This is a genomic window from Ralstonia sp. GX3-BWBA (assembly GCF_003290055.1).
GTDB lineage: Bacteria > Pseudomonadota > Gammaproteobacteria > Burkholderiales > Burkholderiaceae > Ralstonia > Ralstonia holmesii.
The window spans coordinates 113,379-169,633 of sequence record NZ_QMKS01000012.1; the positions used below are offsets into that span (position 1 = coordinate 113,379).

Below are 56,255 nucleotides of genomic sequence, written 5' to 3' on the forward strand. Positions count from 1 at the left end.
AACAGCGCACCAAAGGCACGGCCAACCACGGCATCGGCGGTTTGATCCTTGCCCTTACGCTCGCTCCAGTCCTTGAACGGCGTGAACACGATACCGGCGTTCGGCCCGTTGCCCGAGAAGCTGAAACCCTGCACGGCCACGATGTTCTCGACCGCCTTTTCATGCTTGTAGTAGTTCTCGACCTGCTTGATCACTTCCAGCGTGCGGTTGGCCGATGCACCCGGCGGCAACTGGATGTTGGTCACGATGTAGCCCTGGTCTTCGGTCGGCAGGAACGAAGACGGCAGACGCAGGAACAGGAACACCACCGCAACGATCAGCGCAACGTAGATGACCATGTAGCGGAAGGTCTTCTTGAGCATGCGCTCCACGAAGCTTTGGTAGCGGTTCGTGGTGGTGCTGAACATGCGGTTGAACCAACCGAAGAAGCCCTTCTTCTCGTGGTGCGAACCCTTCTCGATCGGCTTGAGCAGCGTGGAGCACAGTGCCGGCGTGAGCGTCAGCGCCATGAGTGCCGAGAAGAAAATCGACGACACCATCGACAGTGAGAACTGGCGATAGATCGCGCCCACCGAGCCCGAGAAGAACGCCATCGGGATGAACACGGCCATCAGCACCAGCGTAATACCGATGATGGCGCCCGTGATCTGGCCCATGGCCTTGCGGGTGGCTTCGCGCGGGGGCAGGCCTTCTTCTGCCATGATCCGCTCGACGTTTTCAACCACCACGATCGCATCGTCAACGAGAATACCGATCGCCAGCACGAGGCCGAACATCGTCAGCACGTTGATCGAGAAGCCCATCGCGTTCATGGTGGCGAACGCGCCCAAGAGCGAGATCGGCACCACGATCGACGGCACCAGCGTGTAGCGGATGTTCTGCAGGAACAGCAGCATCACCAGGAACACCAGCGCCATGGCCTCGAACAGCGTCTTGACCACTTCTTCGATCGAGATCTGGACGAACTTGGAGGTGTCGTATGGCACCTTGTATTCCACGCCGGCCGGGAAGTACTTCGAGAGCTCTTCCAGCTTGGCCTTCACGGCCTTGGCGGTGCCCAGGGCGTTACCCGTGGGCGAGAGCTGCACACCAATGGCCGAGATCGGCTGGCCGTTGATCCGCGCCGACGTCGAATAGGACTGGCCGCCCAATTCCAGGCGTGCAACGTCCTTCACGCGCACCAGCGAGCCGTCCGGCTTGGCCACCAGCACGATGTTGCCGAACTGCTCGGTAGTCGTAAGCTGGCCTTCCACCACGACCGTCGCCGCGAGCGGCTGGTCGGAGACAGAGGGCAGATCGCCGATCGTACCGGCCGAGACCAGCGAGTTTTGTGCACGAATGGCGTTGTAGACGTCCGTCGGTGTCAGCTTGTAGCCGACCAGCTTGGCCGGATCGATCCAGACGCGCATGGCGCGCTCCGTACCGAACAGAACCGCCTGACCCACGCCCGGCACGCGCTTGATTTCGTTCAGCACGTTGCGCGAGATGTAGTCGCCCAGCGCCACCGGATCCATCTTGCCGTCGGTCGATGCCAGCGTGGCGAACAGCAGGAAGTTCGCGCGGGCCTTGTCGACCTGCACGCCCTGCTGCGTCACCGCAGACGGCAACCGCGCTTCCACGCGCTTCAAGCGGTTCTGCACGTCCACCTGCGCCAGCGCCGGATCGGTACCGGCCTTGAACGTCACGGTAATCTGCGCCTGGCCGTTACCGCCCTGGCTGACCGACTCCATATAGAGCAGGCCGTCCGCACCGTTCATTTCCTGCTCGATGATGCTGGTGACGGATTCGTCCAGCGTCTTCGCGTTTGCGCCCGGATACGTTGCCGTGATGATGACGGACGGCGGCGCGATGGTCGGGTACTGCGAGATCGGCAGCTGGGTGATCGAGATCGCCCCAGCAAGGATGATGAACAGCGCGAGCACCCAGGCGAAGACCGGGCGATCGATAAAAAACTTTGCCATGCGATGGCTCCTTGTTTACTGCTTGGCTGCAGGTGCGCTGGCAGCGGGAGTGCTTGCAGCAGGGGCGCTGGCCGCCGGTGCGGGTGCGGCGCCGCCACCCTGGCCGCCCTGACCTTGCGGGCCCTTGCCCTGGCCTGCCGACATCGGCTGCCACGGCACAGCCTTGACCGGTGCGCCCGGATGGACCTTCTGCAGACCGTCGACGATCACCTTGTCGCCTGCCTTCAGGCCGCTGGAGACGATCCATTCCGTACCGGTCGAGCGATCGGCCTGAACCTGGCGCACGGCTGCCATGCCCTTCTCGTCGACCACCATGACCGAGGCGCCGTCCGGGCTGCGCGTCACCGCTTGTTGCGGCACCGTGATCGCCTGCTCGTCCACGGCCTGCTCCAGGCGGGCACGTACGTACATGCCCGGCAGCAGCGTGCGATCGGCGTTCGGAACAATCGCGCGCAGCGTGATCGTGCCCGTGGCCGGGTCCACCGTCAGGTCGGAAAAGTACAGCTTGCCCGGTTGGGCATAGGCACGGCCGTCTTCCGTCACGAGCGTGACCTTGGCTGCATCACCACCGGCCTTGGCCAGTTTGCCGTCCTTGAGCGCTTGCTGCAGACGCATCACTTCGGTGCTCGACTGGGTGAAGGTCAGGTAGATCGGGTCGATTTGCTGCACGGTCGTCAGCAACGTCGCCTCGCCCTGGCCCACCAGCGCGCCTTCGGTGACCTGCGCCAGACCGGCACGGCCGGAGATGGGCGAAGTCACGCTGGCGTAGCCGACGTTCAGCTTGGCGGTTTCCACGGCAGCGCGGGCGGCGGCCACGTCAGCAGTGGCTTGCTTGGCGGCGGCGGTGGCGTCGTCGTAGTCCTGCTTGCTGATGGCGTTGGTGGCAACCAGCGGCTTGTAGCGTTCAGCCTTCAGTTGCGCCTGCGTTTGCGTGGCTTCCGAGCGCGCAAGCTGTGCCTTGGCACTGTCGAGCGACGCCTGATACTGCGCCGGATCGATCTGGAACAACTGTTGGCCGGCCTTCACGTCACTGCCTTCAGCGTAGGTGCGCTTGAGTACGATGCCAGCGACCCGTGCGCGCACCTGTGCCACACGCGTGGCCTCCAGGCGGCCCGGCAACTCGCTGGTCAGACCAACGGAGTGCGGCTGCACGGTCACAACGCCGACTTCGGTCGGAGGCATGCCGGCGCCGCCCGGCCCTTGTGCCTGCTTGTTACCGCAGGCTGCAAGTGCCACCACCGTGAATGCGGCGGCAGCGAGTTGGTGATAACGGCGGGTGTTCGTCATAGATGACCCCATGTGGCGATAAGCGGAATGCCGGGTGCCGCCACGCCGCGCAAACGAGTGCGACGCCGGCAAACCGTCAGCGAAACCAAAAAAACACAAAACGAAAACGTCCGATGCTAGCTGCATCTGGCGGCATGCGATATGGCCTTTGCGACGAACTCGCAACAACTCGGACCAGAATGCTAAGACGCGGGAGCGATCGGCAGCCGATCTCCGACCTGGCCGCCGACAGACGCAAAATCGGCCCCAGACCACGTGCCCGGGATGGATGTGGCGCATACGGCCATGGGCAAGTGAAGGAGTGCGCGCTATTATAGATACGTTCGCGTATGTATGTAAGTCACGCTATTGAGAAATAGGGACTCCGTTGACACCTTTCCGGAGTTCGTAGCAATGACGGGGATCAAGCGAACATGCAACAGATACCGCGCTCCGACAAGCATTGTCAGCCAACGGACCCGCTGCCGCGTTGTGCGAAGCGCAATGGTGCGTTGCCGGAAATTGTGCATTGCACAAAAGCCAATCGAAAGAACGCCGGCTGAGGTGACACGGCGTTCCTCTGGAAGATCATGGTTAGACGAACGAAGGAAGAAGCACTGGAAACACGTAACCGCATCCTGGATGCGGCGGAAGACGTGTTCTATGCGCGCGGCGTGGCACGCACATCGTTATCGGATATCGCGCAGGCCGCGGGCGTGACGCGCGGCGCCATCTACTGGCACTTCCGCAATAAGACCGACGTTTTTGCCGCCATGTGCGAGCGCGTGAAGCTGCCCATGGAGACCATGTGCACCCCGCTTGGGGTGGAAGCTGATGACCCGCTGGGCGAACTGCGCACCGTGGGCAACTTCCTGCTGCGGCAACTCGTGGAAGATGCGCACTGGCGCAAGGTCTTCGAGATCATGTTCAACAAGTGCGAGTTCGTGGAAGACACGAGCCCCATTCTCAAGCGCCAACAAGAATCGTTTGAGGAAGGCATGACCCACCTGACAAGCATCATCGAGCAGGCAACGCGGCGCGGGCAGTTGCCGGCCGACCTCGACATCCCCCTGGCCGTGGCGCATTTCCATGCCACCTTCAACGGCATCATGGGCGATTACCTTTTCTACCCGGACGCCTCCAGCCTCGCCACCAAGCGCGAGCGCCTGCTGGATGCATGCATCGACACCCTCAAATACGCGCCGTCGCTGCGGCTGGAGCCGGCCGCGGCCACGGCCGCCCTCACCGGGGCCTCGGCATGAACACGCCCGTGTTCGACCAGATGGTCTTTGCCGGCGGCGGCAACCGCTGCTGGTGGCAGGCCGGCTGGTGGGACGTCGTGCAGCCCGAACTGGGCTTGGCGCCGCGCGTGATTGCCGGCATCTCGGCCGGCGCATCGACGGCGTGCATGCTGCATGCATGGAATTCCGCCGAGCTGATGGATTACTACGGCGAAGCCCTACGCCAGAACACCCGCAACGCCCATTGGGGCAACCTGCTGCGCGGCGAGCGCGTGTTTCCGCATTACGGCATGTACCGCACGGCGCTGCTGACGGTTTTCAGCGAGGGCCGCTTCGGGCGGCTGGCGCAGGCGCCCGAGATCCGCATCGGCGTGGCGCATATCCCGCGCTGGCTGGGCGCACGGTCGGCGGTGGCGGCGGGACTGATTGCCTACAACATCGAAAAGCACGTCCGCAAGACGCTGCACCCGACGCTGGGCAAACGCCTCGGCTTCACGCCGGAAATCGTGCGCGCGCAGGATTGCGCTACGCCCGAGGACCTGGCGGATCTTCTGCTGCAATCGGCCTCCACGCCGCCGTTCACGCCGGTGTTGCGGCGCGCGGGGCGGCCGGTACTCGACGGCGGCATGGTCGACAACGTGCCCGTGCACGCGCTGGACGCCACGCCCGGCGACGCGCTGGTGCTCGTCACGCGCCTATACCCGCGCCCGACATATTTCCGCATGGATGTGCCAGTGGCCGACGGCGTGCAGCGCCGCTTTTACGTGCAGCCCTCGCGCAAGGTTCCCATTTCAAGCTGGGATTACACCCGCCCGGGCGCCATGCGCGACGCCTATGCGCTCGGCCGTCATGACGGCGAAACCTTCCTGCGCGAACTTCCACGCGGGTTTGCCACGGCGGTGGCTGCGTAACCACCTCCTCCAAAAACCGGCGGCGGGCGCGCCGCTTGCTGCACATGGCGCGCCCGCCGGCGTGCCACCAAGGTCGTCCGGCCGATGCTTCTTCGACGGACACCTCATGCCCGCAAACCCTGCACATGCGTTTGACCTGATCGTGATTGGCGCTGGTTCGGCCGGGCTCGCGGCTGCGCGCCGATCTGCGCAACTGGGGGCACGAACGCTGCTGATCGACCGCGCGCAAGTGGGCGGCACCTGCGTCAATCGCGGATGTGTGCCCAAGAAACTGCTTGGCTACGGCGCCGCCTGGTCGCAGACCATGGCGCGGTGCTTGCGCACCACCAACGCCGCCGATGCCTGGGCCGATGCCATCGCCCGCACGCGTGCCGAAGTCGCGCGGCTGCACGAAGCGCATTTCGCCCACCTGGCCGATGCCGGCGTGCAATGGCTGAGCGGCATGGCTTCGCTGCGCGGCCGCGGCATCGTCCGCTTGCAAACCGATACCGGCAAGACCACGCTGCGGGCACGCCAGATCGTGCTGGCAACCGGCGCCCGCCCCATGCCGCTTCCCATAGCCGGCGCGGAACTGGCTTGCACCTCCGACGACGTGTTCAGCTGGGACACGCTCCCCGCATCGCTCATCATCGCGGGCGGCGGGGTCATCGCGGTGGAGATGGCGTCCACGCTGGCGCGCTTTGGCGTGCGGGTTACCGTGCTGACGCGCGATGCGCGCGTGCTGCCCGAATTGGATGCCACGGTGGCCAAGGCCGCCGCGCAGTCGCTGGCCGGCTGCGGCGTCGAACTGATCCTGAACGCCGATGTTGTCCGCGTCGAACGCGATGCTGTGAATGGCGGCGGCGTGACCGTCTACGCGAGCATCGAAGGCAGCGACGCTCCCCGCGCGCTGCGCGCCCAGCGTGTGTTGAGCGCCATCGGCCGCGCGCCGAACATCGCGGGTCTTGGCCTGGACGCGGCCGGAGTCACGCTCGACGCACACGGACGCATCGCGGTCGACCGCCATTTCCGCACGCGCGCCCGCGGCGTGCATGCCGTGGGCGATATCTGCGGCGGCAGCCCGCTGCAATTGACACCCGTGGCCGCCGCACAGGGTCGTTACGTGGCCGAACGCCTATTCGGCAAAGGCATCAAGCTGCCCGACATGAACACCGTGCCGATGGCCGTGTTCTGCGACCCGGCGATCGCGAGCGTGGGCCTGACCGAAGCCGACGCACGCACGCGCTGGCCCGAGTTGGGCAAACGCGGAGCGGACACCGACAAACGCGCCCTGGCAGACCGGATTGACGTGGTGGTCCGCCGCTTCGTCTCGCTGGAGCAGCGTTTTGCGGGCTCCGGCATGGAATCGCTGATCAAGCTGGTGTGCAATGCGCGCAGCGGACGGGTGCTCGGCGCGCACATCGTCGACAACGCTGCGCCGGAAATCATCCAGGCGCTGGCGGTGGCCGTACGCATGGGCGTCCGGCTCAAGCATCTGCATACCACCGTGGGCCTGCACCCGACGGTGGCAGAGGAATTGCTGAGCATGTAAGCGCACTCATTCAATTTTCCTGACCCCGGTCTGCAAATCCATGCACGTTACTGGTGCTGTTCCGGCGCAGAATGGTAACTATATTCTTCAGGAAATTTGACATGCTCCCCGTGCTTTATCTGTCCCATGGGTCGCCCATGCTGGCGGCCGATCCGGGCCCTGTCGGCACAATGCTGGCGGCGCTCGGGCAAGAGATGGCCGCCCTCAAGCCGCGTGCCATCGTCGTGGTTTCACCGCACTGGATGACGCGTCGGCCGGCCGTCACTGCCCGCGCGCAGCAGGAAGCGTGGCACGACTTCGGCGGCTTCCCGCCGCAGCTCTACGCCTTGGAATACGCCCCGCCCGGCGCGCCGGACTTGGCTGAGCGCATCCGTGCGCTGATCGACGGCAACATCGTCCCCGGGCTGGAAGAACAGGCTTCCACGGTGCTGGATCCGCGCCAGCCGCTGGACCACGGCGCCTGGGTGCCACTGATGCTGATGTTTCCCGAGGCGAAGATTCCCGTGGTGCAGGTGTCGTTGATGCCAGGCCTGTCGCCGGCTTGTCAGATGGCGATGGGGCGTACGCTCGCGCCGCTGCGCGACGAAGGCGTGCTGATCGTGGGTTCCGGCAGCTTCACGCACAACCTGCGCGCGCTGATGCGCGGCCCCGGCATGGCGCAGCATGGCGTGCCGGTCGAGCCTTGGGTGACGGCGTTCCGCGAATGGATGATCGAGACGATGACTGATGGCATCCGCAGCGGCGATTTCACCCAGTTCTGCGATTACCGCGCGCAAGCCCCGAACGCCGCGCACGCCCACCCGACCGACGAACACCTCATGCCGCTTTACGTGGCACTGGGCGCCGCGATGGGCCAGCCGAGCCAAGCCACGCCGGGCGGCGTGCAGGCTCAGCACGTGGTCGATACGGTGACGTACGGCTCGCTGGCGATGGACAGTTTCCGCTTCGATGGCGCGGGCGCCAATCAGCCGCAGCTGCGCGCCGCGGCTTGATTGGCCGAAACCACGAGCGGAACGACTGGCGTTATGCGCGGATCAGCGCTGGCGCCAGGGCCGTCGGATTGACCACGCTATCGACGTTGCCCTGCAGGACATCAAGGATGTTCTGGAACGCGATGCTGAAGTACAGCTCGTAACCTTCGCGTTCGACGTAGCCGATGTGCGGCGTGCAGATGCAGTTCTCCATGCGCAGCAGGGTGTGGCCCTGCAGGATGGGCTCCGTTTCAAACACATCGATGGCGGCCATGCCCGGGCGCCCGCGATTGAGCGACGTCACCAGGCCATTTTCTTCCACCAGTTCAGCGCGACTCGTGTTGACGAAGAGGGCGGTCGGCTTCATGCGCGTGAGGTCGGCCACCGTCACGATGCCACGCGTTTCGTCGTTCAGCCGCAGGTGGACCGACAACACGTCGGACTGCTCGAACAGCGCATCCTTCGATTCCGCTACGGCAAAACCGTCGGCGCGCGCGCGTTCCTGTGAGCCCTCGCGGCCCCACACCAGCACATTCATGCCGAAGGCGCGACCGTAGCCAGCTACGAGCTGGCCGATCTTGCCGTAGCCGAAGATGCCCAGCGTCTGGCCCTTCAGGACTCGGCCGATGCCAAAGTTGGGCGGCATCGTGGTGGATTTCAGCCCCGACTGCTGCCACGCGCCGTGCTTGAGGCTCGCAACGTATTGCGGAATGCGGCGCTGCGCGGCCATCACCAGCGCCCAGGTCAACTCAGCCGGCGCCACCGGCGAGCCCTTGCCCTCCAGCACCACCACCCCCTTGTCGGTACAGGCATCCAGGTCGATATGGCTGCCCGAATCGCGCGATACGCGGCCAGTCTGGCTGATGATCTTGAGTTTGGGCAGGCGATCCAGCAACTGACGCGTTATGCGCGTGCGCTCCCGGATCAGCACAATGGCTTCAACGTCCGCCACGCGTGCGGCCAATTGCCCCACACCTTTGACGGTGTTGTTGAACACTTTGACTTCGTGATCCTGCATCAGGCTGAAGCAATCCAGCTTGCGAACAGCGTCTTGGTAGTCGTCCAGTACGGCAATCTTCATCGACATCTCACTTCGAACAATGGTGCGCAGCAAAAAACAGCGATCCCTCGCGGTGGTATTCTTCCCATCCCTCGTCGCACGACAATCTGTGTCGACGTTTGGAATTGCCCGCCGCGGGCACGCAATTTGCGCAGCCCCGCTGGTGACGAGTCCTTGTTCTAGGGTCTATTGACCTCGGTCCCGCCACTTTAGCGCACGCGGCCCCCGCTGCCCGGAAAAACCCACGTTCCGTCAGCGCTCCGCTTTGTAACTGAATGTGAAATCAGCACGGCTACCGTCCCTCCGCCTGCGTTACTCCCCCCTCTGGAAATCGCTGATCCGGCCTGCTCATGATGCGCCGTCGATCGCTTTCCAACCCGCCGCTGGGCGTGGCCACCGTGCTGATCCGCCACCGATTTCTTTCTCACTTCCATTGGAGTTTTGGTCATGAATCAACCCGTGATGCAGGGCGTGCCTGCATTGAACGTGCCCGATTACGTGAAACACCCGCGCCTGATCGCGTGGGTGGGCGAGGTGGCAGCGCTCACCAAGCCGGAGCGCATTGTCTGGTGCGATGGTTCGCAAGAGGAATACGACCGCCTGTGCGCCGAAATGGTGGCCGCCGGCACGATGAAGCAGCTCAACCCGGCCAAGCGCAAGAACTCGTACCTGGCGCTGTCGGACCCGTCGGACGTGGCGCGCGTGGAAGACCGCACCTTCATCTGCTCGCAGAAGAAGGAAGATGCCGGCCCCACCAACAACTGGACGGCCCCGGCCGAGATGCGCCAGACGCTGAATGGCCTGTTTGACGGCAGCATGCGCGGCCGCACGCTGTACGTCGTGCCGTTCTCGATGGGCCCGCTGGGCTCGCCAATCGCGCACATCGGCGTGGAGCTGTCGGACAGCCCGTACGTGGCCGTCAACATGCGCATCATGACCCGCATGGGTCGCGCGGTGTACGAGGTGCTCGGCGCTGACGGCGATTTCGTGCCGTGCGTGCACACCGTCGGCAAGCCGCTCGCCGCCGGCGAGAAGGACGTGCCGTGGCCGTGCAACCCGACCAAGTACATCGTGCATTTCCCGGAAACGCGCGAAATCTGGTCGTTCGGCTCGGGCTACGGCGGCAACGCGCTGCTGGGCAAGAAGTGCTTCGCATTGCGGATCGCCTCCACCATGGGCCGCGACCAGGGCTGGCTGGCCGAGCACATGCTGATCCTGGGCGTGACGTCGCCGGAAGGCAAGACGTATCACGTGGCGGCGGCCTTCCCATCGGCCTGCGGCAAGACCAACTTTGCGATGCTGATTCCGCCGGCCGGCCTGAACGGCTGGAAGGTGACGACCATCGGCGACGACATCGCCTGGATCAAGCCCCGCAAGGACGCAACCGGCAAGACCCGCCTGTACGCCATCAACCCGGAAGCCGGCTACTTTGGCGTGGCCCCGGGCACCAGCGAGAAGACCAACTTCAACGCGATGGCCACGCTCAAAGAGAACGTCATCTTCACCAACGTAGCGCTCACGGACGACGGCGATGTGTGGTGGGAAGGCATGACCGACACGCCGCCCGCCCACCTGATCGACTGGCAAGGCCAGGATTGGACGCCCGCGACCGCAAAGGAAACCGGCCGCAAGGCAGCGCATCCGAACGCGCGTTTTACGGCGCCGGCCGCCCAATGTCCCTCGATCGATCCGGAATGGGACAACCCGGCAGGCGTACCCATTGATGCGTTCATCTTCGGCGGCCGCCGCTCGACCACCGTGCCGCTCGTTACCGAAGCGCGCGACTGGACCGAAGGCGTGTACATGGCTGCCACGATGGGCTCGGAAACCACCGCCGCCGCTGCCGGCCAGCAAGGCGTGGTGCGCCGTGACCCGTTCGCCATGCTGCCGTTCTGCGGTTACAACATGGCCGACTACTTCGCGCACTGGCTCAAGGTAGGCGAGAAGCTGGCCGAAAGCGGCGCCACGCTGCCGAAGATCTTCTGCGTGAACTGGTTCCGCAAGGACGAGAACGGCAAGTTCGTGTGGCCCGGTTTTGGCGAAAACATGCGCGTGCTCAAGTGGATGATCGATCGCATCGAGGGCCACGCGCAGGGCGACGAGCACGCCTTTGGCGTATCGCCGCGCTACGAAGAACTGAGCTGGGACGGCCTGAACTTCACGACCGAGCAGTTCGCCAAGGTGATCTCGCTGGACGCGGACGCCTGGAAGCAGGAACTGGCGCTGCACGACGAGCTGTTCACGAAACTGGCGCACGGCCTGCCGCAAGCGCTGCCCGACGCCAAGACCCGCCTGGAAGAACGCCTGGAGGGCTGACACCCGCCGTCTCTTTGGCATCAGGACAGAAAGCCCGCCTTGCGCGGGCTTTTTTTTCGCCTGCCCGCAGAAGGTTGCCCAAACAACGAGCAGTAATCCTAAAGTTTTAAATCGCGCGAATTACCCCTGCCAACAAAACAGATCAATTGATTTTTAGGAAATCGAATCGCTTTGTAAAAAATACCGCCGCACACATAAGCGCAATCATTATGCCGGCGCGAGCATAATCGTCATGCATTTATGCCGGACTTGAATCGTTGCACGCATGGTATCGGCCAAGAACGTTGCCTGGCGTAGCTTTATGAAGAATGCATGTCAACCGCGCCACCCCAATGCGTGTCGAATTGAATGAATTTCCAAATTTTAAAATTCCTGCGTGACGAATCCCTACGGGATTCTTATAATCCGGCAAAACGGAATCCCTTCTCTCTGAGCCAGAGGGGGTTCATGACTAGAGGAAACGGGAAAGGGCTAACAAGCCTTATGCCAACGGAGGTGGGGGATCCCTACTTCACCGGCGCTCGGGGGGGCGCCGGCTCGGATTGTGCGCAAGCAATGCCGCAAACTGTGCAAACGATTGCATAGCTCGGCACGCTGCGGCAGGCACCGAGGGGTTTGCAGACCTTTCTCAGGACCACCCTGGACACCACCCAGGAGGCTCCGCTGGCGATCGTCGACGGGAACAGCAGCATGACGATCCGCGCAAGGCCAACGGCCGGGCAACAGCGCCCGCAAGAAACGACATGCGAGCACACGCGCAATTGCCCGCATGGCACTCATAACAACGCGCACCGCAGACAGCAGAGCGCAGCCGCGAGGCTGCTCGCCGGAGTGTGTCGGCTGGTTAGACGGGAGGTATCACAAAGTGGGTATTCAGATCTTGCTGGTCGAACAAGACCAGGCAGAGGGGGAGCGTCTGTCGTTTTCCCTGCGTGATGGTGGACACGACGTTCAACGGGTCAGCCATCCGGGCCAGGCGCAGTCTGCCATCCTGGTGGCCATGCCTGAGTTGCTCCTGATGGAGTGGACATGGCCCGAGCGCGAGTCGATCGACATGCTGCTGGCCTTGCGCGCCAACATGCAGACGCGCGGCCTGCCGGTTATCGTGCTGTCCCGTCATGGCGATGCGCGTGCCAAGATTGCCGCGCTCGACGCCGGCGCCGACGACTACGTCGTCAAACCGTGCGACACGGGTGAACTGCATGCCCGCATTCGCGCCGTACTGCGCCGCCGTGCGCCGCATCAGCACGGCGACGACATCCTGCAGGTCAACGGCCTGCGCCTCGATCCGCTCACGCTGGGCGTGACTGCGCAAACCGACACCGGCCCGCGCGCCATTCCGCTCAGCCCGCTGGAATTCCGCCTGCTGCACTTTCTCGTCGCGCATCCGCAACGCGTGCACTCGCGCACGCAACTGCTGGACCGCGTGTGGGGCAACCATGTATTCGTAGGTGAGCGCACGGTGGATGTGCACGTGCGCAAGCTGCGCGTGGCGCTGGCCGGCACGCCCTGCGATGGCCTGATCCAGACCGTGCGCGGCGGCGGCTATCGCCTCGTGGTGGGCACCAACGGCGCAACGGCCGCGCATGCTGCCGACGCGATCGGCATGCAACTGGAAACAGCAACCCGCAAGGCTGAACTGCCGGCATACGGCCGCGTCCCCACGACGCGCTCGCTCGGCCCGGCTCAGTTGGGCGCCTGACGAGCCTGTCCGCCAGAGCAGACCGCCGCTTGCGCATCGCGCAGCGGCGGTTTTCTTTTGCGTCAGCGCCTGGCGATGCACCTCGCAGCCCAGGCTGATTGGCCCAGTTCCTTCTTGTGCTGCTGCGTCAACGCTGGCTTTCGCGCCAGCGTTTAAGCCAGCCGAGCCCCTCGCTCGTACCGGCACGCGGCCGATATTCGCAACCGACCCAGCCGTCATAGCCGAGCGCGTCCAGCAACGCGAAGAGGTGTGGATAGTTCAGCTCGCCTTCGTCCGGTTCGTGGCGATCGGGCACGCCGGCAATCTGCACGTGGCCCACACCATCGACGTACTGCTTGAGCTTGACCGACAGATCGCCCTCCATGATCTGCGCGTGATACAGGTCGAACTGCACCTTGACGTTGGTCGCGCCGACTTCCTTGCACACCGCATGTGCCTGCGCCTGGTGCGTGAGGAAAAAGCCCGGCATGTCGCGCGTGTTGATCGGCTCCAGCACGATGGTGACCGCCGCGCCGGCAGCCTCGCGCGCAGCGTAGGCGACGTTGCTCACGTAGGTAGCGTGATGGCGTGCGCGGTCCGCACCCGCGGGTAGCAGGCCGGCCATCACGTGCAGGCGCGTGTTGCCGAGCACCTGCGCATACTCCAGCGCTGTCGCAATGCCGCGCTTGAATTCCTCTTCGCGACCGGGCAGCGAGGCGATGCCGCGCTCGCCGCCAGCCCAGTCGCCCGGCGGAGCATTGAACAGTGCTTGCGTGAGGCCAGCGTCGTCAAGACGGGCGCGGATATCCGCCTTGTCGAAGTCGTAGGGAAATAGGAACTCCACGCCCTCGAAGCCATCTTTTGCCGCGGCGGCAAAGCGGTCGAGGAACGCGTGCTCCTGGTACATCATGGACAGGTTGGCGGCAAAGCGCGGCATGGCAGACCTCTGAATACGATTGCTTATTTATTGACCAACTTCGGCGGCGTGCGCAACACGGCAATGCAGCCGAGCACCAGCACGCCCGCCAACGCATACATGCCGGCGGATGTGCTGCCCGTCATGTCCTTGAGCGCACCGATCATATAGGGGCTCACAAAGCCGGCCAAGTTGCCGACCGAGTTGATGGCGGCAATGCCGGCAGCGGCAGCCGTGCCTTGCAGGAAGGCCGTGGGCAGGGACCAGAACAGCGGCGCGCACGTCAGCACACCCGCAGCGGCCAACGACAGGAACACGATCGACAGGGCCACGTTGTGCCCAGCCGTGGCCACCACGGCAAAACCGACTGCGCCCATCAGCGCCGGCACAACCAGGTGCCAGCGACGCTCGCGGCGTGCATCGGCACTGCGACCGATCAGCACCATGGTGATCGCCGCACATAGGTACGGGATGGCGGAGAGCACGCCCACCATAAAGGTGTCTTTCACACCGGCGTTCTTCACCAGCGTCGGCATCCAGAACGTCAGCCCGTACTGGCCCATGACGAAGGTGAAGTAAATCAGGCTCATCATCCACACGCGCGGATCGGAGAACACCTTGCCGATGCCGGGGTGCTCGGTCTTGCCTTTGTTATCGGCGGCAATGTTGGTTTCGAGGATCTGCTTCTCGTCTTCCGACAACCACTTGGCTTTGCGGATGCTGTCATCGAACTTCCACAGCACCAGCAGGCCCACCAGCACGGCAGGGACGGCTTCGATCACGAACATCCACTGCCAGCCCTGCCAGCCGCCGCCTACGCCCGTCCCGTGGAAGGCGCTCATGATCCAGCCCGACAGCGGATTGCCGAAGATGCCCGAGATGGGGATGGCCGCCATGAACATCGCCACAATGCGTGCGCGGCGATGCGACGGATACCAGTACGTCAGGTACAGGATGATGCCGGGGTAGAAACCAGCTTCGGCCAAGCCCAGGAGAAAGCGCATCACGTAGAACTGGGTGGGCGTCTGCACGAATGCGAACGCGCCCGAGATCAAACCCCACGTGATCATGATCCGCGCGATCCAAATACGCGCACCGATCTTGTTCATCAGCAGGTTGCTCGGCACCTCGAAGAGAAAGTACCCGATGAAGAAGATGCCGGCACCCAGCCCGTAGACCGTCTCGGAAAAATTCAGCGCCTGCGACATCTGCAGCTTCGCAAACCCGACGTTCACACGGTCGAGGTACGCGACCACATAGCACAGCATGATGAGTGGGACGATGCGGCGCGACACGCGCGCATAGACGCTGTCCTCTTTTGAAACGGCGTGCGAAGGCAACGCCGCCGGGGTGGCGGTCGAGGTGTTCATGTGGTCTCCGGTGTAGGTTTTATGTGGGCCGTGCAGCGGGCGCTACCGATTTGCTATCGGTTGCTACCAACGGGCCCCGAACGTCTGGCGCAGTTCGTCGATCTGCGCGTCGGACAGCGGTGCAGGCTTGGGTTCGGTCATCAACCAAAGCCGTGCGGTTTCTTCCAATTCTTCCAGCGCGTAGGCTGCATTCGACACCGAGCCGTGCCATACCACGGGCCCGAGTCGATCGAGCAGCACGGCGCGCACCCCATTGGCCAGCGCAGCAATCTGCGAGGCCACATCCGGATGCCCCGGACGCTGGTACGTGATGAGCGGCACGTGGCCGACCTTCATCACGTAGTACGGCGTGATGGGTGGCAGCACATCGGCTTCGTTCCAGACGCCGGCCAGCGTGAGCGCCACCAGATGCGTCGAATGCGTGTGCACCACGGCATGCGCGTCGGCATTGCGGTCGTAGATGCCGCGATGCAGGGCGAGCGTCTTCGACGGCTTGTCGCCGCCGACCCATTCGCCCGTCGCCAGGACCTTGGCAATACGCGCCGGGTCCAGCGTGCCGAGGCAGGCATCGGTGGGCGTGATAAGCCAGCCGTCAGGCAGGCGTGCGCTGATGTTGCCTGCCGTGCCTACGGTGTAACCGCGCGCATACAGGCTCTGCCCGACGCGGGCGATCTCTTCACGCAGCGCTGTTTCGGTGAACGCGCTCATACGGCTGCCTCCGCGGTGGCCTGCGCCAGTTGCGCAAGCGCCTTCTCGAAGAAATCCACCGTTCCGAAGTTGCCGGACTTCAATGCCAGTGCAACCGGATCGTTGTCGATGGTGGCTGTCCAGGGCACGCCTGGGTCGATCTGCGGGCCGATGCGCAGCGCGCGCACGTCGAGCGCCTGCACCACCGCGCCCGATGTTTCACCGCCGGCTACCACGAAGCGGCGCACGCCATCGGCATGCAGCGTTCGGGCGATGCGTCCCAGTGCATCTTCAACCAGCTTGCCGGCGCGTTCCACACCCAGCGTTTGCTGCACGTGGGCCACTTGCTCCGGCGCACTGGTGGCGTACACCAGCACCGTCTGCCCGGCATGGCGGTGCACGAAATCGAGCGCGTCGACCACCACCGGTTTGCCTTCGGCCAGCGCCAGCGGATCAATCTGGAAGGCGGGGCGCGATGCACGCCAGTGCGCCACTTGTGCGTTCGTCGCGCGCGAGCAACTGCCCGACAGCACGATCGCCGAGTCCGCCACGGCTGGCAGTTGGGCCGCGTTGCCATGTTCGGTGATCAGCCCTGCGCGGCGGTATTGCGCCGGCAAGCCAAGCGCCAAGCCCGAGCCGCCCGTGAGCAGCGGCAGGTCGGCAAACGCCTCGCCCAGCACGATCAGGTCATCGTTGGAAATGGCATCGGCAATCGCCAGCTTCACGCCGTCGGCGCGCAGTTGCTGGGCCTGATCGCGAGCGGCCTGGGCGCCGCGCATGATTGCGTCGTAACGCAGCAAGCCGACCTTGCCCGCACTCTGGCGCGCGAGCACCGGTACGAGGTTCGGATCGCGCATCGGCGTCAGCGGATGGTGCTCCATGCCCGACGCGTTGAGCAGCACGTCGCCCACGAACAGATGGCCGCGGAAGATCGTGCGGCCGTTCTCGGGAAATGCAGGGCAAGCCAACGTGAAATCGGTGCCCAGCGCAGCCATCAACGCCTCGGCAACCGGGCCGATGTTGCCGTCGTCGGTGGAATCGAAGGTCGAACAGTATTTGAAGAAGAAGCGCGAGCAACCTTGCGCACGCAGCCAGTGCAGTGCGCTCAATGACTGCGCCACGGCATCGGCCGCCGCAATCGTGCGCGACTTGAGCGCCACGACGATGGCATCGGCATCCGCAGCGATGGCTTCCTCGCCTGCCTGCGGCACACCGATGGTCTGCACGGTGCGCATGCCGGCACGCACGAGCATGTTGGCGAGGTCGGTCGCACCGGTGAAGTCATCGGCGATGCAACCGAGGACCGGGCGGGACTTGGGCGCGTTGCTCATTTTGGCTGGCCCTCCGGCAGCGTGATCCCCGGGAAGATCTTGATCACGGCGGAATCGTCTTCCCTGGCATAGCCGGCGGTCGACGCCTGCATGAACATCTGATGCGCGGTGGCCGCCAGCGGCAACGGGAACTTGGTCGCGCGCGCGGTATCGAGCACGAGCCCCAGATCCTTGACGAAGATGTCGACTGCCGACAGCGGCGAGTAGTCGCCCGCCAGCACGTGGGCCATGCGGTTTTCGAACATCCAGCTGTTGCCCGCGCTATGGGTGATGACTTCATAAAGCGCATCCGCCGCCACGCCTTCGCGCAGGCCGAGGGCCATGGCTTCGGCGGCGGCTGCAATGTGCACGCCGGCCAGCAGCTGGTTGATGATCTTCACCTTGCTGCCCGCGCCAGCCTTGTCGCCCAGGCGATAGACCTTGCCGGCCATGGCGTCGAGCACATGGCCCGCCGCCGCATACGCCTCGGGCTTGGCCGAGGTCATCATGGTCATCTGGCCCGACGCGGCCTTGGCAGCGCCGCCCGAGATCGGGCCATCCACATACAGGATGCCCTGCTGCGCAAGGCGTGCCTCAAGTGCGATGGACCAGTTCGGATCCACCGTCGAGCACATGACGAAGGTGCTGCCCGGCCGCATGGCGCCCGCTGCACCGCTCTCGCCGAACAGCACGGCCTCGGTCTGCGCGGCGTTGACCACCACCGAGACCACCACATCCACACCAGCGGCAACCTCCGCCGGCGTTGCGCGGGCCACGCCGCCTTCCTTGGCGAAATCCGCTGCGGCACCCGGGCGCGCGTCGCAGGCATGCACGGTGTAGCCGTGATTGCGCAGGGTTTTGGCAATGCCCAAACCCATGGCGCCGAGTCCGATCACGCCGACCTTCCGGTCAGCCGCCGATTGCGTCATGAATGGCTCCTGAAATCAGTCTTGCGCCGTATCGCGGCCCTCGGCCAGGCGACGTGCGGCATTGAACATGTGGGTCTGCGCGGCGTTGCGTGCGGCAAGTGTGTCGCGGTGGCGGATGGCGTCGACCATCGCGCGGTGTTCGTCGCGGACTTGGCGCGCGAAGTCTTCGCGGCGTGCTTCGTTGCTGCGCGTCACGCCAATCGCTTCTTCCAGGTATTGGCTGAAGAAGCCAAGTGCCTGCACCAGAAACGGATTGCCGCTGGCGGCGGCGATGGCGTGGTGAAAGCGTAGGTCTTCGGCCACGCCGTCACCGCCTGCCGCCACTGCAGCGTCGATGCTGTCGAGTGCGGCGTCGATCTCGATCATCTCGGCATCCGTTCGGCGCTGAGCGGCCAGGGCGGCGCCTTCCGCCTCCAGCGCGCGGCGCAGCTCGATGATGTGGAGCACGGCATCGATCGAGCCGGCCTGCGCCGCGTCGATACGCAGCGGCTTGAGGCCAGCCTGCTGCGTGACGTACACGCCACTGCCCTGGCGCGCTTCGACCACGCCTTCGTGGCGCAGACGCGAGATGGCTTCGCGGATCACGGTGCGGCTCACACCGAATTCCTGGCCGAGCACGGTTTCGGACGGCATGCGTTCGCCGCGGCGCAGTTCGCCCGCGTCGATCTTGTCCATCAGGGTCTGGGCCACGCGGTCGGACAGGGAAGGCGCGGCGTCGAGTCGTTCAAACATGGTGGCTGGGAGGTCTTGGCAAGGGTAAATTCGTCGTGTCATCATACAAGTTGAGTCGCAGAGCTTCATCCCTGTTTACCCTAGGCATCGATCAAAACGCCCGGCCGCATACGTCAGGCAACAAGGAGACACCATGAACATCGTCATCACCGGCGGCGCCGGTTTCCTGGGCCAGCGCGTGCTGGCGGCACTGCTCCAGCAACCCGGTCTGCCCGGCGCGGACGGCGCGGTGCAGCCGGTTGCGACTTTCATCGTGCTGGACCAGGTGCCGGGCCAGATTGCCGATGCGCGCGTGCGCTATGTGACGGGCGATGCTTCCGACTCGGCCCTCATCGCCCAGGTGATCGACGAAAACGTGGGCGGCGTGTTTCATCTGGCCGCCGTGGTGAGCGGTACCGCCGAGGCTGATTTCGACCTCGGCATGCGCGTGAACCTGGACGGCACGCGCGCATTGCTTGATGCGCTACGCGCGCAGCACGCCAAGACCGGCCGTGCGCCGCGCGTGCTGTTTGCCAGTTCGGTCGCGGTGTTCGGCGGTCAACTGCCTGCCATCGTCACCGACGACACGGCGGCCACGCCGCAGGCCTCGTACGGCGTGCAGAAGCTGATGGGCGAATTCCTGGTGGGCGAGTATTCGCGCAAGGGCTACGTCGACGGCCGCGCGGTGCGCATCCCGACTGTGTCGGTACGCCCGGGCAAGCCAAATGGCGCGGCATCGAGCTTTGCCAGCGGCATCATCCGCGAGCCGCTGTCCGGCGAAGACGCCATCTGCCCGGTGGAAGCCGAGACCGAACTGTGGCTCGCCTCGCCGCGCCAGGTGGTGGCCTCGCTGCTGCACGCGTACACGCTGCCGGCGTCGGCATGGGGCAATCGCCGCTCATTGAACCTGCCGGGCATTACGGTGCGGGTGGGCGAGATGGTGGAAGCGCTGCGCAAGGTGGCGGGCGATGCGCCGGTATCGCGCATCCGCTGGGAGCCGGACGCACGCATCAAGGCCATCGTGCAAAGCTGGCCGGCGCGCTTCAACACCGCCCGCGCCGATGCGATGGGCTTTGGGCGCGACACGTCGTTCGAGGCGATGGTGCGCGATTACGTGGAGGCCACGAAGGGCGCCTAACGGCCCTTTCCCAGCTCCACCGCAAACTTCACCAGTTCCGCCTGGCCCTCGATGCCGAGTTTGCGCTTGAGATTCAGGCGGTGCGATTCCACCGTACGCACGGACAGGCCCAGCTCGTCGGCGATGCGTTTGTTGGCATAGCCCTTGGCGATGCCGTCAAGAATGTCGCGCTCACGCGGCGTGAGCGCCTCGACCGGCGTGGGCATGACAGCCTGCTCGGCCATGCGCATCGCCAGTTGCGCACTGTAGAACGGCCGGCCGGCCAGCACGGCGTCGATGGCCTCGACCAGCTCGCTGGCGGGCGCGTCCTTGAGCACATAGCCACGCGCGCCCGCACGGATCACCTGCCGCACGTACTCCAGGTTGTCGTGCATCGATAGCACGAGCACGGCAATCTCGGGAAATTCCTCGGCAAACTTTTCGGTCAGCGCAATGCCGTTCATGCCGCGCATGCCGATGTCCATCAGCGCCAGATCGGGTGACAAGGTGCGTGCGGCCCGCAGGGCGGCATCGGCGTCACCGGCTTCACCCACCACCTCGAAATGCGGCACGGCTTCCAGCCGCATGCGCACACCATCGCGCACGAGCGGGTGATCGTCGACGAGGAGCAGTTTGACGGGCGCGGCTGGTCGCATATTCATACGATGGGAGAAGAGGGAACAGAAGCCAGTTGAGCGATGACGACATGCGGGAGCGCAGCACACACCTCGGTGCCGTGCGGGCCCGAGGCGATGGTACAGGTGCCGCCCAGCGCGGCCATGCGTTCGCGCATGTTGCGCAAGCCGATGCCGCGTTCCGGGTCCACCTGGACGGATTCCACATCAAAGCCGGGGCCGTTGTCGCGAATGGACAAGCGCACGGCATCGAGATCGTTTTCAAGCAATACGCCGATGCGCGTGGCTTGCGTGGCATGGCGCTCGATGTTCGAGACAGCCTCCTGCGCGATACGGAACAGCGCGGTGTTGCACGCGTCCGGTAGCTGCACGGGCGGGCCGACCACTTCGAGCGCAATCGCAAACCCCGGCTGGCTGTCTTCGTGCGCTTCGCGCGTTTCGCGCACAAGCAGCTCCAGCGCAGCCGCCAAACCGAGATCATCCAGCAGCGCCGGACGCAGGTTGTGCGACACGCGCCGCACCTCGCCCAGCGCGCTGTTCAACCGATCAAGCGCGCGACGCAACATGCTGTCCGCCCGTTCGATCCACGGCGGCGATGCTGGTGACGCTTCGAGATGACCATGCGCGGTTTCGAGCAGCAGCTTGGTCGAGACCAACACTTGGCTGATGCCGTCGTGCAGTTCACGCGAGACACGCGCGCGCTCGTCTTCCTGAGACTTCACCACCTGCTGCGCGAGCTGGCGCAGCTTGGCATCGGCCTGGCGGTGGTCGCTCACGTTCAGCGCTAGACCGCTGCCCGCCACCAGCAGGATGCTGATCGCAGCAATTCCGACCACCCATGCCAACGTCTGGTCGATGTTGGCCTGCGCGCGCTGGTCAATCTCTCGCAGGGTCTGCTCGATGTCATCCAGGTACAGACCAGTGCCCACCATCCAGCCCCACTGTGGAATTGGCTCGACATAACCAAGCTTGGGCACGCTCTGGTGCGTCGATGGCTTGTCCCACATGTAGCGCACGAAACCGCCACCGGCCTGCGCGGCAGCCACCAGTTTCTGGATGGTCGGCTGGCCGCCCGAGTCCGTCAGGTCCCACAGATCGCGCCCGACAAGTTCGGGCTGGCGCGGGTGCATCAGGTTGCGGCCGCGCAAGTCGTAGAGGAAAAAGTAGCCATCGGTGCCGAAGTCGAGGCGGGCGAGGGTGCGCATGGCTTCGTCACGCGTGGCTTCGTCCCGGGCCGGGTCGCCACTTTGGCCGGACGCAAGCAACGGCGCGATGGCACTCTGCGCAAGCTTGACGTAAGACCGCAGCTCGGTCTCCTTGGCCTGCAGGTACGCCGATTCCACCAACTGCCGCTCATGTCGCGCCAGCGCAATCGACTGATGCCGCACGGTCAGCATGATCGCCAGCATGGCGATGGTCAGCGGTGCGACGGCGAGGAGCAGGATCTTCTGGCGGAGCTTCATGGCAAAACGCGGCGTGCGTTGCGGCATTGCAAGGTGACGGAGCAGCCCCGGTCAGGTGTGGGGCTGCGTAGAACTACGGACGTGTGCTGCGTAGTCCTCCGCTTGTGGCGCGGGGTAAGGCTGGCAAATACTACACGCCCCTGTCACGGGGTAGGACTTACTGCAGGGATGAACCCACATCCCGCGTTCAGCAAATAACTTCGACCAAGGTTCGAGGAGACCGACATGAGCTTCGTCAGGCAACACCTGATCTGGCTGGTCGTTGCCATTCTTGGCGCGTCTGCCTTTGCCACCGTTGCGCTTGCGCGCGGCGAGGCAGTCAGCGCGCTATGGGTGGTGGTGGCCGCCGTATGCATCTATCTGATCGCGTATCGCTATTACAGCCGCTTCATTGCCGACAAGGTGCTCGGCCTGGACGGCACCCGCAAGACACCCGCCTGGCGCTACAACGACGGGCTCGACTACGTTCCCACCAACAAGCACGTGCTGTTCGGCCACCACTTTGCGGCCATTGCTGGCGCGGGCCCGCTGGTCGGCCCCGTGCTGGCCGCGCAGATGGGCTATCTGCCCGGCATGCTCTGGATTCTGGCCGGCGTGGTGTTTGCCGGGGCGGTGCAGGATTTCGTCGTGCTGTTCATCTCCACGCGCCGCGACGGCCGCTCGCTGGGCGACCTGGTCAAGAGTGAGATGGGCACGGTGCCCGGCGTGATCGCGCTGTTTGGCGCGTTCCTCATCATGATCATCATCCTGGCCGTGCTGGCGCTGATCGTGGTGAAGGCGCTGGTCGGCTCGCCATGGGGCAGCTTCACGGTGGCCGCGACGATTCCCATCGCGCTATTCATGGGCGTGTATGTGCGCTACATCCGTCCGGGCCGCATCGGCGAAATTTCCATCATCGGCTTCGTGCTGCTGATGCTGGCCATCGTGGGCGGCCAGGCCGTGCACGATAGCGCCACGCTGGCGCCGCTGTTCACGTTCGACGGCAAGACGCTGACGTGGATGCTGATCGGCTACGGCTTTGTCGCTTCGGTCCTGCCGGTGTGGCTGCTGCTGGCACCGCGAGATTACCTGTCGACGTTCCTGAAGATCGGAACGATCATGGCGCTGGCCATCGGCATCCTGATCGTTGCACCCAACATGCAGATGCCTTCGCTCACGCAGTTCGCGGGCGGCGGCGGTCCGGTGTGGTCGGGCAACATGTTCCCGTTCCTGTTCATCACCATTGCGTGCGGTGCGGTGTCGGGCTTCCACTCGCTCATCTCGTCGGGCACCACACCCAAGTTGCTGGAGAACGAACGCCAGGCACGCTTCATCGGCTATGGCGCGATGCTGATGGAATCGTTCGTCGCCATCATGGCGCTGGTGGCCGCTTCGGTCATCGACCCGGGCGTGTACTTCGCGATGAACAGCCCGGCAGCGCTGGTGGGTGCGACGCCGGATACGGTGGCACACACGCTCTCCACCTGGGGCTTCGTCATCACCCCTGACGTGCTGATCCAGACCGCCAAGGACGTCGGCGAAAACACCATCCTTGCCCGCGCAGGCGGCGCACCGACGCTGGCCGTTGGCATGGCGCACATCCTGCACCAAGTGGTGGGCGGCCAGGCCATGATGGCCTTCTGGTACCACTTTGCGATTCTCTTCGAGGCGCTGTTCATCCTCACCGCCGTGGATGCAGGTACGCGCGCCGGGCGCTTCATGCTGCAGGATCTGCTGGGCACTTTTGTGCCGGCACTCAAGCGCACGGATTCGCTCGTCGCCAACCTCATTGCCACGGCCGCGACCGTCGCACTGTGGGGTTACTTCCTGTACCAGGGCGTGATCGATCCGCTGGGCGGCATCAATACGCTGTGGCCGCTGTTCGGCATCTCCAACCAGATGCTCGCCGCGATTGCGCTGACGCTGGGCACCTGCGTGCTGGTCAAGATGAAGCGCGACCGCTACGTGTGGGTGACGCTGCTGCCGACCATCTGGTTGCTGATCTGCACGCTCACCGCCGGCTGGCAGAAGCTGTTCGATCCGGACCCGAAGATCGGCTTCCTGGCGCACGCCAACAAGTACGCCAGCGCAATTGCCGAGGGCAAGCTGCTGGCCCCGGCCAAGTCGATGGCGCAGATGCAGCAGGTGGTGCTGAACGACCGCATCGATGCATTCCTGTGCGGCCTGTTCATTCTCGTGGTGGTGAGCATTGCCTGGTATGGCCTGCGCACGGTGCTCAAGGCGCGCGCCGCGAGCCGCCCGACTGCCAACGAAACGCCGTACGAAGCGCTGGGCGCATGAGCACGGGCATGCGCGAAGAACTCGAAAACTTCGGCCGATACCTGGGCCAGACGCTGCGCCTGATGGTTGGCGTGCCGGACTACGACACCTACGTGCGCCACATGCAGGAGACCCATCCGGGCCAGGCCGTCATGACGTACGAAGACTTCTTCCGCGAACGCCAGGACGCGCGCTACGCCGGACGCGTGGGCCGTTGCTGTTGATGAAGGATTGAACACGCTCCAAAGCAAAACCGCCGGTGCATGCTGCCATGCCCGGCGGTTTTTGCTTGCGTGCGCTACATCGACTGACGTGCCGTTGTGGGCGGGTCGCCGTGCTTGGCACGATAGGTCTTCTCCACCAGCTCGCGCAGCTTGCCGAGCGCACCCACATCCCCTTGCGCAGCCGCCCTGCCGTACCACTTCTTGGCCAGCTCGATATCCTGCGGCACCACGCCGGGTTCCCCGCGCTCGTAATAGCTGCCGACGATGTACTGCGAAGGCCCATCGCCCCCTTCGGCCGCCTTCTTGTACCAACTGAACGCGCGCCCGTAGTCGCGCGGCACACCGCGCCCGGTGAAGTAGTTGGTGGCCAGCGCGCGTTGCGCCTCGACATGCCCGCCCGCCGCAGCGCGTTCGTACCACTTGTTCGCTTCTTCCAGGGAGCGCGGTACCAGCTCGCCGCGCTCAAACAATTCGCCGTAGGCAAACTGCGCGTGGGTCATCTGGTTGTCGGCGGCACGGCGCAGCCATTTGACCGCCTCTTCAGGGCGGGCGACGGTGCCTTCGCCACGCATCAGCATCATGGCGTAGTTGAATTGCGCGAGCCGGTTGCCGCGCTGTGCAGCCTCGGCAAATTCGTCGAAGGCGTGGCCGAAATCGTTCTTCTCGTAATGCGCGATGGCGATCTGGGTGAGGGCGGCGGCATCGCCCTGTGTGTCGGCAGGCGACGTTGCAGCGGCTGCCAACGACATCGCCACGCCCATCGCCAGCACCAACAGCGCCTGTAGCATGCGCGGACTTCTGTGCCGGACCTGTCTGCTCATCGCGCGCTCCTCAACGGAAGAGGATCCAGTGTAACGCGCCCACCTGCTACGTGCGGGTGCGCACAAACCAGCACACCTGGGGCGTACACGGTTGCCGGGGCAATCAGCCCGCGCGCACCCGGTACACCGCTACGCTGCCACGCCAGTTGGCCCCCCAGCGCACCACACTGCCGTCGTGCAGCACAACGCGGTCGAGGATTACCAGTCCCACCTTGGGCGCCAGCGCTTCAAAGTCGCGGATGGTCAGCACGCGCACGTTGGGCGTGTTGTACCACTCGTACGGCAGCGACTTGGACACCGGCATGCGCCCGCGGAAGATCGACAGCCGATGCGGCCAGTAGCCGAAATTCGGGAACGACACGATGCACTCGCGACCCACGCGCAGCATCTCGCGCAGCACCTGCGCCGTGTTGTGGATGGTCTGCAGCGTTTGCGAAAGGATGACCGTATCGAAGCTCTTGTCCTCGAACAGCGCCAGCCCACCTTCCATGTTCTGCTGGATCACGTGCACGCCCTTTTTCGCGGAGGCCAGCACGCCTGCGTCGTCGATCTCGATGCCGTAGGCCAGCACGTCGAGCTCGTCCTGCAGCACGCGCAACAGGCTGCCGTCGCCGCAACCAAGGTCGAGCACGGTGGAGTGCGGCTCGATCCAGCGGGCGATGGCGCGAAAGTCCGCGCGGTCGGTCAGGATGTTCGGCACTGCGGACGGCGCAGCGGGGTTCAGCGTTTGCGTTGTCATGCGCCGATCTCCTGCGCGATGCGTTCGTAATAGGCGCGGACCAGCGCGTGGTAGCGCGCGTCTTCCAGAAGGAAAGCGTCGTGACCGTGGGGCGCGTCGATCTCGCCGTAGGTGACGGGATGCTTGTTGTCGAGCAGCGCCTTGACCAGCTCGCGGCTGCGCGCGGGGGCGAATCGCCAATCGGTCATGAAGCTGACGACGAGGTAGCTCGCCTTGGTATGCGCGACGGCCTTGGTGAGGCTCCCGCCGTAGGCCAGTGCGGGGTCGAAGTAATCGAGCGCGCGCGTGATCAGCAGATACGTGTTCGCATCGAAGTACTCGGCAAACTTGTCGCCCTGGTAGCGCAGATAGCTCTCGACCTGGAACTCGACGTCGAACGAGAAACGGATGTCGTCCGCCTTCAGCTCGCGGCCGAATTTCGCGGCCATGTCTTCATCCGACAGATAGGTGATGTGCCCGATCATCCGGGCCACACGCAGACCGCGCTTGGGCTTGACGTTGTGCGCGTAGTAATCGCCGCCGTGGAAATCGGGGTCGGACAGGATCGCGCTGCGCGCCACCTCGTTGAAGGCGATGTTCTGCGCCGACAACTTGGGCGTGGACGCCACCACCACGCAGTGCCGCAACCGGTCCGGATACATCAGGCTCCAGGCCAGCGCCTGCATGCCGCCGAGGCTGCCGCCCATCACTGCCGCAAATTGCTGGATGCCGAAGCGATCGGCCACACGTGCCTGGGCATTCACCCAGTCTTCCACCGTCACCACGGGAAAGCGCGCGCCGTAGGGCAGGCCGGTTTCCGGGTGCGGGCTCATGGGGCCGGTCGAGCCGAAACACGAGCCCAGGTTGTTCACCCCGATGACAAAGAAGCGGTTGGTATCGACCGGCTTGCCAGGGCCGACCATGTTGTCCCACCAGCCGACTTCGCCCTCGGCGTGCACGCCCGCCACGTGGTGCGAGGCGTTGAGTGCGTGGCAGATGAGCACGGCGTTGGAGCGGTCGGCATTGAGCGTGCCGTAGGTTTCGACCATCAGGTCGTAGCCGCTGATCTGCGAGCCGTTGCGCAGTTGCAGCGGCTCGGCAAAATGCATGCGCTCGGGCACAACCAGGCCGATGGCGTTGGCCGGCTTGCCCTGATGTGCCTTCGGAGAGGATGTGTCGGCCTGCGCCGCATCGACTGCGGTGACCGCGGTGTCAGCCTGGATGTCTGTCATGGCACCAAAGAAAAAACCCGACCGGCAACGCTGATCACGCAACCAATCGGGTTCTCATGTGGCGCACGTGGGGCGCTTGCTTTCACCACCCCCGCTCTGACCGAACCTCTTTAGCCGCATTTGTAATGAGAGCCCAGAGCCACATCCGTGGATGCCTGAACTCCCGCGCGCCCGCAAGCCAGTCGTCAAATCGGCGCGCCAGAGGAGAGTGATTATAGAGCAAGCGGCGGCGGACGCATCACCGCATCGTGATGCGTCCGATTCCCCGCCATATGCCGGGTCAAAGGCCTGCCATATTGATGTACTTGATCTCCAGGTACTCGTCGATGCCGTATTTGGAGCCTTCGCGGCCGAGCCCCGATTGCTTGACGCCGCCAAACGGCGCTTCGGCCGTCGAGATCAGCCCCGTATTGACGCCAACCATTCCAGACTCCAGCGCGTCCGAAACGCGCCACGCTCGGCCCAGATCGCGGGTGTAGAAATACGCGGCCAGCCCGAACTCGGTGTCGTTGGCGGCGGCCACGGCCTCGTCTTCCGTGTCGAAGGGAATGAGCGCAGCCAGCGGGCCGAACGTTTCTTCATGCGCGAGCAGCATGCCCGGCTTCGCATCGACCACGACGGTCGGCTCGAAGAACGCACCGCCCTGCGCGGACAGCGCATGCGGCTTGCCGCCCACCAGGACGCGCGCACCTTGGCGCACGGCGTCGTCCAGATGCTGCTGCACCTTGTCCATCGCGCGCATGTGGATCAGCGGGCCCTGCTGCACGCCGGGCTCCGTGCCGTTGCCGACGCGCAGCGCACGCACGGCGTCGGCGAGCTTGGCCGCAAACGTGTCGTAGATGCCGCGTTGCACGTAAAAGCGATTCGCGCACACGCAGGTTTGGCCTGCGTTGCGGTACTTGGCGATCATCGCGCCTTCCACCGCCGCATCGACGTCGGCATCGTCAAACACGATGAACGGCGCGTTGCCGCCCAGTTCGAGCGACAGCTTCTTGATGTCGTCGGCGCACTGGCGCATCAGCAAGCGACCGACCGCCGTGGAGCCCGTGAAGCTGAGCTTGCGCACGATCGGGTTGGACGTCAGCTCGCCGCCAATCGCCTGCGAATCGCCCGTGACGATGGACAGCAGGCCCGCCGGCACGCCAGCGCGCACGGCCAGCTCGGCAAATGCGAGCGCAGAGTAGGGCGTTTCCAGCGCGGGCTTCACGACCATCGAGCAACCGGCCGCCAGCGCCGGGCCGACCTTGCGCGTCATCATCGCGATGGGGAAATTCCATGGCGTGATGGCCGCGCTCACGCCGATCGGCTCCTTCTGCACGACGATACGGCGATCGCCCTGCGGCGAGGGAATCGTGTCGCCGTAAATCCGGCGTGCTTCTTCCGCAAACCATTCGATGAACGACGCGGCGTAGGCGATTTCGCCGGCAGCTTCCGGCAGCGGCTTGCCTTGCTCGGCCGTGAGGATGGCAGCGAGATCCTGCTGATGTTCCATCATCAAATCGGCCAGCTTGCGCAGGATCCTGGCGCGATCGCGTGCGCTCACCTTGCGCCAGGCGCGTTGCGCAACCTGTGCGGCATCGATGGCGCGGCGTGTTTCGGCGGCGCCCATGCCGGGCACGGTGCCGATCTTGCGGCCGGTGGCGGGATCGGTCACGTCGCGCGTGGCGCCGTCATCGGCATCGGCCCAGGTGCCGGCGAGGAACGCTTGCGTGCGCCACAGGCCGGGGTCTTTCAGTGCGATCGGTGGCGTAACCGGCGCGCTCGGCAGATCGGTGCGGGTCATGGTGTCAGCTCTCCAGTGCGCGTTGCAGGATGGCAAGGCCCTCTTCGAACACCGCGTCTTCAATCGTGAGCGGGAACAGGAAGCGGATCACGTTGCCGTACACGCCGCACGACAGGAGGAGCAGGCCGGCTTCGAGCGCGCGCTGCTGCACGAGCTTGGTGAAATCGGCGTCCGGCTTGCCGTCCGGCGTATTGAATTCGACAGCAACCATCGCGCCCACGCCACGCACTTCGGCAATGCGCGACTGCTTGGCCTTGGCAGCATTCAGTGCGTCAACCAGACGTGCGCCCAGCGCGGCGGAGCGCTCGCACAGTTTCTCGTCGGCAATGATGTCGAGCACCGCATGCGCCGACGCCACCGCCAGCGGGTTGCCGGCGTAGGTGCCGCCGAGCCCGCCCGGAGCCGGCGCGTCCATGATTTCTGCGCGGCCCGTGACGGCGGACAACGGCAGGCCGCCCGCCAGGCCCTTGGCCATCGTCGTGATGTCCGGCAGCACGCCCGTGTGCTCCATGGCAAACAGCTTGCCGGTGCGGGCAAAGCCGGTTTGCACTTCGTCGGCGATCATCACGATGCCGTGTTCATCGCACAGCGCACGCACGGCGCGTACGAAATCGGCGGGCATCTGGTAGAAGCCGCCCTCGCCCTGCACCGGCTCGAAGATGATGGCTGCCACCTGGCGCGGATCGATATCGGCCTTGAACAGGCGCTGAATGGCGTCAAGCGCATCCTGCGTGCTCACGCCATGCAGCGCCACGGGCGCCGGCACGTGATAGATGCTGCCCGGGAACGGTCCGAAGCCCGTCTTGTACGGCACCACCTTGCCCGTCAGCGACATGCCCATGAACGTACGGCCGTGGAACGCGCCCGTGAGTGCGATCACACCCGGGCGGCCCGTGTGCGCCCGTGCGATCTTGATGGCGTTTTCCACGGCCTCGGCGCCCGTGGTGAAGAACGCGGTCTTTTTGGCGTGCGAGCCTGGCGTGATCGCGTTCAGGCGCTCGGCCAACTCGACGTACGAACCGTACGGCACGATCTGGAAAGCGGTGTGCGTGAAGTGATCCAGCTGCTCGCGCACGGCCTGCACCAGACGCGGGTGGCGATGGCCCGTGTTGACCACGGCAATGCCGGCCGCGAAGTCAATGTAGCGGCGGCCTTCCACGTCCCAGAACAGGGCGTTCTCGGCGCGCTCGGCGTAGCGGTCGGTCATCACACCAACGCCGCGCGGCGTAGCGGCCAGGCGGCGGGCATTCCATTGGGCGTTCTGTTGCGGGTCTCGGGCGTTCATGGCGGTCTTGTGCGTTGGGTCAAGAAAGAGACGATGCGGCCCAGTGTGGCCCCATTGGCTCTGTACAATAAGACCCAATCAGGTTTTTCTTTTGGAACCACTTTGGTTCCATCGCGCACCATGGCCGACCATTCCCCCACCCACCGCGCCAGCATGCTGGTCGACTACCTGCAACGCCGCTTCGACCGTGCAGAGCCGGGCGGCGAGCCCGACCACCGCCGCCTGTACCGCGTGTTGCAGGAGGGCATCCTGCGCGACGAGCTGCAGCCGGGCACGCGCCTGCCGTCGTCGCGGCAGTTGGCCACCGAACTGGGCATCGCGCGCAACACGGTCATCCACGTCTATGAGCAGCTCAGCGTGGAAGGCTATGTGTCGGCAGGCGTGGGCAGCGGCACCTTCGTCGCCGATACCGCGCCAGACCGGCTGGACGCAGCCCCCGCACCGGTCGCAGCGGTTGCCGCAGTGGCACCCGCGCCGATCACTGAAGCGGCCATGCCGTCCGCGCCGATACTCTCAACGCGCGGCCGTGCGCTGGTGCGCGATGCGGGCGCCAGTTCGCGCCAGTGGGGCGCCTTCATGCCGGGCGTACCGGAGGTGCGGATGTTTCCGGCGCGCATCTGGTCGCGCTTGCACAACCGGCTGCTGCGCAAGCCTTCACCCGCGCTGCTGACGTATCCCGTTGGCGCGGGCTACCTGCCGCTGCGCACCGCGCTGGCCGATTACCTGCGCACCGCGCGTGGCGTGCGCTGCGAGCCCGAGCAGATCATCGTCACTGCAGGCATCCACCCGTCGCTCCAACTCATCGCGCAGCTGCTGTGCGATGCCGGCGACAGTGCATGGATCGAAGACCCCGGCTACTGGGGCGTGCGCAGCGTACTCACCGCTGCGGGCGTGCGCACCGTGCCACTGCCGGTGGACGATGAAGGCATGCGCTTCGACATCCCCACGCGCGGGCGTCAGCGCAGCAAGCCGCCGAAGCTCATGGTGGTCTCGCCCTCGCACCAATATCCGCTCGGTTCGGTGATGAGCCTCGCGCGACGCCGGGCGCTGCTGGCCACCGCCCACGCAACCGATGCATGGATCGTCGAAGACGACTACGACAGCGAATTCCGCTACGGCAGCCGCCCGCTGCCTTCTTTGCAAGGGCTGGATGATGGCGGGCGCGTGCTCTACATGGGCACGTTCTCGAAAGTGCTGTTCCCCAGCTTGCGGATTGGCTATCTGGTCGTGCCGCCCGCGCTGGCCGATGCGTTTACGACGGGGCTGTCGGAGATGTTCCGCGGCGGCCAGATTCTCACGCAGGCCGTGCTGGCGGACTTCATTGCGGAGGGCCATTTCGTCTCCCACATCCGGCGCATGCGTGGCGTGTATGCGGAACGGCGCGAAACGCTGCTGGCGTCCATCGCCCACGAGTTCGGCGACGCGCTGCCCGTGCATGACGGTGCGTCGGGCCTGCATCTCGTGCTGGGCTTGCCGACCGGCACCAACGATGTGGCCGTTGCTGATCTTGCACTCGCCAATGACGTCGTCACGCGCCCGCTCTCACGTTATTACCAGGACGACGCGCGCCGCTTGCCCGGACTGCTGCTCGGCTATGGCCATGTGGAAACAGAACAGATTGGGGCGCGGTTTCATACGTTGGCGGAGGCAGTGCGCACCGTCGGCTGACCAACGCTGCACGCAACAAAAAAGCCCCGCATCGCGGGGCTTTTACTTGGGGCGAAGCACGCTCAGGCCAACAGCACCCGCAACTGCGCATCCGCACCTTCCACCGGAGACTTCCGGAAGCCGCTCTTGGCGTACCGATGCCAGCGCCCCAGCACCGCACACACAACCAAGTTGGCGCGCGAAGCGATGTCGGCATCCGCCGGCCAGGCACCCTGCGTAACCGCCATGCGCAGACTCTGCTTGAGCGACGCCTCGATGCGATCCAGGCACTGCGCCATGCGCTCGGGCAGGCGCTCGTCTTCGCCGACCAGCGCGTCGCCCACCAGCACGCGCGTCATGCCCGGATTCTTGTCGGCAAACGACAGGAGCATGTGCGCGATGGCATGCGCCTGGCGCAAGCCGTGTTCTTCACGCAAGGTGATCTGGTTGATGAGGCCGAAGACGGTCTGCTCGATGAATTCGATCAGCCCTTCGAACATCTGCGCCTTGCTGGCGAAGTGGCGGTACAACGCCGCTTCGGAGACATCCAGCCGTGCAGCCAAGCCTGCGGTTGTGATCTTTTCACCGCGCGGATGCTCGAGCATGCCGGCAAGCGTCTGCAGAATCTGCACGCGGCGCTCGCCCGGTCGGGGGCGTTTGCGTACCGGCGGTGCGGCTATGGCGACGTCCGCGACCGGCTCGGCGGTCGGAAACTCCGTTTGCGCGTTGCTCATGACTTCCTGGCCCCTCTCCCGTTCCGAGCGCGGAGTTACCACTGCCTAGCCGCGTCGAACAAGCCTTCGTTTTAGTTGAAGCACCGATTTTACTTTCACGCTCACATAGCCGGGCCGGTTGGCGAACAAAATCGGTGTGGCGGCCGGTTGATGTGGTGAATTTGCACGCGCGCCAACTGCCGTCGCTTGCATTGGATGCAATGCATCGGCAGCGGAAGTCGGCTGCACGCCGGGCGGCACGCGCCGCAGATAACCCGTCACCCATACCGTGCGAATCCCCAGGCGCCGATAGCGTTTGAGGTGAGAAAGCGTGTCTTCGACGAGGATGGCGCGCGATGGCGCAATACGTTCGCGTGCGAGCAACCGGCGCAGCATCAGCGGGTCAGGTTTCGGACGCAGGCGCCGGTGCACCCACATGTGCTCGACGGCGATTTCGCGTAGGAACGCGCGCTTCAGGCCAATGAGCCGCAGCACCTCGCGCGCGTAGGCGGCCGGCGCGTTGGTCAGCAGAATCTTGCGCCCCGGCAGGGCGCGCAGCAACTGGGCGAGGCCGCGCTCCGCGCGCACCATGGCGCGCAGGTCTTCAAAGCGGTGGGCCTCAGCAAGGAAATCAGCGGGGTCGACGCCGTGATGGCGGACCATGCCCAGAATCGTGGCGCCATAGCGGCGCCAGTAATCCACGCGCACCTGGCTGGCGGTGGCGTCGTCCGTGCCGAGCACGCGCGCCACGTACGCCGTCATCAGCCGGTTGATCTGCGGAAAGATCGCGTGCGATGCGTGGTGAAGTGTGTTGTCGAGGTCGAACAGCCAGACCGGCTGCCGGGCGGGCGGAGAGCCCGCCGGCACCTCGCGCGGGAAGGCGCGCGCAGCATGGCGCACCCGCACCGCCCGAGTGGTTCGCATCAGTGCGAGCGGATCATCGTGCCGAACGCCTGTTCGGTCAGGATTTCCAGCAGCAGCGAGTGCTCGATACGGCCATCGACGATGTGCACCGAGTTCACGCCGCTCTTGGCGGCATCCAGCGCCGACGAAATCTTCGGCAGCATGCCGCCCGAGATCGTGCCGTCGGCAAACAGCTCGTCGATCTCGCGCGCCGACAGGTCGGTCAGCAGATTGCCCTGCTTGTCCATCACGCCGGGAATGTTGGTCATCATGACCAGCTTCTCAGCCTTCAGGATCTCGGCCATCTTGCCGGCCACGACGTCGGCGTTGATGTTGTAGGCCTGACCGTCATCGGAGAAGCCGATGGGCGAGATGACAGGAATGAACGCGTCGTCCTGCAGCGCCTTGACCACCGCCGGGTTGATCGCTTCGATGTCGCCCACGAAACCGATGTCGATGAACTCGCCCGGATGCTCGCGGTCCGGCATCTTCAGCTTCTTGGCGCGGATCAGGCCACCGTCCTTGCCGGTCAGGCCGACCGCTTGGCCGCCGTACTGGTTGATCAGCATGACGATGTCCTGCTGAACTTCGCCGCCGAGCACCCACTCGACCACTTCCATGGTCTCTTCATCGGTCACACGCATGCCCTGGATGAAGGTGCCTTGCTTGCCGACCTTCTTCAGGGCTTCGTCGATTTGCGGACCGCCGCCGTGCACCACCACCGGGTTCATGCCGACCAGCTTGAGCAGGATCACGTCGCGCGCGAAGCCGTGCTTGAGCTTTTCCTCCGTCATGGCGTTGCCGCCGTACTTGACGACGATGGTTTTGCCGTGAAACTTGCGAATGTAAGGCAGGGCCTGCGCGAGAATTTCAGCCTTCAACGCCGGCGCAACGTGCGCGAGGCCAGCAGGGTCGGGGGCAGCAGAAGCGGTCATGACGGTGACATCCGGTTGGGCGGGTATGATGGAACGCCGAATGTCGCGTGCTACAAAAACGAAGCAGCCCATTTTCGGCAGGCGCGATTTTACAAGAAAAGGCGCTACGGTCTGACGGCGCACCTTGCGTGCCTGCCATACCGTTGCCACGAAAGAACACCCTGGGGAAACATGGCCATCGCACCCGACCAACTCGACGCGCTACGCCCTCACCTGCTGCGCTTTGCGCAACTGCAATTGCGTGACACGGCCTTGGCTGAAGACACGGTGGCTGACACCATCCTGGCGGTGCTCGAACACCCTGAGCGCTTTGCCGGCAATGCCTCGCTCAAGACGTACGTGATCGGCATCCTCAAGCACAAGATCGTCGATGCGATCCGCTCGGGGCGGCGCGAAGTGCGCGTCTCACTGCTTTCGGGTGGTGAATCCGACGAGGCAGGCATGCGTTCCGACGAGGCCGTCTTCGACAGCTTGTTCGCCGCCGACGGCCACTACACCAGCCCGCCGTCCGACTGGGGAGACCCCGATGCCGCGCTGTCACGGCGCGAGTTCTTCGACGTGCTGCAAATGTGCGTCGATCGCCTGCCGCCGCGCGTGGGCCGCGTCTTCATGATGCGCGAATGGCTGGAGTTGGAAACCGAGGAAATCTGTCAGGAATTGCAGATCACGGCGACCAATGCATGGGCACTGCTCTACCGTGCCCGCATGCGCCTGCGCGAGTGCCTTGACCTGCACTGGTTTGGCAATCAGCCCGCCGCCGCCTGAATCGCCCATAGGCGCACCTGAGCCGCATCACAGAGAACAACCATGCCGAACCGTTGGGGACTGCCCACCTGCAAGGAAGCCCACCGCATGCTGGTGTCGAAGATGGACCGCGACCTGTCCACAGGCGAGCGGCTACGGCTGCGCGTGCATCTGTTTGCCTGCGATGCGTGTACGCGGTTCTCGCACCAGATGGGGTTTCTGCGTCAGGCGATGCACAAGCTCGGACAAGACGACGACGGGAGCAGCCAAGCGTGACCTCGTCGGTCGCCAACACCGTATGTGCGATCTGCGGCGCGGAATTGCACTGCGGAGCCATCGGCGACGGCAAGCAGCCCGACGCGACATGCTGGTGCATGTCCGAAAAAACGCTGCCTGCCAACGCGCGGCGCCCGGGACAGGGCTGCCGCTGCCAGCGTTGCCTGCGCGAAGCGATTGCGCAGGCAAGGGCAGCGTCTGAATCCGACTGAGCGATCAGTCCTTGTCTTTGCTGTCGTCGTCCAGCGTGCGCAGAGCACGGCGGACGTCGGCTCGGCCGCGCTGACGCTCAGCGTGGCCGCCTTCGGTATGGGCACCGGCCTTGCGGCCGCGAGCGAGCGGCACGAGAACGTTGCGCGGGCGCGCAGTGCCGGCCTTCGTTGAAGGTTCGATGCGGAACGTCAGTTTCTGGCGAGTGCCCAGTGTCTTGTTAGCCATGGGAATGCTCCCTTACGTGGCTTGAAGCGACACTCGCCGCAAGCCATCAATGTTTGTGTTCGCCGCCGTGGTTCATGGCGGGCATGTTGCCGGCGGTCAGGTCGCGTACGCGGGCATCCACCTTCTGCTCGACAACGCGCTTGTCGGCCAGCTCCACCTTGAGCGTGATCGGCACGGTGGTGTCCTTCACCAGCGGCTGTTTCAGGTTCATCAACATCACGTGGTAGCCGCCCGGCTTGAGCTGCACGGTCTGGCCCTTCGGCAGATCCAGCGAGGGCATCGCGCGCATGCGCATTACGTCGCCTTCCATCTTCATCTCGTGGATCTCAGCCGTGCCGGCCACGGGCGTCGATACGCCAACCACCTTGGCACCGTCGGCCGATTGCAGCGTCATGAACGCGCCGCTGGACGTCTGACCCGGCACGGTGCCGCGCACCCAGGCGTCCTGCACCGTGACCTGTGCGAAAGCGGCGGCGCTGGCGAGCAAGCCAGCCGTGAGCACAGCCAGGCAAGCGGAAGAACGGATCGATCGGGACGTCATCATCAAGGGCTCCTGTCGGGGACAAACGTGCTGCGCATTAAAGCACAGCGTCTGTGGGGAGATAGGTTGGGTGCACAATTGTGCGGCTGATTGACGCATCGCCGCGCGGATAACCGCGCGGTGCGCACGTTTACACTTGTCCACCATGCTTTTCACCCTGTCTCTTGCCGCGCCACTGCTGGACGCGTCCAGTCTACGCCGCCTCTTCTGGCTGCGATGGAGTCTGCTGGCCACTCAACTGGTCCTGATGCTGCTCGCGCCGCTGGTATTTGGCGTGCAACTGCCGGTGGTGCCGCTGCTGAGCGTGATGGGCCTGCATGCGCTGTTCAACCTGCTCACCGGATGGCGCGTGCGGCGCAACCGGCCCGTGCAGCATATTGAGATCACCGTTCAACTTCTGGTGGACCTGACCGCGCTGTCTGCTCTGCTGTATTTCACAGGTGGCGCGACCAATCCGTTCGTCTCGTTCTACCTGCCGGCGCTGGCAATTGCGGCGGCCATGCTGCCGATCGCACACGTGGTGGGCCTGACGCTCTACGCGCTGGCCGCCTACAGCATGATGCTGGGCAACTACATCCCGCTGAAGCTGGCGAACCAGGCCGATGCGGTGGCGTATCACCTGGCGGGCATGTGGATCGATTTCGTGGCCAGCAGCGCGATGATCGCCGGTTTTACGGCGCGCCTGTCCGCCGCGCTGCGCGAGAGCGATGCGCAACTGACCGAAGCGCGCGAGCGACTGCTGCGCGAGCAACGCATCGAAGCCCTGATGTCGCAAGGCGCGAGCGTAGCGCACGAAATGGGCACACCGCTGTCTACCGTGGCCGTCATCACCGGCGAGCTGCAGCACGACGCGAAGCAGCCCGATTCCCCGCTCGGCCCGTACCGCGAAGACCTGCGCGCCATCGAGCAGCAACTCGAACTGTGCCGCGCCGCCCTGGCGCGCCTGCAGCGCAAACCCAACGACGGCGCGCCCGAGCCGCTCGGCCAATGGTTGCCCGATTTCACGCAGACGTGGCAGCTGCGGCATCGGGACATCCGCCTCCACACGGAGACATCGCCCGCAGCGCAAGCGGTGGAATTGGATGCAGTGAACGTCGGCCAGATCCTCACCATCCTGCTGGACAACGCCGCCCGCAGCCAGCAGCACGCCGGGCGCGATCTGGTGCCGCTGCTGCTGACGGCCAAGATCGACGCCAATCCGGATGTGCTCCGCGATATGCCGCCGCAGATCGTACTCTCCATCGTCGATACGGGGTTGGGCTTGCCGGAAGACTTGCGCACGTCCCTGGGCCGTACGCCGGTACCGAGCCGGCACGGCGGCCACGGGATCGGGCTGTATCTGGCCTCCACCACGGCTCGTCGCTTGGGTGGTACCGTGGTGCTACGTCCGAACCCGCCCCAAGGCGCCATTGCCGAACTCCGACTGCCGGTTGGCGGTCCGATGGAACACGCGGCCGCCCCCATCATTGGCGCGCCCACCCTCTTCACATAACGAGACGGCCTGACACAGCCCCCGCGCACGTACGGCCCCGGAGAACACCATGCAGCAGCCCGCCCCCTTTTTGATCCTCGATGACGACGACGTCTTTGCGCAGACGCTGGCGCGCGCGCTCACGCGTCGCGGCTTTGCTCCGCAGATCGCGCACACCGGCGGCGAAGCGCTGGCACTGGCACGCCAGACACGCTTTTCGTATGTCACTGTCGATCTGCACTTGGCCGCGAGCGACAAGGGCCTGATGCCCCATGGCGGGACGGATTCCGGTCTGCACTGGATTGCCCCATTGCGCCAAGCCCTGCCCGACGCGCGCATGCTGATCCTCACGGGCTACGCGAGCATTGCCACCGCTGTGCAGGCGGTCAAACTGGGGGCCGACGAATACTTGGCCAAACCGGCCAACGTCGATTCGATTCTGCTGGCGTTGCAGGTTGGCGTGTCTGAAGCCGTGGCGGAGCAGACGATGGAGAACCCGGCGCCGCTGTCTGTCGCGCGACTGGAGTGGGAACACATCCAGCGCGTGCTGGCCGAGCACGGCGGCAATATCTCCGCCACCGCGCGGGCGCTCAACATGCATCGGCGCACGCTGCAACGCAAGCTGGGCAAACGGCCGGTCGCCAAATAAACGCCGGCCGCATGAGGCTACCTCAGCGCTGCATCATCAGCGGGTATCGCGCTCCCACGCCTTGAGCTCGTCTTCGGCGCGTTCCTTCGTATAGCCGTAACGTTCCTGGATCTTGCCGGCAAGCTGGTCGCGCTTGCCGCGGATCACGGTGAGGTCATCGTCGGTGAGCTGGCCCCACTTTTCCTTGACCTTGCCCTTGGCCTGATCCCATTTACCTTCGATCTGGTCCCAGTTCATACGTCCTCCGTTGCGATTGAGATTGAGACAAATGCAGGGGCGACCCGCAGGCCGCCCGTGTACACACTTCCGTACGGCTTACTTCTTGAACTTGGCGGCCACGTCGTTCTGACACTTCGTCTTGGCGTCGCCCGACATCGCATCGCAGCGTTCCTTGGCGGCCTTGTAGTTGGCGTCGTTGGTGTCCTTGACGGCATCGCGACGCGCTTCGCTGACGTCCTTGGCGGTGCCCGTGGCCTTGGCATGGCTCACCTCGTCACCGCCCTTGGCACGCGTGTAGGCGGCCTTGGCATCCTTCACGCAGGTGTCTTTATCGTTGCCCTTCATGGCATCGCACTTAGTCTTGGCGACGTCGTAGTCGGCCTCGGCCTTTTCCTTGGCGGCGCGGTTGCGGGCCGCTTCAGTGCCGTCGCGCTCCACCATCGCATTGGCCTTGGCGACGTTGTAATCGCCCTTGGCCTGCGCACGGCAGACGTCGCGGTCATTGCCCTTCATCGCATCGCACTTGTCCTTGTTGGCTTTGTAATTGGCATCGGCTTGCTTGACGGCACTGTCGTAAGCGGCGCGCTTGGCATCGTTCGGTGCCGAGGCGCCGGCGGGGCCGGTTGGCGCGGGCGTGAGCTGGGCGTGGGCGATGCCCAACGGGGCGCAGGCAAGCACGCAACACAGGGCCAGGCGTTGGATCGGTTTCATACGCTTCTCTCCTTGTCGTGGTGGGAATCGCGCACGCCAGGTGCGCGGCGCGCATTGTCTGTGCGGCACCACCTTCTTCAGCAGATAACGGACCTGACCACGCACGACCCTGATGAAACCCTTGCCAGGCTTGGCTTGGCGGGCGCCCAAACAAAACGGGCCGCATCGTCTCCGATGCGGCCCGCAGGGCATATTGAATGCGTTGCTTATACGCTTACAGCACGTAGCGGGACAGGTCTTCGTTACCCGACAGCTCGTTCAAACGCTCGTCGACGTACGCGGCGTCGATGGTCACGGTCTCGCCCGACGATTTGTGTGCGTGGAAGGACAGGTCTTCAAGCAGTCGCTCCATCACCGTGTACAAACGGCGTGCGCCAATGTTCTCGACCTTCTCGTTGACCGAACATGCGATCTCGGCCAGGCGGCGAATACCATCTTCGGCAAACACGAGGTCGACACCTTCGGTCTTCAGCAGCGCCTGATATTGCTTGGTGAGGCTCGCGTCGGTCTGCGTGAGAATCGCGCGAAAATCCTCCACCGACAGCGAATCCAGCTCCACGCGAATCGGGAATCGGCCCTGCAGTTCGGGAATCAGGTCGCTCGGCTTGGACAGATGGAACGCGCCCGACGCAATGAACAGGATGTGATCGGTCTTGATCATCCCGTACTTGGTGTTCACGGTCGTGCCTTCCACCAGCGGCAGCAAGTCGCGCTGCACGCCCTGGCGCGACACCTCGCCGCCGCCGTATTCGCTGCGGCTGGCGATCTTGTCGATCTCGTCCAGGAACACGATGCCGTTCTGCTCGACGTTGGCCACCGCCTTCTGCTTGAGCTCATCCTCGTTCACGAGCTTCGCGGCCTCTTCGTCGATCAGCAGCTTGAAGGCTTCCTTCACCTTCATCTTGCGACGGTTCTTCTTGCCCTGGCCCAGGCCGGCGAACATCGAGCGGATCTGCTCGGTCATGTCTTCCATGCCGGGCGGGCCCATGATGTCCATGCTCGGCGTGCCGGCCGACACTTCCAGTTCGATTTCCTTGTCGTCGAGCTGGCCTTCGCGCAGCTTCTTGCGGAAGGTCTGGCGCGCGGTCGAGTCCTTCTCTTCTGGCTGCGCAAAACCGATGTCGCGCGGCGGCGGGATCAGGACGTCGAGAATGCGATCCTCGGCCGCATCTTCGGCCTTGGCGCGCACCTTCTTCATCTCGGATTCGCGCGTCTGCTTGACGGCCATCTCGGCCAGATCGCGCACGATGGTGTCGACATCGCGGCCGACGTAGCCCACCTCGGTGAACTTGGTCGCCTCGATCTTGATGAACGGTGCGTCGGCCAGCTTGGCCAGGCGGCGGGCGATCTCGGTCTTGCCCACGCCGGTCGGTCCGATCATCAGGATGTTCTTGGGCGTGATTTCCTGGCGCAGCGGGTCTCCCACCTGTTGGCGGCGCCAACGGTTGCGCAGCGCCACGGCGACGGCCTTCTTGGCCTTGTGCTGGCCGATGATGTGCTTGTCGAGTTCGGAGACGATTTCTGACGGCGTCATGGTTTCAGACATGGGAATCCTGTCGATGAAGGCGTTCGATTATTCGAGCGTCTCGATCACGAAATTGGTGTTGGTGTAGATGCAGAGTTCGCCAGCGATGCGCAGCGATTTTTCCACCACATCGCGCGGAGCGAGGTCGGTGTTCTCCATGAGCGCCTTGGCGGCCGATTGTGCATACGAGCCGCCCGAGCCGATGGCAGCGATACCGCCTTCCGGGTCGAGCACATCGCCGTTGCCGGTGATGACGAGCGTGGCTTCTCGGTCGGCGACGATCAGCATCGCTTCAAGGTGGCGCAGGGCGCGATCGGTGCGCCAGTCCTTGGCCAGGTCGACGGCGGAGCGCAGCAGGTTGCCCTGGTGCTTCTGCAACTTGGCTTCAAAACGGTCGAGCAGGGAGAAGGCGTCGGCGGTGGCGCCGGCAAAGCCGACCAGCACCTTGCCATCGTGGATGGCGCGCACTTTGCGAGCCGAGCCTTTCATCACGATATTGCCCAGCGTGACCTGGCCGTCGCCGCCGAGCGCGACGTGGTTGCCGCGCCGCACGCTGACGATGGTGGTGCCGTGATACTGTTCCATGCGCTTGTTCCTAGGGGTCCGGCTTGGCGCGACCCCCAGCGGGCCGGCCAAAGAACTTCATACTTGACGCCAGCCCCGAGGATTTCAAGCCTGATTTCCGCCACAGCGCACACTTTTTGTGCGCCGAAAATCGCTTCTTGCTGGGCTTCTTACCGTTTCAGTGGGTCACATCGAACGCGTAGGTGCGCTCATCCAGACGCGGCACCACCGTGTAACCCTTGCGCGCAGCCCACACGTTGATGTTGAAGTAGAGCGGAATCACACCGTAATCGCGTATGCCGATTTCCGTGGCTTCCTGCAGCAGCCTCTCGCGCTTGCTGTCATCCAAGGTCTGCAGGGCTTCAGCCAGCTTGGCATCAAGCGCCGGGTTCGAATAGCGTCCGCGATTGGACGCCCCCCAGCCGCGCGCCGGGTCGTAAGTCGCCAGCAGCGCCTTCAGGCTCGAACTGACTTCGCCGGTATCCGCACCCCAGCCGGCTTGCAGAAACGAAAAGTCCAACTTGTTCGCCCGCGTGAAGAACGACGCTGATGGCAGCGTCTCGACCTTGGTGGCAATGCCCACCCGCGAAAGCATCGAAGCGATCACCTGTGCGACGCGGTCATCGTTCGGGTAACGGTTGTTGGTGGCGTGCAGCGTGATGGCAAAACCATCGGGGTAGCCGGCCTGGGCGAGCAGTTTCTTCGCTGCGGCCGGGTCCGCCACAGGTGCCTTCAGGCCTGGTACGTGGCCGAACAGCGCGCTGTTGACGAGTTGGCCGGTCGGCTCGGCAGCGCCTTCCATCACGCGATCAACGATGGCTTGGCGCGAGATCGCCAGCGAGATCGCCTCACGCACGCGTGCATCCTTGAGCGGGTTCTTCGGCAGCGGCTTGCCGGCCTTGTCGGTCACGAACGGCGACACATCGCGGTTCGAATCCATGTGCAGATACATCATGCGGAACACCGGCATCTTGAACACAGTCACAGCCGGGTTGGTCGACAGCTTCTTGATGTCTGAGCTCGGCACGTTCTCGATGACCTGCACGTCGCCCGCCAGCAGCGCCGCCACGCGCGGCGCGTCGGCCGTCAGGATGCGCAGCGTCACGTGCTGCCATTGCGGCTTCTTGCCCCAGTAGCCGTCAAAGCGCGTGAGTTCCACGCGATCGCCGCGGTTGAAGGAGACGAACTTGTACGGCCCGGTGCCGATCATGGCGCGGCCGTTGTTGAAGTCGTCCGCGCCCGCTTTTTCGACGGCCTTCTTCGACACCATGTAGATGGTCGACAAGTCGTTCGGCACCAGCGGGTACGGGCCGTTCGTGGTGATGCGTACGGTCAGCTTGTCGACCGCCGTCACGTCCTTGAAACCACGCGTGTAGATCGTGAACGGCGATGGGCTGTTCTTGATGGTGGCCGGGCGCGCCAGCGAATAGACGACATCGGCCGAGGTGAATTCGCTGCCGTCATGGAAATGCACGCCAGGGCGCAGCTTGATCTCCCATACCGTATCGCTCAGGGCCTTCCACGACGTGGCGAGGCCCGGCTTCAGGCGCATCTTCTCGTCCTTGGCGATCAGCGCTTCGAACATATGCTCGGCAACGTTCGAATTGGGCGTGACGTTGTGGAAGTGCGGATCGAGCGAAGTGATGTCGCTCGACAGCCCAATCACCAGCGTGGAGGCCGGCTGGGCATGCGCCCCAATCGGTGTGAGCGCCGAGAGCGCCGTGGCAAAAGACAGCGCAGCGACCAGGTTCGCGGCGCGCAGCAGACGCAGGACCGGCATGACGACTCCCCGATGGTTCATGACGAAAACGAAACGTTCGGGGATTGTCGGGACCGGACGACGCCGGTGTCAACGTCGATGAAGCAGGGGGTCTGCGTGCTCAGTGATGGTGCCCGCAGTCGCAGTCGTCACCGTGTTGGTGATCGTGGTCCTCGTCCCAGCCGGCATCGTCGTGATCGTCGTAGGCCCAGGCGGGGAAGGGATCGGCCAGCGCGACCCAGGCTTCTGGCCCGGCAGCCATCTCCGCGTCGGTCAGCAGGCAGGCATCGAGCTGCGCAATGAGCGCGGCTTCATCCAGATCCGTGCCGATGAAGACCAGTTCCTGGCGACGGTCGCCCCAGCGCGCTGGCGCACCGTTGTCGTGCATCTTGTCGGAAATGTCTGCGCGGGCCTCTTCCTCGTCGGGCCATTCGGCTTCATCCACCGCAGCCCACCACGCGCCGGCACCGCCATGACGCATCACGCCGCCAGCCTGACCCCAGCTGCCCGCCGTGTCCATGCGCGAGGCCAGCCAGAAATAACCCTTCGAGCGCAGCACGCGGCCGTGTTCGCGCAGCCATTCGGTATGCATCAGATCCCACAGGCGCTGCGGGTGGAATGGCACGCGGCGCCGATAAACGAAGCTGCGGATGCCGAGCGCTTCAGTCTCCGGAACGTGTTCACCGCGCAGCTCCGCCAGCCACGCCGGCGCGGCAGATGCGGCATCGAAATCGAAACGATGGGTGTTGAGGATCTCGTCCAGCGGCACCTTGCCGAACGATGCCGGCACGATGCGCGCGCGCGGGTTCAGCGAGTGCAGGATGCCGGCCAGGCGCGCGCGCTCGGCATCGCTCACGAGGTCGATCTTGTTGAGCACGATCACGTCGCAGAACTCGACCTGTTCGATCAGCAAGTCGACGACGGTGCGGTCGTCGTCTTCGTCACGTGCCTGGCCGCGGTCTGACAGGAAATCGGCGGCATCGTAATCGGCCAGGAAGTGCTGGGCATCGACCACGGTGACCATGGTGTCCAGACGCGCGAGGTCGGACAGCACGTCGCCTTGCTCGTCTTCAAACGTAAAGGTCTCGGCAATCGGCAGCGGCTCGGCCACGCCGGTCGACTCGATCAGCAGGTAGTCGAAGCGGCCTTCACGGGCCAGGCGCGCGATCTCGTCGAGCAGGTCTTCGCGCAGCGTGCAGCAGATGCAGCCGTTGGACAGCTCCACCATGCGCTCGTCGGTGCGAGAGAGCTGCGCACTGGTGGCCGTGCCATCGCCCACGAGCTGCGCGTCGATGTTGACGTCCGACAGGTCGTTGACGATCACGGCCACACGCTTGCCCTCGCGGTTGGCGAGCACGTGATTGAGCAGCGTGGTCTTGCCGGCGCCCAGGAAGCCAGACAGCACGGTAACGGGAAGCGGACGGGACATGATCAGTGGCCTCAGTTTGTGGCCCAACAAAGCAAACAGCCCGGTGAGTTACCGGGCTGCAAATTCAACCGAATGCGACGCGCGCGTCAGTCACCCATCAGCTTCTGGCGCTTTTCGCGGCGCTCTTGCGCCTCCAGCGTCAGGGTGGCCGTCGGGCGAGCAAGCAAGCGCGGAATGCCGATCGGCTCGCCGGTTTCGTCGCAGTAGCCGTAGTCGTTGGCATCGATGCGCGCAATCGACTGTTCGACCTTCTTGAGCAGCTTGCGCTCACGATCGCGCGTGCGCAGCTCCAGCGCGTGCTCTTCCTCGATGGTGGCACGGTCAGCCGGGTCCGGCACGATCACAGTCTCGCGCAGGTGCTCGGTGGTCTGGTTGGCGTTCGCGAGAATTTCATCGCGCATTTTTACAAGCCGGTCCTTGAAGAAGGCGAGCTGCGCCTCGTTCATGTAATCCTTGTCGCTCATCTTCAGGATTTCGGCTTCGGTGAGTAGTTTCTTGCTGCTCATGGTTGCTGCAGATGATCCTGGTAAATCGCGCGCCGTCTCGGCTATCGCGTCGTCCTTGCGCGGGGATGCACCGGACTTGTTCTGGCTGGCGGCGGACTTGCCGCCCCGCGCGCCTCCTTTTGCCTCTCCCGCAGCGGCGCCCCCTGCCGCTTTTCTACGGGTGGCTGGCGCAGCCTGGGCTGCTGCCGACTCCATTACGGACCGCCCGGCACCACCGTTGGCGCCGTGTCCTTCCTTGGTCTTAGTCACCATCGCCTGCTCTCCTACCGGACGTGCTTCGGACGACGTGCTTCTAAATCGACCTATTGTAGCTGAACGATATTAACTGAACTATCGGAGAAACACGGACAGGAAATCCGGCCCGGATTCTGCCTGAAAGCGCGCGGCGGGGCCACCCAAATGGAGGCGAAAAGCGCCCAAATCAGGCCAGGCAGTTCTCCAATCCTTTCAGAATCGTTTCGCGCGGCAGGTCTACGCCGATGAACACCATCCGGTTGGAAGGGGTCTCGCCGTCCCATTTGCCCCCCACGTCGCTGCCCATGAGCTGGTGCACGCCCTGAAACACGACCTTGCGGTCGACGCCTTCCATATACAGCACGCCCTTGTAGCGCAGCAGCTTCTCGCCGTAGATATTCAGCACGCCCGAGAGGAATTCCTCCAGCTTGGTGTAATTGAACGGCCGTTCGCTGCGGAAGACGAACGAGGCGATGCGGTCCGTGTGGTGAGCATGGCCGTGGTGATGGTGATGACCGTGGCCATGGTGATGGCCATGATCGTGATCGCAGTCTGCCGAGCAAGCGTGGTCGTGATCATGATCGTGCTGGTGGTCATGATCGTCTTCGCGCAGGAAATCGGGATCGATCTCCAGCTTGGCGTTCAGGTTGAAGCCGCGCAGGTCGAAAATGGTGTCGATCGGCGTCTCACCAAAATTGGCGGTGCGGATCGGGGCGCGCGGGTTCATGTGCAGCAGGCGGTGGCGCAGTGCGTCCACATCGTCGGCGGAAACCAGATCGCTCTTGGTGATGAAGATGGCGTCGGCAAAGCCCACCTGGCGCTGCGCTTCTTCCTGCTTGTCGAGCTGCATGTTGCCGTGCTTGGCGTCGACCAGCGTGATGACCGCGTCCAGCAGATAGCGGCTGGCGATCTCATCGTCCATGAAGAACGTCTGCGCGACGGGGCCGGGGTTGGCAACACCGGTGGTCTCGATGACCACGCGGTCAAACTGGATCTGGCCGTTGTCGCGGCGCGTGAGCAGGTCGGACAACCCCTTCACCAGGTCACCACGGATCGTGCAGCAAATGCAGCCGTTGCTCATCTGCACGATCTGCTCGTTGCCCTCCTGCACGAGGATGTCGTTGTCGATGTTTTCTTCGCCGAACTCGTTTTCGATCACGGCGATCTTCATGCCGTGCTGTTCGGTCAGGATGCGCTTGAGCAGCGTGGTCTTACCGCTGCCGAGAAAGCCCGTCAGGATGGTGACCGGGATCATTTTGGACATGGTGCGTTTCCTGTCTTGTGATGGGCCGCCAGATGCGCGCAATCCGCGCAAGCGCCCTTGATGGTGAGTTCAGCATGGTCGGCCGCGAAGCCGGCGGGCAGGCCAGCCTTCGGCATGGCCGGCGGTTCGGCGCCCTCCAGGCAGAAGTCGCGCCCGCATTGCGTGCAGTGGAAGTGGCTGTGCGAGCGGTGCGCCGCTTCGCGCGCGGCGTCGTGCTCGGCCAGGCTGAAGCGGAAGACACGATCCGCCCCCGCCGTCTTGTGGACGATGCCGCCGGCCACGAGCCAGTCGAGCACGCGGTAGACCGTCACACGGTCGATGCCGGAATCGTCCGGCAGCGCGTCGCACACGGCCTGGTGCGAGAGCGGATCGGCGCCCTGCATCAGCACGGCCAGCACGCGCACGCGGGGCTCGGTCACACGGCTACCCAGGCCGCGCAGGCGTGCGCGGGCAGCCTCTTCAGGCGAATGGGATTGCGGAGTGACGAGATCGTCGCGCGGGGTCCGGCTGTTCATGCGCGGGATTGTCCCACGGGGCGCGGGTTGCTGCAATTGAGTTGCAATTGGGCGGCCTTGCGCCGCCCAGGGTTTCTTTTCGCGCTTCGTTGCCGCTTACGCCGCAAACATCAGACACACGGGCGTCGGCACCTTCGCCACCACCACGGGCTGGTCCAGCTTGCCGGTCTGACCGTCGATGCGCAGCCGCAGGATGGTGTCGCCCTTCTGGTTGAGCACGTAGACATAGCTGCCGTCGGGCGCCATCGTCATCGCGCGCGGGAAGTGCACACCTTCGCTCCAGTACTGAAGCGGCGCGAGCTTGCCGGAGGCGTCAATGCTGAATGCGGCCACGCTGTCGGCCAGCGGGTGGTCGGACTTCAGCTTCCGGTTGCTGGCGTAGAGGAAGCGCCCCGACGGATGCATCAGCAGCTCGGCGCCGCTCTTCTGACCGGTGTAGTCGGCAGGGGTGGTCGAGATGCGTTGGCGCTCTTCCTGCACGTGGCCGGTGGCGGGGTCGTAACCGTGGCAGGCGACCGAGCCCTCAAGTTCGTTGATGACGTAGAGCAGCTTGCCTTGCGGATGCAGCGCCAAGTGCCGCGGGCCGCTGCCGGGCTTGAGCTGTGCACGATCCCGTGGAGCAAGCTTGCCGCCCTCGATGGCGAACACGTTGATGCGATCGGTGCCCAGGTCGGTGCCGATCACGTGCTGGCCGGTGGTGTCGAACAACATCATGTGCGCATGCGGTGCTTCCTGTTCGGGGCGGGGGCCGGAGCCGGTGTCCTTGAAGATGCCCGATACGGCGCCAAGCTTGCCGTCCTCGCCGATCGGCAGGAGGTTGTACGCGCCACCGCTGTAGATCGACACGCACAGGTGCTTCCCGTCCGGCGACACGACCACATGCGCGGGGTTGGTGCCCGATAGCGACAGCGGCTGACGATTCAACAGCGTCAGCTTGCCGTCGTGCGGGTCAATTGCATAGGCCTCGGCGCTGCCGTTTGGGCGGCCCTCGTAGACCTCCAGTTCATTGATGGCGTACAGGAACCGCTGATTCGGGTGCACGGCCAGGAACGACGGATTGGCACTTTCGACCACCTGCACCTGCGTCCACGCATCGCCGCGCGGCGCCAGCACGTAGATGCCGCGAGCAGCCGGGCCGCCGGCAGTGCCGCCCGGTGCGTTGAACGTGTAGGTGCCGACATAGGCGAAACGGGGAGGGCGCGCATTGCCCACAGGCTGCACACCTGACGCAGCCGGTTGCTCGCCCGCCTGGGCCATGACGGTTTTGGGAAGAGCGCCCAGCAAAGGCAAGCTACCAGTCCACTGCATGAAAGTTCGACGAAGACGATTGGTCATGGGATGGCTCCATCAAACACGCACGGACATCGCGTGGTGGAAGATGTTGTTCGGATCATACCGGTGCTTCACATCCTGCAGAAACGCGTACAGGTCGCCGCTGCCGTAGTAGAGCTGCGGCCAAAACGGGTAGGCCAGCATGTCGACGTCGGGGTAGTTGATGTAGCAGCCCTCGTACCGGTCGCCGGGGTACGGCGTGCCGCTGTGCGGCGCGGGCACATCGGGCGCGCCGTAGACGTCGCGGTAGAAATCGCTGATCCAGCGCAGGTGACCGGCGTCATCGGCGGCAGACGTCCAATACGTCTGGTACTGCAGCTTCATGATCGACGCCCGCTGCGGCACAGCCGTATCGCCAATGCGCTCGGCCTTGTTGACGGCGCCCCCGTACGAATCGACTTGCAGCAGAGACTGGCTCAGATCGACGCCCGGCATCGTCCGCGTGAGGTGCGTATAGATGCGCTGCGCCTCGCGCGCCGTGAAGCCGCGTTTCATATAAGCCGACTTGTACTTGCCGCGCTGATTGGCGCCCGAGCCGTTCAGATACTGCGTGGCCGTCAGCCAGTCGTACTGCACGATGGTGTGCGGCTTGGAGCAGAGCAGCTGCCCCACGCCCTGCTTGTGCGCGGGGCCGTAGCCGGGCGGCCGCCCTTTGACCGGCGTGGGCGCGCAGGCCTGGAAGCGGTTCAGAAAATCATTGAGGACAGAGAGATCGCGGCACGTGCCGTCGGGGTTGCAGAACTGCGTGAGCAGGACGATCTGCCCCGACGATTTGTGCGTGAGCTTGAGCAGCGAAAACATGCCCCACGTGTCCGGATCCTTGCCGCGCGTCTCCCAGTATTCGCCGTAGATGCGCAGCAGTTCTGCAAAGCGCTGCGGCGTCATGGTGGCCCAGTCGAAGGCCACGGTTGCGAGCGCAACTTCCTGCGGTGCCGCGGGCAGCTTGGCGAACGTGTAGCCGGTGATGACGCCGAAGTTGCCGCCGCCAGCGCCACGGCAGGCACGGAACAGATCGGGATCGTGCGCTGCATCCACCGTGCGGGCAGCCGCCTTGCCGGTCTTGTCCACCGTGACGATGTCAACGGCCGAGAGCCAATCCACCGTCAGCCCTTGCAGCCGTGAGAGCAACCCATAGCCGCCGCCGCAGATATGCCCGCCAGCACCCACCGAATAGCACGAGCCACCAGGCAGCGTCACGTTGTGGCGCTTGTACAGCTCCAGGTAACCGTTCCAGTTCTGCGTGCCGGCCGGAATGCGCACTGTGCCATCGGCGTGCACCTCGGGCGTGGCGAGCAAGCTCAAATCGACGATCGTGCCGTCCGGGTTGTTGGAGACGAAATCCTCATAGCAATGCCCGCCACTGCGCACCGTCGGGCGCTGACCCGCGTTGATGATGCGCTGCACGGCGGGCACCACATCGTCGGCCTTTTCAATGAGGTCGATGCGGCTGGCGGCCTGCGCATCCGTCGCCGGCCAGCGCAGGTTGAAGCCATGTTTGAGCGTGTTGTAGCGAGGGTCTTGGCGCGTCACATCCAGTGTCATCGACGACTCCCGGTGAGGGCGTTTGCGCAAGCGTTGCGCAAACGAAGTTGGGTTCGGACGCACGGCGTCCGGCGGTTCCAACTTAGTCGTTCGCGGGCCCGGCTTCCATCAGACAATGCCGGTCGACCGGCTCATCGCGCCTGGTGGGCGAGCCATTCAACCACCCGGGTTGCCGTCGCGGCCCATAGCGGCCGCACTAGCCAGCATGCCGCGGCCCACGCCAGGATCACCACGATCAGATCGCAGCGGCCGCTCTTCCACAAGTTCAGGGAATGGCGCCCCCAGATCCAGGGCACGCCCAACGGATTGGGCCAGTCCGCCAGCAGGTGCATCAGCCCGCCGCAGGCGAAGCCGAACAGCAGCGGTGCCCACAGATGGCCGTGGCCCAGCGCCTGGTACGACAGAACAAGCACGGCCACCCAGCCAATGCCCCAGTGGGTGGCGGTGCGGTGTGTGATCCAGAGGCGGCGTGCACGCGTCCACCAGGCGACCTCCATCCAGTCAGGCGCAGTGCTGCCGGCAACCGCCGCGCAAAACGCCAGGATGCTGCCGAGATGTTCGAGAGACGTATGGGAAGCCTGTGCGACGGCGGTGGCGGCAATCAGACCTGCCGCCCAGCCCGTTGCGTGATGGGCAGCATTGGAAGCCATGCACGTGATGCGGAAGACGAAGGACCGCATCTTCGCAATGGAGGCTTGCCGGGACAAGCCAAAAATTGCGACAAATTGCTAGCCGATCTGGAGCAGCAGCCCCTTCAGGTATTCGCCTTCCGGGAAGCTCGTCAGCAGCGGGTGGTCCACACCGCCAGCAAGCCGGCGCTGGATGCGCGCCGTCACCTTGGCATCGGCCGCGGCGCCCGCGACGATCTTTTGAAACAGGTCTGCGTCGATTGCACCCGAGCACGAATACGTAAACAGCAGACCGCCCGGGCGCAGCAACTGCATGCCGACCAGGTTGATCTCTTTGTACGCCCGTGCCGCGCGATCGACTTGCTGCGCCGACGCCGCAAATTTGGGCGGGTCCAGCACGATCAGGTCGAATTGACGACCTTCTGCGCGGAAGTTGCGCAGTGACTTGAAGACGTCCGCATCCAACCACTCGGCGCGCGCCGGATCGAAACCGTTGAGCGCAACGTTGCGCTCGGCCACCGCCAATGCCTCGCCCGACGAGTCGATCGACACCACCGAGCGCGCCCCGCCCTTGAGCGCCGCCAGCGAGAAGCCGCCGGTGTAGCAAAAGCAGTTGAGGACGTCGCGATCCTTGGCCAGCGCGCCGACCAGTGCGCGGTTGTCACGCTGGTCGACGTAGAACCCGGTCTTATGACCTTCGCGCACATCCACGTAGTAGCGCACGCCGTGCTCGGTGGCAGACAGATCTGCGGCAGGCTCGGCGCCAGCCAGCACGCCGGTCATCTGCTCCAGGCCTTCGCGCTCGCGCACGCTCACATCGGAGCGTTCGTAGACGTTGGGGCAACCCGTCTCTTTGATGAGCGCGGCGACGATCGCCTGCTTCCAGTGCTCCACGCCAGCGGCGCTGAACTGGCAGACGAGCTGGCCAGTCTCACCGGTGCCGTACTGGTCGACGATCAAGCCGGGCAGGCCGTCGGCTTCGCCCATGACGAGGCGCACGGCGTCGGTGTCGTGCACCCACGCGCGGCGGTACGCCACTGCCGCGGCAATGCGGCGCTTGAAGAAGGCATGGTCGACGGGCTCGGCTTCGTCGAACGACCACGCGCGCGCGCGGATCTGCGAGACGGGGCTGAACGCCGCACGCGCCAGAAACTGGCCGTTATGCGCCCGCACGATGACGGTCGCGCCGGAGACAGGCTTGCCCTCCACGCGATCGATGGCGTTGGCGAAAATCCACGGGTGCCGGCGCAGCAGCGAGCGCTCCTTGCCGGACTTGAGAATCAGGGTTTGCATACGACTGGGATGGTTCGCCCGGCAAAGCGGGCAGCGCTACTTCTTCTTCGCGCGGGGATGCGCCTGATCGTAGATCTTGGCCAGGTGCTGAAAATCGAGCGAAGTATAAACCTGCGTGCTGGCGATGCTGGCGTGGCCGAGCAGTTCCTGCACCGCACGCAAATCGCCCGACGACTGCAGCATGTGCGTGGCAAACGAATGCCGCAGCACGTGCGGGTGCACATCCGCCGGCACACCTGCCGCGATGGCGTTGCGCTTCATGCGCAATTGAATCTGCCGCTGCGCCAACCGCTTGCCGCGCGGCGAGAGAAACAGCGCGTGCGCGTCTTCAGGCACCGCGTCCGGCTTGGCCAGTTGCTCGCGCACCGCCAGCCATGCGGTCAGGGCCTCCGCCGCCTTGGTGCCCACCGGCACGGTGCGCCGCTTGCTGCCCTTGCCAAGCACCTGCACCTCGCGCGCTTCCAGGTCGAGCCAGCTCGAAGATTCATACTCGCCGGCCTTCACGTGCCGCATATCCAGGCTGACCAGCTCGGAGAGCCGCAGCCCGCACGAATAGAACAGCTCGTTGACAGCGCGGTCGCGAACCGTCTCGGCATCGTCGCCGGGCAGTTGCTCCATCAGCGCGACGGCTTGCTCGACGGACAGCGCTTTCGGCAAGCGCTTCGGGCTCTTGGGCGCGCGCACGCCGTCGACCGGGTTGGCGGTGACGGCGGCATCGCGCAACGCCATCCACTTGAACCAGCCACGCCACGCCGACAGCGCCCGCGCAATGCTGCGGCCGGACAAGCCACTCCCGTGCAGCTGCGCCATCATGCGGCGAATATGGTGCGACTGCAGCTGCGTGAGATCGACGTTGGCAGCGTGCTGCGCACCCAGGCGCTGCAGCACGGCCAGCTCGCGGGTATAGCTCTCCAGCGTGTGCGGCGAGAGCTGCCGCTCGAACTTCAGTGCGTCGAGGTACGCCGCAATCTGCGGATGCGGCGCCTGGGCACCATGATCATCGGCGGAGGCAGATTGCGGCATGCGGCGGGCTGCGCTCAGTCACGCAGGCGGTTGAGCGTGGCAGCGGCCAGTTCGCCGATCTGCGCGAGGTAGGTCGTGCCCATGCCGTCATGGAAGCGGCGGGCGTCCGGCGAGCCGAGCACCAGCAGTCCGAATGCCGGCGCAGCGCTGGCATCGGCGTCCCCACGCACAGGCACGCGCAGCGTCACAATCGCGAGCGACTCGATGGGCTCGCCAGTGTCCGACGTATCGAGCCAGCCGGCTGCCTCAAAGCCCGCGTTGGCGCCGCAATACGGCGCACGCAGGCCGGCCGCAAACAGGCGCACTTCCTCGCTGACGCCCTGCGCGACTTCCAGGTGCGCGAATTCTTCGCCCACCTGCCACACGCGCAGCGCCACGGCCGGCACGTCGAAAATCTCACGCAGGCCATCCTGCACGGCATACGGCAACGCATGCGTGTCGGCCTCGCCCAGCAGGCGCGTCGTCCACGCATGCACGCGCTGCTGCGTGCGGTCGTTCTCGTTGCCGTGGCGCATCAGGTCCGACAGCTTGAGCTCGAGGTGCTTGTTCTTGTCGCGCAGGATTTCCATCTGGCGCTCCTGCAGCGACACGGCACGGTGGCTGTGCGGGCTGGTGAGCTGGATGGCGGCCAGCAGCTCGGCGTGCTCTTCAAAGAAGGCCGGATGCGCCTGCAGGTAGTTGGCGACGTCTTGTGCGTTCATCGTGGAGGTGCTCATCAGGCTGCGCCCAGTTTCTTCTTCAGCAGTTCGTTGACTTGTGCAGGGTTGGCCTTGCCGCGCGTGGCCTTCATGGCCTGGCCGACCAGCGCGTTGAATGCCTTCTCCTTGCCGGCGCGGAATTCCTCGACCGACTTGGCGTTGGCCGCCAGCACGTCGTCGATGATCTTCTCCAGCTCGCCCGAGTCCGACATCTGCTTCAGGCCCTTCTCGGCGATGATCGCGTCGGCATCGCCACCGTGTTCGCCGGCCCACATGGCGGGGAAGACGTCTTTCTTGGCGGTGTTGTTGCTGATCGTGCCGTCGGCAATGCGCGCAAGCAGCTTGGCCAGTTGCGCAGGCGACACCGGCGCAGCATCGATGTCCAGATCGGCGCGGTTCAGGTTCGAGGCGACCTCGCCCATGATCCAGTTGGCGGCAGCCTTGGCGTTCGCGGCACCGGCATCAGTCACCACGGCTTCGAAGTAAGCAGCGGTCGACTTGGTGGCGGTCAGGATGCTGGCGTCGTACTTCGGCAGGCCGTAGGCGGATTCAAAGCGCGCAGCCATGGCGGCCGGCAGTTCGGGCAACGTGGCGCGCACGCGCTCGACCCAGTCGTCGCCGATCACGAGCGGCAGCAGGTCGGGATCGGGGAAGTAGCGGTAATCCTGCGCGTCTTCCTTGCTGCGCATCGAGCGCGTTTCCTTGCGGTCCGGATCGTACAGGCGCGTTTCCTGCACCACGGTGCCGCCGTCTTCGATCAGCTCGATCTGGCGGCGCACTTCGTAGTTGATCGCCTCTTCCAGGAAGCGGAACGAGTTGAGGTTCTTGATTTCGCAGCGCGTGCCGAACGGTGCGTCCGGGCCCCGGCGCACCGACACGTTCGCGTCGCAGCGGAAGCTGCCTTCCTGCATGTTGCCGTCGCAGATGCCCAGCCACATCACCAGCGCGTGCAGTGCCTTGGCATAGGCCACGGCCTCGGCGGCGCTGCGCATGTCGGGCTCGGTCACGATTTCCAGCAGCGGCGTGCCGGCACGGTTCAAGTCGATGCCAGTCATGCCGGCAAAGTCTTCGTGCAGCGATTTGCCCGCATCTTCTTCCAGGTGCGCACGCGTGAGTTGCACGGTCTTCTCATAGCCGGGCTGACCGTTCTTGCCTTCCACCTGGATGGTCAGCGTGCCGCCCTGCACCACCGGAATCTCGTACTGGCTGATCTGGTAGCCCTTGGGCAGATCGGGGTAGAAGTAATTCTTGCGCGCAAAGATGCTCTTGGGCGCGATCTTGGCGCCGATGGCCAGACCGAACACGATGGCACGCTCGACGGCGCCCTTATTCAGCACCGGCAGCACGCCCGGCAGCGCCAGGTCAACCGGCGCCGCCTGCGTGTTGGGCGCCGCGCCGAAGGCGGTGGAGGCGCCGGAGAAAATCTTCGAGACCGTCGAGAGCTGCGTGTGCGTCTCGAGGCCGATCACCACTTCCCATTGCATGTTGCGTGTGTCCTGTCGATTGTTGTGGTGTGAATGTCTAGGTACTCAGTATTCAGGTGTTCTTGCGTTGCTGCGATCAGGGGTGCGGCGCATCGAGCCACGCCGCGAGCTTCCCAAACGCCGCTTCGCGCGCCGCCGGATCGCCACCGACCGTGACCGTTCCATAGCGACGCCCCTTCGGGATGCCGTTGCGCTCCTTGACCGGCGCCGTGCCATCAAAGCCGTGGTACGCGCCGCCAAACATGTCCAGCTCGAAACGGGCCTGCGGCTGTCGCGCCAGTACGGCAGTCTGCAACGCCTGGCAATGATCGGCCGGCGTCCAGTCGTCGTTGCCGCCGGCCAGCAGCAGCAACGGCGCATTCAGCCGATAGTCGGGCCGTTTCTGCGCCGACGCACAGCCCGGATAAAACGCCACCGCGCGATTGACCCCAGGCGTATCGACGGGCCAGGGACGGCTGGCATCCACGGCCTCCAGCACGGCCTGCGCGCCGTTGGACCAACCCAGCAGAACAATGCGGCGCGCATCCACGCCCGGCTGCCCGGCTACCCAGCGGATCGTCGCCAGCACGTCGGCGCGGCGCACCGCGCCATTGATATCGCGCGTGGCAGTACGTTCGGTGCAGATGCCATGCGGCTTACCGCGCGGGCCGAAGCTGTCGGGAAACACCACCGCATAGCCCCGCGCGCCCAGCCACTGCGCATACCCGCGATACCGCGAGCCCAGCGCCTTGGCATCCGCCCCGGCCTGCGTATAGAGGCCGCTGCAGCCGTGCAGCGCGATCACCACCGGCGCGCCGGTCGCAGGTGCCTTGA

The 56,255-nt window shown here is 64.8% G+C and carries 53 protein-coding genes (2 of these 53 cut by a window edge); 15 read left to right on the forward strand and 38 right to left on the reverse strand.

Going from position 1 to position 56,255, the window contains the following annotated elements; all coding sequences use genetic code 11:
- Positions 1-1,961, reverse strand: the 5' portion of a protein-coding gene (locus tag DOD19_RS14825; protein ID WP_024977003.1) for an efflux RND transporter permease subunit. Its footprint begins 1,192 nt before the window's first position; the window shows 1,961 of its 3,153 coding nt (coding positions 1-1,961); the start codon lies at positions 1,959-1,961; the stop codon falls past the left edge of the window.
- Positions 1,962-1,976: 15 nt separating this feature from the next.
- On the reverse strand, positions 1,977-3,248 hold the full coding sequence (locus tag DOD19_RS14830) for an efflux RND transporter periplasmic adaptor subunit (protein WP_024977004.1): 1,272 nt from the start codon (positions 3,246-3,248) through the stop codon (positions 1,977-1,979).
- A gap of 569 nt (positions 3,249-3,817) precedes the next feature.
- On the opposite strand from DOD19_RS14830, the gene DOD19_RS14835 reads away from it, so the two are divergent.
- The 4 genes from DOD19_RS14835 to DOD19_RS14850 all read left to right on the forward strand — a co-directional run bounded on the left by DOD19_RS14835 (position 3,818) and on the right by DOD19_RS14850 (position 7,902).
- Positions 3,818-4,489, forward strand: coding sequence for a TetR family transcriptional regulator (locus tag DOD19_RS14835; RefSeq protein WP_112186275.1), 672 nt, complete (start codon positions 3,818-3,820; stop codon positions 4,487-4,489).
- Complete coding sequence (locus DOD19_RS14840) at positions 4,486-5,379, forward strand: patatin-like phospholipase family protein (protein ID WP_024977006.1); 894 nt, start codon at positions 4,486-4,488, stop codon at positions 5,377-5,379. Before DOD19_RS14835 ends, DOD19_RS14840 begins: the two co-directional genes overlap by 4 nt.
- Before the next feature lie 106 nt (positions 5,380-5,485).
- The gene (locus tag DOD19_RS14845; protein WP_112186277.1) at positions 5,486-6,910 is read left to right on the forward strand and encodes an NAD(P)/FAD-dependent oxidoreductase; all 1,425 of its coding nucleotides are present in this window, start codon (positions 5,486-5,488) and stop codon (positions 6,908-6,910) included.
- A 101-nt stretch (positions 6,911-7,011) separates the two neighbouring features.
- Positions 7,012-7,902, forward strand: coding sequence for a class III extradiol ring-cleavage dioxygenase (locus DOD19_RS14850; protein WP_024977008.1), 891 nt, complete (start codon positions 7,012-7,014; stop codon positions 7,900-7,902).
- Positions 7,903-7,933: 31 nt separating this feature from the next.
- On the opposite strand, the gene DOD19_RS14855 is transcribed toward DOD19_RS14850, so the two are convergent.
- Positions 7,934-8,962 (reverse strand): D-2-hydroxyacid dehydrogenase family protein, encoded by a 1,029-nt coding sequence (locus tag DOD19_RS14855; RefSeq protein WP_024977009.1) that lies wholly within the window; start codon positions 8,960-8,962, stop codon positions 7,934-7,936.
- A 426-nt stretch (positions 8,963-9,388) separates the two neighbouring features.
- Here DOD19_RS14855 and DOD19_RS14860 point away from each other — a divergent pair, with 426 nt between their 5' ends.
- Both DOD19_RS14860 and DOD19_RS14870 read left to right on the forward strand, forming a co-directional pair.
- The gene (locus DOD19_RS14860) at positions 9,389-11,257 is read left to right on the forward strand and encodes a phosphoenolpyruvate carboxykinase (GTP) (protein WP_112186280.1); all 1,869 of its coding nucleotides are present in this window, start codon (positions 9,389-9,391) and stop codon (positions 11,255-11,257) included.
- A gap of 865 nt (positions 11,258-12,122) precedes the next feature.
- On the forward strand, positions 12,123-12,959 hold the full coding sequence (locus DOD19_RS14870; RefSeq protein WP_024977011.1) for a winged helix-turn-helix domain-containing protein: 837 nt from the start codon (positions 12,123-12,125) through the stop codon (positions 12,957-12,959).
- Between the two features lie 127 nt (positions 12,960-13,086).
- Here the strand turns inward: DOD19_RS14870 and otnI are convergent, their stop codons facing one another.
- The 6 genes from otnI to DOD19_RS14900 form a co-directional block, all read right to left on the reverse strand.
- Complete coding sequence (gene otnI / locus DOD19_RS14875; RefSeq protein WP_112186282.1) at positions 13,087-13,875, reverse strand: 2-oxo-tetronate isomerase; 789 nt, start codon at positions 13,873-13,875, stop codon at positions 13,087-13,089.
- A gap of 23 nt (positions 13,876-13,898) precedes the next feature.
- Positions 13,899-15,224, reverse strand: coding sequence for an MFS transporter (locus DOD19_RS14880; protein ID WP_112186284.1), 1,326 nt, complete (start codon positions 15,222-15,224; stop codon positions 13,899-13,901).
- 63 nt (positions 15,225-15,287) lie between these two features.
- Positions 15,288-15,932, reverse strand: coding sequence for an aldolase (locus tag DOD19_RS14885; protein ID WP_112186286.1), 645 nt, complete (start codon positions 15,930-15,932; stop codon positions 15,288-15,290).
- Entirely contained in the window at positions 15,929-17,242 is a 1,314-nt protein-coding gene (otnK, locus tag DOD19_RS14890) for a 3-oxo-tetronate kinase (RefSeq protein ID WP_112186287.1), read from the reverse strand. Before otnK ends, DOD19_RS14885 begins: the two co-directional genes overlap by 4 nt.
- Entirely contained in the window at positions 17,239-18,150 is a 912-nt protein-coding gene (gene ltnD / locus DOD19_RS14895) for an L-threonate dehydrogenase (RefSeq protein WP_112186289.1), read from the reverse strand. The genes otnK and ltnD overlap by 4 nt, the downstream gene beginning before the upstream one ends.
- Before the next feature lie 15 nt (positions 18,151-18,165).
- The gene (locus DOD19_RS14900) at positions 18,166-18,882 is read right to left on the reverse strand and encodes a FadR/GntR family transcriptional regulator (RefSeq protein ID WP_024977017.1); all 717 of its coding nucleotides are present in this window, start codon (positions 18,880-18,882) and stop codon (positions 18,166-18,168) included.
- Positions 18,883-19,015: 133 nt separating this feature from the next.
- On the opposite strand from DOD19_RS14900, the gene denD reads away from it, so the two are divergent.
- Positions 19,016-19,999, forward strand: a complete 984-nt coding sequence (gene denD, locus DOD19_RS14905; RefSeq protein WP_112186291.1) for a D-erythronate dehydrogenase — start codon at positions 19,016-19,018, stop codon at positions 19,997-19,999.
- Here denD and DOD19_RS14910 read toward each other — a convergent pair.
- Both DOD19_RS14910 and DOD19_RS14915 read right to left on the reverse strand, forming a co-directional pair.
- Positions 19,996-20,640, reverse strand: a complete 645-nt coding sequence (locus DOD19_RS14910; protein ID WP_024977019.1) for a response regulator transcription factor — start codon at positions 20,638-20,640, stop codon at positions 19,996-19,998. The two genes, denD and DOD19_RS14910, sit on opposite strands and share 4 nt — an antisense overlap.
- Entirely contained in the window at positions 20,637-22,076 is a 1,440-nt protein-coding gene (locus DOD19_RS14915; protein ID WP_112186591.1) for a cache domain-containing protein, read from the reverse strand. Before DOD19_RS14915 ends, DOD19_RS14910 begins: the two co-directional genes overlap by 4 nt.
- A 225-nt stretch (positions 22,077-22,301) precedes the next feature.
- Between DOD19_RS14915 and DOD19_RS14920 the strand changes: the two genes are divergently transcribed.
- Together DOD19_RS14920 and DOD19_RS14925 are read left to right on the forward strand one after the other, a co-directional pair.
- Positions 22,302-24,356 carry a carbon starvation CstA family protein gene (locus DOD19_RS14920; protein WP_112186293.1) on the forward strand — a complete coding sequence of 685 codons (2,055 nt, stop codon included), beginning with the start codon at positions 22,302-22,304 and terminating at the stop codon, positions 24,354-24,356.
- 8 nt (positions 24,357-24,364) lie between these two features.
- Positions 24,365-24,559 (forward strand): YbdD/YjiX family protein, encoded by a 195-nt coding sequence (locus DOD19_RS14925; RefSeq protein ID WP_004628224.1) that lies wholly within the window; start codon positions 24,365-24,367, stop codon positions 24,557-24,559.
- A gap of 74 nt (positions 24,560-24,633) precedes the next feature.
- Here the strand turns inward: DOD19_RS14925 and DOD19_RS14930 are convergent, their stop codons facing one another.
- The 5 genes from DOD19_RS14930 to gabT form a co-directional block, all read right to left on the reverse strand.
- A complete protein-coding gene (locus DOD19_RS14930) occupies positions 24,634-25,380 on the reverse strand; it encodes a tetratricopeptide repeat protein (protein ID WP_112186295.1) in 747 nt (248 codons plus the stop codon).
- Positions 25,381-25,483: 103 nt separating this feature from the next.
- A complete protein-coding gene (gene metW / locus DOD19_RS14935) occupies positions 25,484-26,119 on the reverse strand; it encodes a methionine biosynthesis protein MetW (RefSeq protein ID WP_024977023.1) in 636 nt (211 codons plus the stop codon).
- Entirely contained in the window at positions 26,116-27,330 is a 1,215-nt protein-coding gene (locus DOD19_RS14940; protein WP_112186592.1) for a homoserine O-acetyltransferase, read from the reverse strand. The genes metW and DOD19_RS14940 overlap by 4 nt, the downstream gene beginning before the upstream one ends.
- Before the next feature lie 280 nt (positions 27,331-27,610).
- Positions 27,611-29,113: an NAD-dependent succinate-semialdehyde dehydrogenase gene (locus tag DOD19_RS14945; RefSeq protein ID WP_112186297.1), complete on the reverse strand. Its 1,503-nt coding sequence runs from the start codon at positions 29,111-29,113 to the stop codon at positions 27,611-27,613.
- A 4-nt stretch (positions 29,114-29,117) separates the two neighbouring features.
- Positions 29,118-30,398: a 4-aminobutyrate--2-oxoglutarate transaminase gene (gene gabT / locus DOD19_RS14950; protein WP_024977026.1), complete on the reverse strand. Its 1,281-nt coding sequence runs from the start codon at positions 30,396-30,398 to the stop codon at positions 29,118-29,120.
- A 153-nt stretch (positions 30,399-30,551) separates the two neighbouring features.
- Between gabT and DOD19_RS14955 the strand changes: the two genes are divergently transcribed.
- Positions 30,552-32,066: a PLP-dependent aminotransferase family protein gene (locus tag DOD19_RS14955; protein ID WP_112186595.1), complete on the forward strand. Its 1,515-nt coding sequence runs from the start codon at positions 30,552-30,554 to the stop codon at positions 32,064-32,066.
- A gap of 62 nt (positions 32,067-32,128) precedes the next feature.
- Here DOD19_RS14955 and slmA read toward each other — a convergent pair whose 3' ends face one another.
- Genes slmA through argB form a run of 3 tightly spaced genes read right to left on the reverse strand, consistent with a single transcriptional unit; the run spans position 32,129 to position 34,596 of the window.
- Positions 32,129-32,779, reverse strand: coding sequence for a nucleoid occlusion factor SlmA (slmA, locus tag DOD19_RS14960; RefSeq protein WP_024977028.1), 651 nt, complete (start codon positions 32,777-32,779; stop codon positions 32,129-32,131).
- Positions 32,780-32,824: 45 nt separating this feature from the next.
- Positions 32,825-33,682 (reverse strand): pyrimidine 5'-nucleotidase, encoded by an 858-nt coding sequence (locus tag DOD19_RS14965; RefSeq protein WP_024977029.1) that lies wholly within the window; start codon positions 33,680-33,682, stop codon positions 32,825-32,827.
- Positions 33,682-34,596, reverse strand: coding sequence for an acetylglutamate kinase (gene argB / locus DOD19_RS14970; protein ID WP_112186299.1), 915 nt, complete (start codon positions 34,594-34,596; stop codon positions 33,682-33,684). Before argB ends, DOD19_RS14965 begins: the two co-directional genes overlap by 1 nt.
- Before the next feature lie 171 nt (positions 34,597-34,767).
- Here argB and DOD19_RS14975 point away from each other — a divergent pair, with 171 nt between their 5' ends.
- Genes DOD19_RS14975 through DOD19_RS14985 form a run of 3 tightly spaced genes read left to right on the forward strand, consistent with a single transcriptional unit; the run spans position 34,768 to position 35,828 of the window.
- Positions 34,768-35,361, forward strand: a complete 594-nt coding sequence (locus DOD19_RS14975; protein WP_112186301.1) for a sigma-70 family RNA polymerase sigma factor — start codon at positions 34,768-34,770, stop codon at positions 35,359-35,361.
- Between the two features lie 42 nt (positions 35,362-35,403).
- Entirely contained in the window at positions 35,404-35,616 is a 213-nt protein-coding gene (locus DOD19_RS14980) for a zf-HC2 domain-containing protein (RefSeq protein WP_024977032.1), read from the forward strand.
- Positions 35,613-35,828, forward strand: coding sequence for a cysteine-rich CWC family protein (locus DOD19_RS14985; protein ID WP_024977033.1), 216 nt, complete (start codon positions 35,613-35,615; stop codon positions 35,826-35,828). Before DOD19_RS14980 ends, DOD19_RS14985 begins: the two co-directional genes overlap by 4 nt.
- Before the next feature lie 4 nt (positions 35,829-35,832).
- Here DOD19_RS14985 and DOD19_RS14990 read toward each other — a convergent pair whose 3' ends face one another.
- Positions 35,833-36,054 (reverse strand): hypothetical protein, encoded by a 222-nt coding sequence (locus DOD19_RS14990; protein ID WP_024977034.1) that lies wholly within the window; start codon positions 36,052-36,054, stop codon positions 35,833-35,835.
- A gap of 46 nt (positions 36,055-36,100) precedes the next feature.
- A complete protein-coding gene (locus tag DOD19_RS14995; protein WP_024977035.1) occupies positions 36,101-36,598 on the reverse strand; it encodes a copper chaperone PCu(A)C in 498 nt (165 codons plus the stop codon).
- Between the two features lie 142 nt (positions 36,599-36,740).
- Here DOD19_RS14995 and DOD19_RS15000 point away from each other — a divergent pair, with 142 nt between their 5' ends.
- Together DOD19_RS15000 and DOD19_RS15005 are read left to right on the forward strand one after the other, a co-directional pair.
- The gene (locus DOD19_RS15000) at positions 36,741-38,087 is read left to right on the forward strand and encodes an ATP-binding protein (protein WP_112186304.1); all 1,347 of its coding nucleotides are present in this window, start codon (positions 36,741-36,743) and stop codon (positions 38,085-38,087) included.
- A 49-nt stretch (positions 38,088-38,136) separates the two neighbouring features.
- On the forward strand, positions 38,137-38,715 hold the full coding sequence (locus DOD19_RS15005; protein ID WP_024977037.1) for a response regulator transcription factor: 579 nt from the start codon (positions 38,137-38,139) through the stop codon (positions 38,713-38,715).
- Between the two features lie 36 nt (positions 38,716-38,751).
- On the opposite strand, the gene DOD19_RS15010 is transcribed toward DOD19_RS15005, so the two are convergent.
- From DOD19_RS15010 to DOD19_RS15090, 17 genes are all read right to left on the reverse strand, one after another.
- Complete coding sequence (locus DOD19_RS15010) at positions 38,752-38,952, reverse strand: CsbD family protein (protein ID WP_112186305.1); 201 nt, start codon at positions 38,950-38,952, stop codon at positions 38,752-38,754.
- A 78-nt stretch (positions 38,953-39,030) separates the two neighbouring features.
- Entirely contained in the window at positions 39,031-39,645 is a 615-nt protein-coding gene (locus tag DOD19_RS15015) for a hypothetical protein (RefSeq protein ID WP_112186307.1), read from the reverse strand.
- 214 nt (positions 39,646-39,859) lie between these two features.
- On the reverse strand, positions 39,860-41,191 hold the full coding sequence (hslU, locus tag DOD19_RS15020) for an ATP-dependent protease ATPase subunit HslU (protein ID WP_024977040.1): 1,332 nt from the start codon (positions 41,189-41,191) through the stop codon (positions 39,860-39,862).
- A 27-nt stretch (positions 41,192-41,218) separates the two neighbouring features.
- Entirely contained in the window at positions 41,219-41,755 is a 537-nt protein-coding gene (hslV, locus tag DOD19_RS15025; RefSeq protein WP_024977041.1) for an ATP-dependent protease subunit HslV, read from the reverse strand.
- Between the two features lie 157 nt (positions 41,756-41,912).
- Positions 41,913-43,514 (reverse strand): ABC transporter substrate-binding protein, encoded by a 1,602-nt coding sequence (locus DOD19_RS15030; protein ID WP_024977042.1) that lies wholly within the window; start codon positions 43,512-43,514, stop codon positions 41,913-41,915.
- A gap of 100 nt (positions 43,515-43,614) precedes the next feature.
- On the reverse strand, positions 43,615-44,922 hold the full coding sequence (zigA, locus tag DOD19_RS15035; RefSeq protein WP_112186309.1) for a zinc metallochaperone GTPase ZigA: 1,308 nt from the start codon (positions 44,920-44,922) through the stop codon (positions 43,615-43,617).
- A gap of 86 nt (positions 44,923-45,008) precedes the next feature.
- Positions 45,009-45,428, reverse strand: a complete 420-nt coding sequence (dksA, locus tag DOD19_RS15040; RefSeq protein WP_024977044.1) for an RNA polymerase-binding protein DksA — start codon at positions 45,426-45,428, stop codon at positions 45,009-45,011.
- A gap of 421 nt (positions 45,429-45,849) precedes the next feature.
- Entirely contained in the window at positions 45,850-46,926 is a 1,077-nt protein-coding gene (locus tag DOD19_RS15045) for a GTP-binding protein (RefSeq protein ID WP_024977045.1), read from the reverse strand.
- Positions 46,914-47,441: a Fur family transcriptional regulator gene (locus tag DOD19_RS15050; protein WP_112186311.1), complete on the reverse strand. Its 528-nt coding sequence runs from the start codon at positions 47,439-47,441 to the stop codon at positions 46,914-46,916. Before DOD19_RS15050 ends, DOD19_RS15045 begins: the two co-directional genes overlap by 13 nt.
- A gap of 96 nt (positions 47,442-47,537) precedes the next feature.
- Entirely contained in the window at positions 47,538-48,776 is a 1,239-nt protein-coding gene (locus DOD19_RS15055; RefSeq protein ID WP_112186313.1) for a lactonase family protein, read from the reverse strand.
- Positions 48,777-48,788: 12 nt separating this feature from the next.
- Positions 48,789-50,315 (reverse strand): FAD-binding oxidoreductase, encoded by a 1,527-nt coding sequence (locus DOD19_RS15060; RefSeq protein WP_112186315.1) that lies wholly within the window; start codon positions 50,313-50,315, stop codon positions 48,789-48,791.
- Between the two features lie 131 nt (positions 50,316-50,446).
- Positions 50,447-50,965, reverse strand: coding sequence for a metal-dependent hydrolase (locus DOD19_RS15065; protein ID WP_024977049.1), 519 nt, complete (start codon positions 50,963-50,965; stop codon positions 50,447-50,449).
- A 78-nt stretch (positions 50,966-51,043) separates the two neighbouring features.
- Positions 51,044-52,237 (reverse strand): class I SAM-dependent rRNA methyltransferase, encoded by a 1,194-nt coding sequence (locus DOD19_RS15070; protein WP_112186317.1) that lies wholly within the window; start codon positions 52,235-52,237, stop codon positions 51,044-51,046.
- Positions 52,238-52,273: 36 nt separating this feature from the next.
- On the reverse strand, positions 52,274-53,260 hold the full coding sequence (gene xerC / locus DOD19_RS15075) for a tyrosine recombinase XerC (RefSeq protein WP_112186319.1): 987 nt from the start codon (positions 53,258-53,260) through the stop codon (positions 52,274-52,276).
- Positions 53,261-53,274: 14 nt separating this feature from the next.
- Positions 53,275-53,961 (reverse strand): DUF484 family protein, encoded by a 687-nt coding sequence (locus DOD19_RS15080; protein ID WP_024977052.1) that lies wholly within the window; start codon positions 53,959-53,961, stop codon positions 53,275-53,277.
- 14 nt (positions 53,962-53,975) lie between these two features.
- A complete protein-coding gene (gatB, locus tag DOD19_RS15085) occupies positions 53,976-55,442 on the reverse strand; it encodes an Asp-tRNA(Asn)/Glu-tRNA(Gln) amidotransferase subunit GatB (protein WP_112186321.1) in 1,467 nt (488 codons plus the stop codon).
- A gap of 76 nt (positions 55,443-55,518) precedes the next feature.
- Positions 55,519-56,255 carry the 3' portion of a dienelactone hydrolase family protein gene (locus DOD19_RS15090; protein WP_112186597.1) on the reverse strand. It continues 226 nt past the right edge of the window, so 737 of the gene's 963 nt are visible here — the last part of the coding sequence; its start codon lies off the right edge, out of view; its stop codon occupies positions 55,519-55,521.

Coding starts and splice junctions, on each gene's coding strand:
- DOD19_RS14830 (WP_024977004.1), bottom strand. CDS start 3,248: ATGACGAACACCCGCCGTTATCACCAACTCGCTGCCGCCGCATTCACG.
- DOD19_RS14835 (WP_112186275.1), top strand. CDS start 3,818: ATGGTTAGACGAACGAAGGAAGAAGCACTGGAAACACGTAACCGCATC.
- DOD19_RS14840 (WP_024977006.1), top strand. CDS start 4,486: ATGAACACGCCCGTGTTCGACCAGATGGTCTTTGCCGGCGGCGGCAAC.
- DOD19_RS14845 (WP_112186277.1), top strand. CDS start 5,486: ATGCCCGCAAACCCTGCACATGCGTTTGACCTGATCGTGATTGGCGCT.
- DOD19_RS14850 (WP_024977008.1), top strand. CDS start 7,012: ATGCTCCCCGTGCTTTATCTGTCCCATGGGTCGCCCATGCTGGCGGCC.
- DOD19_RS14855 (WP_024977009.1), bottom strand. CDS start 8,962: ATGAAGATTGCCGTACTGGACGACTACCAAGACGCTGTTCGCAAGCTG.
- DOD19_RS14860 (WP_112186280.1), top strand. CDS start 9,389: ATGAATCAACCCGTGATGCAGGGCGTGCCTGCATTGAACGTGCCCGAT.
- otnI (WP_112186282.1), bottom strand. CDS start 13,875: ATGCCGCGCTTTGCCGCCAACCTGTCCATGATGTACCAGGAGCACGCG.
- DOD19_RS14880 (WP_112186284.1), bottom strand. CDS start 15,224: ATGAACACCTCGACCGCCACCCCGGCGGCGTTGCCTTCGCACGCCGTT.
- DOD19_RS14885 (WP_112186286.1), bottom strand. CDS start 15,932: ATGAGCGCGTTCACCGAAACAGCGCTGCGTGAAGAGATCGCCCGCGTC.
- otnK (WP_112186287.1), bottom strand. CDS start 17,242: ATGAGCAACGCGCCCAAGTCCCGCCCGGTCCTCGGTTGCATCGCCGAT.
- ltnD (WP_112186289.1), bottom strand. CDS start 18,150: ATGACGCAATCGGCGGCTGACCGGAAGGTCGGCGTGATCGGACTCGGC.
- DOD19_RS14900 (WP_024977017.1), bottom strand. CDS start 18,882: ATGTTTGAACGACTCGACGCCGCGCCTTCCCTGTCCGACCGCGTGGCC.
- denD (WP_112186291.1), top strand. CDS start 19,016: ATGAACATCGTCATCACCGGCGGCGCCGGTTTCCTGGGCCAGCGCGTG.
- DOD19_RS14910 (WP_024977019.1), bottom strand. CDS start 20,640: ATGAATATGCGACCAGCCGCGCCCGTCAAACTGCTCCTCGTCGACGAT.
- DOD19_RS14915 (WP_112186591.1), bottom strand. CDS start 22,076: ATGAAGCTCCGCCAGAAGATCCTGCTCCTCGCCGTCGCACCGCTGACC.
- DOD19_RS14920 (WP_112186293.1), top strand. CDS start 22,302: ATGAGCTTCGTCAGGCAACACCTGATCTGGCTGGTCGTTGCCATTCTT.
- DOD19_RS14925 (WP_004628224.1), top strand. CDS start 24,365: ATGCGCGAAGAACTCGAAAACTTCGGCCGATACCTGGGCCAGACGCTG.
- DOD19_RS14930 (WP_112186295.1), bottom strand. CDS start 25,380: ATGAGCAGACAGGTCCGGCACAGAAGTCCGCGCATGCTACAGGCGCTG.
- metW (WP_024977023.1), bottom strand. CDS start 26,119: ATGACAACGCAAACGCTGAACCCCGCTGCGCCGTCCGCAGTGCCGAAC.
- DOD19_RS14940 (WP_112186592.1), bottom strand. CDS start 27,330: ATGACAGACATCCAGGCTGACACCGCGGTCACCGCAGTCGATGCGGCG.
- DOD19_RS14945 (WP_112186297.1), bottom strand. CDS start 29,113: ATGACCCGCACCGATCTGCCGAGCGCGCCGGTTACGCCACCGATCGCA.
- gabT (WP_024977026.1), bottom strand. CDS start 30,398: ATGAACGCCCGAGACCCGCAACAGAACGCCCAATGGAATGCCCGCCGC.
- DOD19_RS14955 (WP_112186595.1), top strand. CDS start 30,552: ATGCTGGTCGACTACCTGCAACGCCGCTTCGACCGTGCAGAGCCGGGC.
- slmA (WP_024977028.1), bottom strand. CDS start 32,779: ATGAGCAACGCGCAAACGGAGTTTCCGACCGCCGAGCCGGTCGCGGAC.
- DOD19_RS14965 (WP_024977029.1), bottom strand. CDS start 33,682: ATGCGAACCACTCGGGCGGTGCGGGTGCGCCATGCTGCGCGCGCCTTC.
- argB (WP_112186299.1), bottom strand. CDS start 34,596: ATGACCGCTTCTGCTGCCCCCGACCCTGCTGGCCTCGCGCACGTTGCG.
- DOD19_RS14975 (WP_112186301.1), top strand. CDS start 34,768: ATGGCCATCGCACCCGACCAACTCGACGCGCTACGCCCTCACCTGCTG.
- DOD19_RS14980 (WP_024977032.1), top strand. CDS start 35,404: ATGCCGAACCGTTGGGGACTGCCCACCTGCAAGGAAGCCCACCGCATG.
- DOD19_RS14990 (WP_024977034.1), bottom strand. CDS start 36,054: ATGGCTAACAAGACACTGGGCACTCGCCAGAAACTGACGTTCCGCATC.
- DOD19_RS14995 (WP_024977035.1), bottom strand. CDS start 36,598: ATGATGACGTCCCGATCGATCCGTTCTTCCGCTTGCCTGGCTGTGCTC.
- DOD19_RS15000 (WP_112186304.1), top strand. CDS start 36,741: ATGCTTTTCACCCTGTCTCTTGCCGCGCCACTGCTGGACGCGTCCAGT.
- DOD19_RS15005 (WP_024977037.1), top strand. CDS start 38,137: ATGCAGCAGCCCGCCCCCTTTTTGATCCTCGATGACGACGACGTCTTT.
- DOD19_RS15010 (WP_112186305.1), bottom strand. CDS start 38,952: ATGAACTGGGACCAGATCGAAGGTAAATGGGATCAGGCCAAGGGCAAG.
- DOD19_RS15015 (WP_112186307.1), bottom strand. CDS start 39,645: ATGAAACCGATCCAACGCCTGGCCCTGTGTTGCGTGCTTGCCTGCGCC.
- hslU (WP_024977040.1), bottom strand. CDS start 41,191: ATGTCTGAAACCATGACGCCGTCAGAAATCGTCTCCGAACTCGACAAG.
- hslV (WP_024977041.1), bottom strand. CDS start 41,755: ATGGAACAGTATCACGGCACCACCATCGTCAGCGTGCGGCGCGGCAAC.
- DOD19_RS15030 (WP_024977042.1), bottom strand. CDS start 43,514: ATGCCGGTCCTGCGTCTGCTGCGCGCCGCGAACCTGGTCGCTGCGCTG.
- zigA (WP_112186309.1), bottom strand. CDS start 44,922: ATGTCCCGTCCGCTTCCCGTTACCGTGCTGTCTGGCTTCCTGGGCGCC.
- dksA (WP_024977044.1), bottom strand. CDS start 45,428: ATGAGCAGCAAGAAACTACTCACCGAAGCCGAAATCCTGAAGATGAGC.
- DOD19_RS15045 (WP_024977045.1), bottom strand. CDS start 46,926: ATGTCCAAAATGATCCCGGTCACCATCCTGACGGGCTTTCTCGGCAGC.
- DOD19_RS15050 (WP_112186311.1), bottom strand. CDS start 47,441: ATGAACAGCCGGACCCCGCGCGACGATCTCGTCACTCCGCAATCCCAT.
- DOD19_RS15055 (WP_112186313.1), bottom strand. CDS start 48,776: ATGACCAATCGTCTTCGTCGAACTTTCATGCAGTGGACTGGTAGCTTG.
- DOD19_RS15060 (WP_112186315.1), bottom strand. CDS start 50,315: ATGACACTGGATGTGACGCGCCAAGACCCTCGCTACAACACGCTCAAA.
- DOD19_RS15065 (WP_024977049.1), bottom strand. CDS start 50,965: ATGGCTTCCAATGCTGCCCATCACGCAACGGGCTGGGCGGCAGGTCTG.
- DOD19_RS15070 (WP_112186317.1), bottom strand. CDS start 52,237: ATGCAAACCCTGATTCTCAAGTCCGGCAAGGAGCGCTCGCTGCTGCGC.
- xerC (WP_112186319.1), bottom strand. CDS start 53,260: ATGCCGCAATCTGCCTCCGCCGATGATCATGGTGCCCAGGCGCCGCAT.
- DOD19_RS15080 (WP_024977052.1), bottom strand. CDS start 53,961: ATGAACGCACAAGACGTCGCCAACTACCTGCAGGCGCATCCGGCCTTC.
- gatB (WP_112186321.1), bottom strand. CDS start 55,442: ATGCAATGGGAAGTGGTGATCGGCCTCGAGACGCACACGCAGCTCTCG.